The organism is Streptomyces sp. NPDC028289, assembly GCF_055565975.1.
The window spans coordinates 1-57,671 of the sequence record NZ_JBVHTI010000019.1 but is presented as its reverse complement, the minus strand read 5'-3'; the positions used below and the strand labels follow the sequence as shown (position 1 = coordinate 57,671).

General features: G+C 65.7%; 34 protein-coding genes and 9 pseudogenes (1 of these 43 running past the window's edge). 15 read left to right on the top strand and 28 right to left on the bottom strand.

Features of this window, described 5'->3' with window-relative positions; all coding sequences use genetic code 11:
* The 8 genes from ACZ4UV_RS50655 to eccD form a co-directional block, all read right to left on the bottom strand.
* Positions 1-8,904: the start of a scabin-related ADP-ribosyltransferase gene (locus ACZ4UV_RS50655; protein ID WP_467849603.1), read on the bottom strand. Its footprint begins 16,824 nt before the window's first position; only the first 8,904 of its 25,728 coding nucleotides appear in the window; its start codon is at positions 8,902-8,904; its stop codon lies beyond the left edge, outside the window.
* A gap of 254 nt (positions 8,905-9,158) precedes the next feature.
* Positions 9,159-9,602, bottom strand: a complete 444-nt coding sequence (locus ACZ4UV_RS50650; protein ID WP_467849599.1) for a YbaB/EbfC family nucleoid-associated protein — start codon at positions 9,600-9,602, stop codon at positions 9,159-9,161.
* Positions 9,603-9,624: 22 nt separating this feature from the next.
* Positions 9,625-12,699 (bottom strand): AAWKG family protein, encoded by a 3,075-nt coding sequence (locus tag ACZ4UV_RS50645; RefSeq protein WP_467849593.1) that lies wholly within the window; start codon positions 12,697-12,699, stop codon positions 9,625-9,627.
* Between the two features lie 124 nt (positions 12,700-12,823).
* The gene (locus ACZ4UV_RS50640) at positions 12,824-13,252 is read right to left on the bottom strand and encodes a type VII secretion system-associated protein (RefSeq protein ID WP_467849588.1); all 429 of its coding nucleotides are present in this window, start codon (positions 13,250-13,252) and stop codon (positions 12,824-12,826) included.
* Between the two features lie 33 nt (positions 13,253-13,285).
* The gene (locus ACZ4UV_RS50635; protein WP_467849583.1) at positions 13,286-13,597 is read right to left on the bottom strand and encodes a WXG100 family type VII secretion target; all 312 of its coding nucleotides are present in this window, start codon (positions 13,595-13,597) and stop codon (positions 13,286-13,288) included.
* Positions 13,598-13,670: 73 nt separating this feature from the next.
* The gene (locus ACZ4UV_RS50630; RefSeq protein WP_467849576.1) at positions 13,671-14,042 is read right to left on the bottom strand and encodes a hypothetical protein; all 372 of its coding nucleotides are present in this window, start codon (positions 14,040-14,042) and stop codon (positions 13,671-13,673) included.
* 227 nt (positions 14,043-14,269) lie between these two features.
* Positions 14,270-15,769 carry a type VII secretion protein EccB gene (gene eccB / locus ACZ4UV_RS50625; protein ID WP_467849571.1) on the bottom strand — a complete coding sequence of 500 codons (1,500 nt, stop codon included), beginning with the start codon at positions 15,767-15,769 and terminating at the stop codon, positions 14,270-14,272.
* An 18-nt stretch (positions 15,770-15,787) separates the two neighbouring features.
* On the bottom strand, positions 15,788-17,176 hold the full coding sequence (gene eccD, locus ACZ4UV_RS50620) for a type VII secretion integral membrane protein EccD (protein ID WP_467849565.1): 1,389 nt from the start codon (positions 17,174-17,176) through the stop codon (positions 15,788-15,790).
* 352 nt (positions 17,177-17,528) lie between these two features.
* Between eccD and eccCa the strand changes: the two genes are divergently transcribed.
* Entirely contained in the window at positions 17,529-21,587 is a 4,059-nt protein-coding gene (gene eccCa, locus ACZ4UV_RS50615) for a type VII secretion protein EccCa (RefSeq protein ID WP_467849674.1), read from the top strand.
* A gap of 346 nt (positions 21,588-21,933) precedes the next feature.
* On the opposite strand, the gene ACZ4UV_RS50610 is transcribed toward eccCa, so the two are convergent.
* Complete coding sequence (locus ACZ4UV_RS50610; RefSeq protein WP_467849559.1) at positions 21,934-23,133, bottom strand: S8 family serine peptidase; 1,200 nt, start codon at positions 23,131-23,133, stop codon at positions 21,934-21,936.
* Between the two features lie 672 nt (positions 23,134-23,805).
* Here ACZ4UV_RS50610 and ACZ4UV_RS50605 point away from each other — a divergent pair.
* The 4 genes from ACZ4UV_RS50605 (at position 23,806) to ACZ4UV_RS50590 (ending at position 32,090) form a co-directional block, all read left to right on the top strand.
* Positions 23,806-26,271, top strand: a complete 2,466-nt coding sequence (locus ACZ4UV_RS50605) for a DNA polymerase III subunit gamma/tau domain-containing protein (protein ID WP_467849552.1) — start codon at positions 23,806-23,808, stop codon at positions 26,269-26,271.
* A gap of 121 nt (positions 26,272-26,392) precedes the next feature.
* Positions 26,393-27,703 (top strand): hypothetical protein, encoded by a 1,311-nt coding sequence (locus ACZ4UV_RS50600; RefSeq protein WP_467849547.1) that lies wholly within the window; start codon positions 26,393-26,395, stop codon positions 27,701-27,703.
* Positions 27,704-28,127: 424 nt separating this feature from the next.
* Positions 28,128-31,451: a right-handed parallel beta-helix repeat-containing protein gene (locus tag ACZ4UV_RS50595; protein WP_467849542.1), complete on the top strand. Its 3,324-nt coding sequence runs from the start codon at positions 28,128-28,130 to the stop codon at positions 31,449-31,451.
* Between the two features lie 306 nt (positions 31,452-31,757).
* On the top strand, positions 31,758-32,090 hold the full coding sequence (locus ACZ4UV_RS50590) for a hypothetical protein (RefSeq protein ID WP_467849538.1): 333 nt from the start codon (positions 31,758-31,760) through the stop codon (positions 32,088-32,090).
* 274 nt (positions 32,091-32,364) lie between these two features.
* On the opposite strand, the gene ACZ4UV_RS50585 is transcribed toward ACZ4UV_RS50590, so the two are convergent.
* Positions 32,365-33,033 carry a TetR/AcrR family transcriptional regulator gene (locus ACZ4UV_RS50585; protein ID WP_467849535.1) on the bottom strand — a complete coding sequence of 223 codons (669 nt, stop codon included), beginning with the start codon at positions 33,031-33,033 and terminating at the stop codon, positions 32,365-32,367.
* A gap of 68 nt (positions 33,034-33,101) precedes the next feature.
* Between ACZ4UV_RS50585 and ACZ4UV_RS50580 the strand changes: the two genes are divergently transcribed.
* The 4 genes and pseudogenes from ACZ4UV_RS50580 to ACZ4UV_RS50565 all read left to right on the top strand — a co-directional run bounded on the left by ACZ4UV_RS50580 (position 33,102) and on the right by ACZ4UV_RS50565 (position 36,416).
* Entirely contained in the window at positions 33,102-34,679 is a 1,578-nt protein-coding gene (locus tag ACZ4UV_RS50580; protein WP_467849529.1) for a GMC family oxidoreductase, read from the top strand.
* A 145-nt stretch (positions 34,680-34,824) separates the two neighbouring features.
* Positions 34,825-35,230, top strand: a pseudogene (locus ACZ4UV_RS50575) (ISAzo13 family transposase); the annotation flags it as partial.
* 291 nt (positions 35,231-35,521) lie between these two features.
* On the top strand, positions 35,522-36,148 hold the full coding sequence (locus ACZ4UV_RS50570) for a helix-turn-helix transcriptional regulator (protein ID WP_467849522.1): 627 nt from the start codon (positions 35,522-35,524) through the stop codon (positions 36,146-36,148).
* 112 nt (positions 36,149-36,260) lie between these two features.
* Positions 36,261-36,416: a hypothetical protein gene (locus ACZ4UV_RS50565; protein ID WP_467849517.1), complete on the top strand. Its 156-nt coding sequence runs from the start codon at positions 36,261-36,263 to the stop codon at positions 36,414-36,416.
* A gap of 200 nt (positions 36,417-36,616) precedes the next feature.
* On the opposite strand, the gene ACZ4UV_RS50560 is transcribed toward ACZ4UV_RS50565, so the two are convergent.
* The 4 genes and pseudogenes from ACZ4UV_RS50560 to ACZ4UV_RS50545 all read right to left on the bottom strand — a co-directional run bounded on the left by ACZ4UV_RS50560 (position 36,617) and on the right by ACZ4UV_RS50545 (position 38,912).
* Positions 36,617-37,564 carry a GlxA family transcriptional regulator gene (locus tag ACZ4UV_RS50560; RefSeq protein WP_467849512.1) on the bottom strand — a complete coding sequence of 316 codons (948 nt, stop codon included), beginning with the start codon at positions 37,562-37,564 and terminating at the stop codon, positions 36,617-36,619.
* A 184-nt stretch (positions 37,565-37,748) separates the two neighbouring features.
* Positions 37,749-37,920 (bottom strand): annotated as a pseudogene (locus tag ACZ4UV_RS50555) (IS5/IS1182 family transposase); the annotation flags it as partial.
* Positions 37,920-38,101 (bottom strand): annotated as a pseudogene (locus ACZ4UV_RS50550) (IS5/IS1182 family transposase); the annotation flags it as partial. The pseudogenes ACZ4UV_RS50555 and ACZ4UV_RS50550, both read right to left, overlap by 1 nt.
* 7 nt (positions 38,102-38,108) lie before the next feature.
* Positions 38,109-38,912, bottom strand: a complete 804-nt coding sequence (locus ACZ4UV_RS50545) for a transposase (protein WP_467849506.1) — start codon at positions 38,910-38,912, stop codon at positions 38,109-38,111.
* Between the two features lie 1,324 nt (positions 38,913-40,236).
* Here ACZ4UV_RS50545 and ACZ4UV_RS50540 point away from each other — a divergent pair.
* Positions 40,237-40,863: a helix-turn-helix transcriptional regulator gene (locus tag ACZ4UV_RS50540; protein ID WP_467849502.1), complete on the top strand. Its 627-nt coding sequence runs from the start codon at positions 40,237-40,239 to the stop codon at positions 40,861-40,863.
* A 62-nt stretch (positions 40,864-40,925) separates the two neighbouring features.
* On the top strand, positions 40,926-41,207 hold the full coding sequence (locus ACZ4UV_RS50535) for a transposase (RefSeq protein WP_467849669.1): 282 nt from the start codon (positions 40,926-40,928) through the stop codon (positions 41,205-41,207).
* Positions 41,208-41,259: 52 nt separating this feature from the next.
* On the opposite strand, the gene ACZ4UV_RS50530 is transcribed toward ACZ4UV_RS50535, so the two are convergent.
* Together ACZ4UV_RS50530 and ACZ4UV_RS50525 are read right to left on the bottom strand one after the other, a co-directional pair.
* On the bottom strand, positions 41,260-41,439 hold the full coding sequence (locus tag ACZ4UV_RS50530) for a hypothetical protein (protein ID WP_467849498.1): 180 nt from the start codon (positions 41,437-41,439) through the stop codon (positions 41,260-41,262).
* Between the two features lie 567 nt (positions 41,440-42,006).
* A complete protein-coding gene (locus tag ACZ4UV_RS50525; protein WP_467849493.1) occupies positions 42,007-42,210 on the bottom strand; it encodes a hypothetical protein in 204 nt (67 codons plus the stop codon).
* A gap of 1,003 nt (positions 42,211-43,213) precedes the next feature.
* Between ACZ4UV_RS50525 and ACZ4UV_RS50520 the strand changes: the two are divergent.
* Positions 43,214-43,400: pseudogene (locus ACZ4UV_RS50520) on the top strand (IS630 family transposase); the annotation flags it as partial.
* A gap of 482 nt (positions 43,401-43,882) precedes the next feature.
* Here ACZ4UV_RS50520 and ACZ4UV_RS50515 read toward each other — a convergent pair.
* The 7 genes and pseudogenes from ACZ4UV_RS50515 to ACZ4UV_RS50485 form a co-directional block, all read right to left on the bottom strand.
* Positions 43,883-44,320: pseudogene (locus ACZ4UV_RS50515) on the bottom strand (transposase); the annotation flags it as partial.
* A 53-nt stretch (positions 44,321-44,373) separates the two neighbouring features.
* Positions 44,374-44,862 (bottom strand): maleylpyruvate isomerase N-terminal domain-containing protein, encoded by a 489-nt coding sequence (locus ACZ4UV_RS50510; RefSeq protein WP_467849487.1) that lies wholly within the window; start codon positions 44,860-44,862, stop codon positions 44,374-44,376.
* A 233-nt stretch (positions 44,863-45,095) separates the two neighbouring features.
* The gene (locus tag ACZ4UV_RS50505) at positions 45,096-45,728 is read right to left on the bottom strand and encodes an HD domain-containing protein (RefSeq protein WP_467849482.1); all 633 of its coding nucleotides are present in this window, start codon (positions 45,726-45,728) and stop codon (positions 45,096-45,098) included.
* Between the two features lie 311 nt (positions 45,729-46,039).
* The gene (locus tag ACZ4UV_RS50500; protein ID WP_467849477.1) at positions 46,040-47,242 is read right to left on the bottom strand and encodes an alpha/beta fold hydrolase; all 1,203 of its coding nucleotides are present in this window, start codon (positions 47,240-47,242) and stop codon (positions 46,040-46,042) included.
* 85 nt (positions 47,243-47,327) lie between these two features.
* Positions 47,328-47,627: pseudogene (locus ACZ4UV_RS50495) on the bottom strand (SDR family NAD(P)-dependent oxidoreductase); the annotation flags it as partial.
* A gap of 13 nt (positions 47,628-47,640) precedes the next feature.
* Positions 47,641-48,153 (bottom strand): Rossmann-fold NAD(P)-binding domain-containing protein, encoded by a 513-nt coding sequence (locus ACZ4UV_RS50490; RefSeq protein WP_467849683.1) that lies wholly within the window; start codon positions 48,151-48,153, stop codon positions 47,641-47,643.
* A pseudogene (locus ACZ4UV_RS50485) lies at positions 48,074-48,319 on the bottom strand (alpha/beta fold hydrolase); the annotation flags it as partial. The pseudogene ACZ4UV_RS50485 and the gene ACZ4UV_RS50490, both read right to left, overlap by 80 nt.
* A 536-nt stretch (positions 48,320-48,855) precedes the next feature.
* Between ACZ4UV_RS50485 and ACZ4UV_RS50480 the strand changes: the two are divergent.
* Positions 48,856-49,611 carry a transposase family protein gene (locus ACZ4UV_RS50480; protein WP_467849473.1) on the top strand — a complete coding sequence of 252 codons (756 nt, stop codon included), beginning with the start codon at positions 48,856-48,858 and terminating at the stop codon, positions 49,609-49,611.
* A gap of 678 nt (positions 49,612-50,289) precedes the next feature.
* Positions 50,290-50,943, top strand: a pseudogene (locus ACZ4UV_RS50475) (IS5 family transposase); the annotation flags it as partial.
* Here ACZ4UV_RS50475 and ACZ4UV_RS50470 read toward each other — a convergent pair.
* The gene (locus tag ACZ4UV_RS50470) at positions 50,924-51,331 is read right to left on the bottom strand and encodes a hypothetical protein (protein WP_467849679.1); all 408 of its coding nucleotides are present in this window, start codon (positions 51,329-51,331) and stop codon (positions 50,924-50,926) included. The pseudogene ACZ4UV_RS50475 and the gene ACZ4UV_RS50470 sit on opposite strands and share 20 nt — an antisense overlap.
* Before the next feature lie 526 nt (positions 51,332-51,857).
* Here ACZ4UV_RS50470 and ACZ4UV_RS50465 point away from each other — a divergent pair.
* Positions 51,858-52,556 (top strand): GNAT family N-acetyltransferase, encoded by a 699-nt coding sequence (locus ACZ4UV_RS50465; RefSeq protein ID WP_467849468.1) that lies wholly within the window; start codon positions 51,858-51,860, stop codon positions 52,554-52,556.
* Between the two features lie 112 nt (positions 52,557-52,668).
* Here the strand turns inward: ACZ4UV_RS50465 and ACZ4UV_RS50460 are convergent.
* The 4 genes and pseudogenes from ACZ4UV_RS50460 to ACZ4UV_RS50445 all read right to left on the bottom strand — a co-directional run bounded on the left by ACZ4UV_RS50460 (position 52,669) and on the right by ACZ4UV_RS50445 (position 57,512).
* A pseudogene (locus ACZ4UV_RS50460) lies at positions 52,669-53,439 on the bottom strand (transposase family protein).
* 126 nt (positions 53,440-53,565) lie between these two features.
* The gene (locus tag ACZ4UV_RS50455) at positions 53,566-54,630 is read right to left on the bottom strand and encodes a lipoate--protein ligase family protein (protein ID WP_467849664.1); all 1,065 of its coding nucleotides are present in this window, start codon (positions 54,628-54,630) and stop codon (positions 53,566-53,568) included.
* A gap of 765 nt (positions 54,631-55,395) precedes the next feature.
* Positions 55,396-56,022 (bottom strand): helix-turn-helix transcriptional regulator, encoded by a 627-nt coding sequence (locus ACZ4UV_RS50450; protein WP_467849462.1) that lies wholly within the window; start codon positions 56,020-56,022, stop codon positions 55,396-55,398.
* Positions 56,023-56,303: 281 nt separating this feature from the next.
* The gene (locus ACZ4UV_RS50445) at positions 56,304-57,512 is read right to left on the bottom strand and encodes a permease (protein WP_467849456.1); all 1,209 of its coding nucleotides are present in this window, start codon (positions 57,510-57,512) and stop codon (positions 56,304-56,306) included.
* Positions 57,513-57,671 lie beyond the last annotated feature (159 nt).

The following is a 57,671-nucleotide window of genomic DNA, read 5'->3' as shown; positions in this document are numbered from 1 at the left end:
ACCCGATACCGACGGACGAGGCCGTCCTGCTGCCGCAACCCCGTCACCGGTCATCTCGGAGAAGGCCTGCTCGGATAGCGAGGGCATGGCGCTCGACTCCGACCGCCCGTACACCGGTTCACTGCCGGCCTCTCCGCTGGCGGGAAGGTCGGCAACCGGGTGGACGACATCGGTGTCGTCCACACCAAGGGGATCGAAAGAGCGTTCATCCGGCAGTGAAGTGTCCTGGTTCCCATGGGCGTCGGCCAGCTGTCCGAGTCCGTCCGGGGCCTGCTTAATCAAGTCCTCGCGTCGCTCGCCGGTATCGCCTGTGTCGCCGGCTTCCCGAGGCAGTTTCGTGAGGCGGTTGCTGGCCTCCGCGGCGACGCTCTCATCGAAAGAACGACCGGTTTCCCAGGACGTCCGGTACAAGGCGATCAGATCTGCCGAGTCGAGTCCAACCAGGTTGGCATCGCCCCGGGTGGCGGGTGAGAGCACGCCTGCCTGCCCGGCCAGCTCAACGGTGAGGGTGCCTTCGTCGAAGGCCCCTGACAGCCCCGCATCTTCCCGGCCCCCCGCCAGGTCACCCCACCCGGCGGCACCACCGATCAGTGTCTGCAGTCTGTCGCCGTCCAGGTCTTGGGGTTGCTGTGGTAGTGGCTCGCTCTGTGGCCCGTCGGTGGCCTGGGTTTTGTTTTTGTTGTTTTGGGTGTGCAGGCGGGCGGCTTCCATGCCCGCGTAGAAGGCGTCGGTGTGCTCAGTTCGGGCACTCCAGGTGGTGTGCAGTGCCTGGGGCGCCCACAGCAGTTCGTAAGCCTCCAGGAACTCGGTGCGGTAGTTCTCGGCGTGTTCCTCCCACCGCTGCCGGGCGGTTTCGTCGTCGGGGCGCAGGGTGTGGAAGGAGCGGGCGGCGCCGTGCAGGACGGTGTCGGTCCAGGACTCGAAGGCGAGGTGGGCAGGCAGTGTCCGCGCGTTTTCGGCGAGCAGGGTGTCCCACTGCCGTGTCGCACCGGCCATGTCTTCGGAGTTGCCGGGGCGGGCGGTGAACAGTGCGTCGAAGGCCGCTAGCAGCCGTTCGTTCAGGCCGGTCCGAGCGCGGTCGATGTCTGCGCCGGTGAGCGACTGGGGGCCGTGGGCCGCCTGCCATTGCTGGAGGTGTTCGTCGAGGAGGTGCTCGGAGGTGGTGAAGACGGTGTTGCGGGCGTGCCGCAGGGTGAGCCAGGTGTGCAGCCGGTTCCGGTCGGTCAGCCGGCCATATGCGGTGTTCCAGCTTTCCTGCCGGTCCGGAGTGTCGGTCAAACCGGTACTCCGGGCCTCGTCGCCGAAGTGCTGTTCGAAGAGCTGCTCGACGGCGGTGGCGACGGACAGGTCCAGGGTGCGGTGGAGCGTGCCGTGGGCCTGGCCGAAGGAGACGGGGAAGCGGTCGAGGAAGGCCTGGGCGGTGCGGGCGCCGGAGTCGGCCCAAGAGGCGACGGCATCCGTGATGTCCGCTTGCGAGCGCAGGATCGCCGCTTCGAGGGCTGCCTGGCGGGCCAGCCGGGCGGGCAGTGCGTCCAGTATGGTGCGGACGCGGTCCCGCCAGGTGTTCGGCAGGCCTGTGCCGTCGGCGGTGGCTTCGGCCAGGGACTCGGTGGTGGGGAGGACCTCGGTGAACGCCAGCCTCAGCGTGCGGCGGGTGTCCTGGAGTATGCGGGTCCGGCCGGCTTCGGACAGCTGGTTTCCCTCGGCGTCGAAGGCACGCAGCAGGTTACGGGCGCTCTCGTCGAGCAGGGCGTGGAAGGATCCGTCGGCCAGCTCCTCGGACTCCGTGTAGAACGGGGCCAAGAGCAGCGCGTACCGGTCGAGTTCCTTGTCGAGCCCGGAGACGAGGCGGTGCAGCATCCGGGCCGACTGCCGCACTGCGTCGCCGTCGGTGCGGAGGTCGGCGCCGGGGACCAGGGTGTCCTGGAGCATCCCCTTCCACCGGTCGCGGAAGGCGTCGGCGGCCAGCGCGTGGACTGTCTGGGCCATGTCCTGGGCCGCTTCGGGCCGGGCCGCCGGCCGCAGCGAAGGGAGCCAGCGCAGGAAGGCACGGTCGAACGCTTCCTGGCCGCGGGCCATGGCCAGCTCGTGGGCCGCCTGCAGGGAGAAGGCGTCCCGTAGCCGGTTGGCAGCCAGGTGGTCGGCGGCGGAATGGTCGGTGGCCGGATCGCTGAACCGGTCGAGGTTCTCCCGGGTCCGCTCTCTGATCGCGGCCAGCCGCTCCTCGGGGATCGCCGGGGCCTGCTCCTGCGCCCACTGGACGAACGCCTTCTCGAAGGCGCGTTCTTGCTCCGACGGCGACGCCTCGGCGGACGTGGCGCCGACGGAGCCGGTGTCCGGCGCCGAGTCCCCGGCAGCGTCTCGTGCCAGCAGGTCGGCGTAGCGGCGGTGCAGCTCCCGCTGTGCCTGCTGCCACGCGGGAATCCGCCAGTCGTCCTCGGTGCCGGGTTGCGGGTACGGTGCGAAGAACCCTTCCGGCAGGTCGGTGTCCCGGCCGGCCAGGACGCTTGCGGTGTAGGCCTCGCGCAGCGTGTTGATGTGGTGGCGGGCCCAGCCGGCCGTGGCGGCGTGGGACAGTGTCAGCGTGTTCTGGCCGTCGACGGTGTCCTGGGCGTCGCGGTACTGCCGGACGAAGTCCTGGCGCACCGCGTGCCGGGCGGCGGCGACCTGGCGCAGCATTGCGGCCTGCGCGTCGAAGCGGGCCAGTACCTGTTCGCGGGCCTGCGCGTCGTAGAAGTGGAGCCGGTCGGTCAGCGGTTCGGCCAAGGCATGGCGCTGCCTGTCGTACCACCCCGTCAGCTCGCGGTCCCAGGTTCGGTCGGCCGTGAAACGGGCCATGTGGTCTGCCAGGCCGCGGTTGTGAGCCACCGCCGTCGGTGCCTGACGCTGCTCGTACAGCGCGCTCTCGCGCAGCTCGTTGTTGAGCCGTTTCAGCCGGTCCTGGCGTTCGCCCTCGTCCGTGACGGACATGGCCTCGGCGTGGGCGGTGACGTACTGCTGGCGCAGCCGGTCGAGCTGTCCGTAGTACCAGCGGCGGGTGGTGTCGTTCCATGTCGCCTTGCCGTCACGCAGTTCGGCGCGTTCGTCCGTGCCGCTCAGGGTGCCGTCGAATGCGGCGCGGGCTTGCTGCGCAGCGGCCCAGTCGGCGTGTGCGTCGGCGTAGCGGCGGCCGAACTCCTCGACGAGCGCCGCCAGGCGGTCCGGCAGCTGTCCGGTGGCTTCCCGTCGGAACTCCTCCTCCAGCGCGAGCGCCGGCTGTGTGCCCGCGAAGTCTCGGTGACGCCGGTCCGGCACTGCCGAGGCGACGTCGTGGTGGAAGACCTCCCCGGCGGCGGCATCGGCGGCCAGGTGCTCACGCAGGGAGGTCAGCCGTACGGTCAGATCCTCAAGGGCCGCGCCTCGGGCGGCGGTCAGCTCGCCGAGCCCGGTGGCCGTACGGTCTTCCGTCCAGGCGTCGGCGAACGCCTCCCGGGCGGCGGCGACCTGGTCCGTCGCCCGGAAGTCGTACAGCTCAGGGAACGACGTCCGCTGTGTCTCGAACTCCTCATACGCCCGGTCACGGGCCTCGACGGTGTCACGGAGCCCGGCCAGATCCCCGGCAACGGGGGGCCGGGACAGGGACGCGTCCCCGGAGGTACCCGCCGCACGGGACGTGGCGGAAGCGGGCGGCTGCTCCTGACGGGAGGGGAACGGTGCACCGGCCTGGAGCTGCGCAGCACCTTCCCCGGCCCGGTCCTCGGGGCCGGCCCCGTCGTGGCCGCGGCCGGTACGGCCCGTGCCGGCCGCGGCGTCCAACCGCGCGGGCGTTGCCCGGGTGATCTCCATCCGGGCCAGGTCCAGTGACCACCCTGACTGCCGCTGCGGCGCCCGCAGCTCCTCGTCCCCGGCGCGGGCTCCCTCGGCCAGCTGCTGCCAGCGCTGCTGGGCCTCATCCACCAAGGCGACACGGGCCGCTCCTGCGTCACCCGGGGAGGCGGTGTGGGCGGCGGCGTCCCACTCCCGGGAGAACCAGCCCTTCAACTCCGACAGATCTCGCTGGTAGCCGTCGGACACCCGGCCCGAATGGATCTCGCCCTGCGTGATCTCCCCCCGGGCCAGGTCCTCCAACGCCTGGCTCTTGCCCAAGAAGCCCCTCAAGTTGGCGGTTACCTGCTGCCGCCACAGCTCGTGCGCGGCGGCATCCATCGGCTCTCGCAGCGCGGCGCTGTCGCGCTCCCAGTACTCGCGCACCGCGCTGCCGAATGTGTCGCCGTGCTCCTTCTCCCGCTGCAGCCAGCCGTGCAGGTCGTGTCCGTACGGGCCGTAGATATCGTGGTAGCCGCCTGCCCAGGCATCCCGGAATTCGTCCGCCAGCCGGCCGAACACCGCGTCACTGACCGTGTAGTGGCGCATCGGGCGCTGGTTCTCGTCGAGCTCCGGCTCGGACAGCCGGTGGAAGGCCAGACCGCCCTCGCGCAGCGCCTCCTCCATCCCCTCCTCGAACGCCAGCCGGTCCGCGAGGGTCCGTTCCACGGCCGGCAGGTACGCGCGGCGGAAGACGTCCTGGCCCCGCACGACCCGGTCCAGTTCCCACGTGCCGTCCCCGGCACGGCCGGCGAGTTCCTGGAAGACCCGGGTGACCTCCCCCCGCAGTCCTTCGCGGGCACGTTCGGCTCCGGGACCCTCGGCCTCCAGACGGTCGAACATCAAGTCGGCATCTGCCAGGGCACGGTTCAAGCCCGCGTGGTGCTCCAGACGCACCTGCATCTCACCGGCCAGCCGCTCCTCCGCGATCCGCAGATGTGCGGCGTATTCGCTCCACTGCTCGCTGCTCAGGGCTCGCGGATTCCTGCCTGCCAGGAACCGCTCGCCGGCGGCGTCCAGGTCCGCGCGGTACGAGCTGACCACCGCCTCGGCATCGACCGAGGCGGGCCAGTCCGCGCGCCAGTCCTCGACTCTGCGCTCGGCCCCCGCCCTCAGCTCCTCCTCGTGGGCCCGGGCGCTCAGCCGCGCCTCCCACCGGCCGCGGAAGTTCTCCAGCCGGTCGTGCAGGGCATGGCTCTGCCCCTGCCACTGCTCGTATTCCATCCAGCGGACGGGCGTAGCCTCCCCGGGCAGGCTGTGCGTCGCCACCTCGAACTCGGAACGGAACTCGGAACGGACCTCACGCACCCACGGCGCCTTCTCGTCGGCGCCCGCATGCCCCCTCATCACATCGAACATGTCGGAAGCGATGCTCCCCAGTTCCAGACGGGTACGCAGGCTCCGGGTGAGGTCCTTGAGCGCGTTGGAGGAGGCACGGTGCACCTGTGCCCAGTCGGCCGGGCCGATGCGCTCACCGTCCTTCCATACGTTCCCGGCCACGCGGTGCACCTCGCCGACGGCGTCCCCGGCGAAGTCCGCACGGACCTGTCGCAGTTCCTCCCCCCACAGGGCACTGAACCGGCCCGAGCCGGTTTCGCCGTCGAACACCTTCTCAGCCGCGCGCCGGACGAGGCTGGCCGCGGCGCTCAGCTCAAACTGGTCGTGCAGCCCGGCGGACAGCCGGTCGAACGTCTCGGCAAACTGGAAGTCGGTGATCTCCCCGCGCCGGTACTCGCCGTACGACTGCTGCCAGCGCTCGTCAAACTGGGATTTCACCTCCTGCTTCCACTCGTTGTAGGCCTTCTCGGCCAGATCCCGCTCGGCCTCGCCCGACACGTCCCTCTCGGCGACCGCGGTGCCGTCGGCGTCGGCGTCGGCGGACTTCAGGAGTTCCTCGCGCTGCTTCACGGCACGCTCGTGGCCCGCCCCAAAGTCGCCCAGGTTCCGCGCAGTTCCACCGCCGGCCTGCTCCACGAGCCTCTGCACGGCACTCTCGTAGACCGCCACGTGGTCGTCGGGCCCTTGGAAGAAGGAGTCGGGGTTCGCAACACGGTCGGCGAGCGCTTCCTCCAACCGGCGATCAGCCTCCTGCTGCTGCCGGAACAGGTCCTGCTCCTCCTCGAACCGGCGGCGGTACTTGGCGGCCAGACTTTGCTGCTCAGAACCCCACCGCTGGGCGCGGGTCTCATCCTCACCATGGAATTCGAATAGCTCGTGACGGCCCAAGCCGCCCGGCAGCAGGCCCGGATCGTGCTCGGCCATGCCTGAGTGCGCCGGCGGGGTCTGGCCGCCGTCGTCTCGGGACGGCGGCGTCGTCGACGTATCCCCGGTGTGCCGCGACGGCTGCTGCTCCGGCGCGTGGCTGCCGTGTGACGCTTCCCGACCGACGTGCTCGCTCTCGCCGCCCGTCGTCGCGGGCCGGGTCGGTGCGTCTTCTCGGGCCAGGATGTCCGGATGTGCGGCGGCACCGTCGGACGACTTCCCGTCACGACTCTCCTGCGTACCCTGTTCCGTCGTCGAGGGATGTATCTGTGCGCCTTCGCGGGCCAGGGTGTCCGGGCGCGCGCCGGCGTCCCCGCCCGTGGCGGCCGGTCCGTCCCCGGTGCGTACGGCGGGGACGGACCCGCCGGCCGCCGTGCCCGCCCGCGCTGTCGCCGCCCCGCCCGGTGCCGTTCCCGCTCCCGTCTGCACAGCGGGGACCCGCATACGTTCCCCGGGTGCCTGCGGGGTGTCGTTGCCGCGTGCCTGATGCACCGCGCCGGCCTCTGGCTGCCCTGGCGCGCGGGAGACGCCCAGACCCTCCAGCCGCGCCAAACCCGGACCAACGCTGTTGTCGAAGGTTTGCAGGTCGCCGTCCGGCACACGTGACTCGAGGTTGCCGCGGTAGGCCTGGAGGTGTGCTGCTGCCTGCGGCCAGTCCTGCCGCTCGACCGCGGCGTCGATGTCCTGGTGGTAGATCCCCTGCGTCCCGTCGTCCAGACCGGCCTGCCGGGCAAGGCCATCCAGCCGGGTCACAGCAGCGTGCAGCCACTCCCGGGGCTCCACCGCCTCCCCGGCCGGGCCCAGACCGTCACTCGCGACGCTGTGCCCGAGCAGGTCATCGACAGGCACGTGCCGCGACTGCGCCTGTCCGGCCGCCTCCCCGTCCCACCCTGCCGGGTCTGCGTGCGGCTCCGCCCAGTGTGCCGAGGCGTCGCCGCCCGCCCTTTCTTCGTCCCAAAGCCCCGTGTCCAGCGTGTGCGCCGGTCCTCCGGCATCTCCCACACCGGCCCGCATGCCCGTGCCTGTGCCGGTCCCCGTGCCCGCGCCCGTGCCGGTGCCCGTGCCTGTGCCTCTGCCGGTCCCCGTGCCCGTGCCGGTGCCCGTGTCCGTGAACGGCCCGCGCGCTGCCTCTCCGCCACCACCGCCCGACGCGGCAACACGCACCCCACCCGCACCCGTACCCGTTCCGGTCCCCGCACCCGTACCCGTGCCGGTGCCTGCATCAGTGCTGGTGCGGACGGGGTTGGGATTGTCGTGCGCGGCGAGTGAGTTGACCTCGCCGGCGCCGAACTTCCCGCGCAGGCTCTTGAACAGGCCGCTGAGGTTCTTGACACGCAGCCCGGACCCCAAATTCACGGCATGCGCATGAGTGGCACGGCCCGCCAGCCCCCCCAGAGCACCCGCCGTACCCGTGGTCGCATGCGCGGTGAAATGACCAGTGGTGAAAAGATTGAAGAAACCTTCGGACAGCATGAGGTGAGTCGCGTTCAGCGGCATCTCCGCAAGCAGATGCGCCGCCTTGCCACCCAGATCACGCCGCACACCGTCCGCCACTCCGTGCGACAACGCGAACCGCAGGCCCGCAGCCGACGCCGGCAGCCCCGCCAGGACCCCGTCCAGACCCCGCCCCAGACTGCCACGGCCGAACCTCGCCATAAAGGTGTCCGCCCAGCGCCCACCCAGATCCTTGGCCGCCTCGAAGCCCAGGTCCTTGCCGAACGCCGTCGCGAAGCTCCTGCCGATGTCCTGCCGGAACCCCTCACGCAGCCCCTCGCCCACCACCGAGGTGTCCAGACGCCGGGCCATCGACTCCACACTCGCCCCGATATTCCTCGCGAACCCCCCGAGCGGCCCGACCTCCCCGCCGGCCCGCCCCGCACCCGGCCGGCTCCCACCCCTCAACCCGGCGGACAACCCCGCCAATCCCTTACCGCCCCCACCCGCACCCCTGCCCAGACCACCTTCGCCACCCCGCTCCGGCAGCCTGCTCGCACCCCTGCCGCCCGCACCCCCGGCTCCTCCCGCCAGCACACGGCCATCACCGAACCCCTCCTTGCGCAACGCCGCGGCCAAAGACGCCTCGACATCCCGGCCGATGTTCCGCCCCAGCCCCTTCGCCAGGAACCGCCCCAACGGCCCCGACAACAACGGCACAAACCCCGCCAACGCACCCTGGATCGCACCGAACTCCAGACTCTGCCGCAGATACGAACCTCCCCGCGACGTGTGCTCACCGTCCAGCGCCAGCGACCACCGCACCAGGCCGTCCATCGCCGCACCCAGCCCGACATTCACCCCCTCGAAAACCGCCGTCGCAGCCAGAAAACGCAACAACGTATTACGGAAAATCACCCGGAACAACGCCCGCAGAAATGTCTGCTCGATCAGCGCCTGAATCGGATTGAAAATCGCGAGTATCAGCGTCAGCGCCCACTCGAAAAAGAAAATAGCCGCCTGAGCGACGATCATCCTGTTCGTGTAATCCAGTTCGTAGACGTACTCCTCCGCATAACGGGCAAGCCCCTCCGCGGTCTCCTTCAGAATCCTCACATTGTCCGCGTCGTCCCCACTCGCGAACGTCGACATCGCCTCCACATACGCATCACTCCACCTACCCGTGGCCGTCGTCGAGACCGAACCCGTCACCTGCGCAATCAGATGCTGGAACTCAGCCAGTGTCCGTGCCATCTCCACATGAGGCACAACCACCTCGTTATGCACACGCACCGGATCCGCCTCGGGCACCGCCATACCCGTCAACGCCTTCACCAGACCATTGACCAGCGGATCGACAGCCATTTTCTACAACCAATCATTCCCGAGAGCCGGCCGCAGCGCACTGCCCTGTACGCCGATCACCGAAGCATTTCCACAAACGTGTATCTGAACTCACCGCTGAAGTCGGCTACCTGCGGCACCGCGTTCTTCAGCAGCCTTGAGACGGTCCGTAAGAGCGCGTTCGGGACGGCACACGCCACCGTCTCGATCGTCCTGCGCGGATCACCGTTCCGACGATGCCCTCTGCGATCGCCGAGGGCGCGGCATTTCCCGTGTCAGCCACGGTCTCCCTGCTGCGGCTGGGGCCGCCTCGTCTTCTCTGGGGCCGCGACGATTCCGTCCGCAACGAAGGGCTTGAGCAGTCGGTCCAGGTCGAGGTTGGCAAGGCCTTCGGAACCGGCCACCCCCAAAGAGCCCTCAGTGAGCGACCGGAACCGGGTCATGGCCTGCTTCATCATCTCCGTCCGCGCCGTGGCCACGGTCTCCAGCACCTTCGACGCCAGTTCCTGGCCCGACAGAGACGCGTGCTTGTTGTTGGGGAAACGCAGCCCGGTCATGTCGCCTTGCGCGCCTACCGTCACCTCCACCGCGCCGTCCTTCGAGCGGACGGTCACCGACAGCCGGGCGATCTCTTCCTTGGCCTCCACCAAGGACTCGTGGGTCCGGGTGAAGTCCGCCATCGACTCACGGAGTTGCTCATCAAGAGACTTCGGCATCATGTCCTCCGATTTTCGCTTCGTGTCAGGGCCTGCGGGGAACCTGGGAATGTCCGATCGACGCCGGCAACCCGGTCTCTTCCGTTCCCCACACATCGGGTTCGTCGTGGCTCCAGGAAGACTGGCCGCTCTGGGAGGTCGCTCTCGCAGTCGCCCGGGAGGGGGAGGCCGTGCTGGGCGACCAGTCGAACAGCTCCTCGCTGTCCTCTTCTTCCTCTTCATAGGCCTCGGGCTCTTCGGCGGCTCCCGAGCGGATGGACGCGGGTCGGGGAAACCCGTCGAGCTGGATGAACGCACCGTCCGCGTTCGTCTCGTACGTCTCGCGTACGCGTTCTCCCTCGCCCTTGCCACCCGCCTGACCGCCCCCCATGCGGGCCATACCGGCCATCATCATCATGGGCTGTATCAGGTTCATCATGCTTCCGTCGGCGCCGGCACCTGCGGCACCTGCGGCCGCGGCCGCCGCGCCCGCCGCGCCTCCCGCCGCTGCGGCGGCGGACGTCTGCGGACTCGGAAGCGCCTGGAACTGGCCAGTCGGCGAGGTGACGGTCGAGCTGCCGTCGGCGAATTGAGTGGTCGACGAGCCGTCCGGATGGTTGGTGATGGTCGAGCCGCCCGGTGTGTGGATGGCGTTGCTGCCGTCGCCGTTGTGCACCGTAAGGTTTCCCAGGCCGTTCTTCCCGGCCCCCTCGAGGTTGCCCTGTCCGCCGTTCGAGGACGTGTTCACGCCACCGGTGGGCTGTGTAGTGGTCACTGTCCCGTCGGGGTGCACCGTGGTGCTGCTGCCGTCCGGGAACTTGGTGATGATGTCACCCTTCGAGTCCACACTCGTGGTGCTGCCGTCCGGGTTGACGATGCTCTGACCGGGATCAAGGTGTCTGCTCACGGTGTTTCCATCGGCTGTCGTGGCCGTCACGTCGCCGTTCGGCGACACCGTCGTGCTGCCGCCACCGGGGAACTGCGTGGTCACGCTGCCGTCCGCATTCTGCGTGCTCACATCACCGTTCGGCATGGTGATATGTGAGATCCCGTCGGTCCCCACGGACTTCACTGTGCCGTTCGGGAAGGTCGTCTTCGTCGAACCGTCGGCATTGGTGACGGTGTAACTTCCGTCCGGGTTGGACGCAATCGAACTTCCGTCAGGGAAATGTGTGGTGACCCCTCCGTCGCCGTTCAGGGCGGTCGTGCTGCCGTCGGGGTTGGTCACGCTCTGACCGGCACCGAGATGACTGGTGGAGACCTGTCCGTCCGCCGAGGTCGTCGTCACCGTCCCGTCCGGGGAGACGGTACGGGTGCTGCCGTCCGGAAAGCGGGTCGTCAAACTACCGTCGGGATTGTGAGTGGTGACGCTGCCGTCGGAATTGGTGACACTCTGCCCGCCGCCGTTCAGACCACCGCTGAGGTTGGTTCCGAGCCCGTTCAGACCACCGCTGAGGTTGTTCAGACCACCGCTGAGGTTGGTTCCGAGCCCGTTCAGACCACCGCTGAGGTTGTTCAGACCACCACTCAGGTTTGTCCCGAGCCCGTTCAGACCACCGCTGAGGTTGTTCAGACCACCACTCAGGTTTGTCCCGAGCCCGCTCAAACCACCACTCAGGTTTGTCCCGAGCCCGTCCAAACCACCACCGAGCCCGTTCAGACCACTGCTCAGGTTGTTCCCGAGCCCGTTCAAACCACCACTCAGGTTGTTCCCGAGCCCGTTCAAACCACCACTCAGGTTGTTCCCGAGCCCGTTCAAACCACCACTGAACTTCTTCCCAAGCCCGTTCAGACCACTGTTGAATTTCCCCCCCAAACCCTCCAATCCTTTACCGATGTCCTTCATTCCCTTATTCAGGTCATTTCCGAATTTTTTAAGGTCGCTCGGACCTGGATTACCTCCTCCACCTCCACCTCCACCCCCACTCCCTCCTCCTTGATCATTCTGCAAGTCGGTCTTCAGCGAGGTGTTCGACGTGTCCTGGAACGCGAAGCGCGAGTCCCAGTTCGCGTCGAGCGCCCGACCCCACCCCTGCTGCAGAGTTGACACAATAGCCCGGGCAGGGTCGTCCAGGTTGGTTTGAATATTTCGCGTCCACCGGTTCACCGCCTCCTGTCCGACCGCCGACCAGAAACTCATATCCGATACGCGGCCCCATGACGGCGAATTGTCGGTGAACCCGGGCAGCGGGGATATTGTTTGGGTTTCCCTAGGGACACCGCCAGGAGGCAGAGGTCCATACTCGGTTCGCCCCTCAACCTGTGACCAATTTTCCATGAGGATCCAGATGAAAACTTCTGTCAGCACCTGATCCAGGACTTGTGAAGGGGTGGGCCTCACTACACCCTGAAAGCTTGCACCGCTGACGCCCGAGCCGGATATCGGAGCCGCCGACGCGAAAGCCGCATAAAGCATTTTTTCATTCAGGTCTGAATACGCCTTGTGTAGGGCGACTTCAGCCCCAATCAATGAGTCGCCGTGAAGCGTGCTGCTCTGATATTGGGTGGACGGGGACTTATTGGTGGGACTAAACCCCGGCGGCTTCAATTCGGAGGAGAAGTTGTCGTACTTTGTGTGCAGATCATCAATCAGATGCCAGAATACGCCTGCCGCATTGCCCTTCCAGGCGGCTTTTTCGCTACCCAGTTCATGGAGCCAGTTTTGAAGTATGGTGGTATGAGTCCTGAAATAGGATCCAGCCGCATCGAAGGACTGCGCAATTTTAGTGAACGAATGCAGATCCACACCGATGGTGGGATTGGGATCTCCACCGACCGGCGAGTTGAGACCGATGGATGTAAAACTTCCGGAGGACAACTCTTTCAGCACGTACTCACTACGGTCCCAGAACCGCTGGCCGTCCGAGAGGTCCTTGTAGGTAATCTGCACCTCCCAATGCTTCACACCTTTACCTTCTGCGGTATAAAAACGAATTTTCCAGGAACCGTGGTCGAGCATCCCCAAATCAACGCCGTTGTCCAGGCCGTTCTCAATGGACTTGACCTTGACGTCCATCCACGGCGCACCGTCGTCCCCCTTGATGCCCGTGATGTCCTCCCGCTTGGGCAAGGTCCAACCGGTCAGCAGATTGATGATGTTTTCCCACGTATCAATGGCCATGAGAATCAAACTCCGCGTTGCCGTGTCACAGCAGTGCACGCCAGGCCAGGGGCTGCTGAGTTGCAGCTGAAAGCCGGGCGCGCACCGTGTCAGTCAAGGATGTCTGTCCGGTCGTCCTGCGGGCCTATGGGTTCGTCGTACCCCCGGTTCCGGGTTCGCCGAGTTCCGAGTCGTAGCCGCCGATGGCCGTCATGAACTTTCCAGCTTCGACCTGTTCCAGACTCTTCTCACCCGCCTTGATCATGGTCCTGATGACATCCTCCAGCTCTCTCTTCAGGTCCTGGAAGGCCGTGAAGTGCTTGTTCAGCACGGTGTCAATAGCGCCGGCCGCCTTGACAACGTTGGCGGACACGTTCTTGCCGCCGGTGTCACCGTCGCCGTCCAGCTGACCGATAACCAGGGGATGAGGTTCAGCGCCGATGTCGTACAGAGAGGGCGGGGTCTGTCCCGGTGCACGCAGTTTGGTGATGCTCTCGATGAACTCAGGTGTGAGTTCATCGTCGATGAACGCCTTGAGCGCGTGTGGGTCGAGCTTGGTCAGATCACCTGCCACTGAAGGCTCTCCTTTTCGAACTGCCGAGGCAGATCAGAACTTGATCTCCTCGAACCCCTGGGCGTTCTGGTAGACGGTCTTCTTGTACAGGTCCGAGATTCCTTCGAGCGTCTGGGCATGCGACAGCAGGATCTGGCTGAGCGCGGACACCTCGGCGTTCCAGGCGGGCTGTACGCGCTGGAAGTAGACGTCTCGGTCGGGGCCCAGCCAACTGGTTGCGATGGGCTGGAGATCCTGCTCCAGCTGACTGACCAGACCTGCAATACGGGTGGTCTGGTGCTGCATCTCCTGGGCGAAGGTCAGAGCCTGGCCGTGGTCGATGTAGATGCCGTCTTCGGCAGCCATGAGAGGCCTTTCAGGGAAAGTAACCAGGGACGGAAGGGCGATGGATACAGGCAGGTGTCGAGCTGTGCGCGGGTCAGCCCGTCATCTGGTTGTAGGCTCCGGCAGCGAGCGTCCCGCCGCCGGGAACCGTGTGCCGGCCCTCGCTCAAGACCGACTCGTAGGTGGTGGTCTGCGTCTTGGTGTCCGTCTGCATGCTGTTGCTCAGCTGATTCTGCATGGCTTCACAGGTGTTCATGATCCGCTCGACCTCCTGGCACCAGGTCTCCATGACCTGTGCGTAGGCCCTGCCGTCGGCCCCGCCGTAGTGAGCCGACAGGGTCGCCTTCGCCTGCTCGACCTCGCCCCTGATGGTGTTCATCTGGGTCTGCGCGTTCTGCAGGATCTGAATCGCCTTGCTATAGGTGCTTGTGGACGATTCCTGCAAATACGAACTCGGCGTACTCATGGTGTGGCCTCCTTGGATTTGGGATGCGGAGCATGGTCCGCCCGCCACGAGGTAGACGCGGGGAACTCCAGCAGCTTTGCAGGCGGCATCGCTCTGCAGTGCTCAGATCGCGCCAAATCCAAGCGAATTCGTTTAAGGGTAAGCCCAGTTGATAACGCTCGCAAGGAGCTGCATGACTTTCCTTCCCGAAAGGGCAGTCATCATCGACCCTTTCGCTCATGTGAAATTCATCCCACGCATGACGGTTCGCCAGAGACCGTACTCAACCCCGCCTTAGCGGCATCGGCGGACAGGTCGGGGCCATTGGGAAGCATGCGCAGCAGCGGCGACGGCAGACCCACCGCGTCCGTCAGGTCGTAACCGAGGTCGGCAGCCGACGCGGAGTTCGTAATCCGGTACTTCAGGCCGACGTCCGTGACCAGATAGACGGTGTTACCCACCGCACCGCCTGCGCTGCCCAACACTTTGACCAGGCTGCCTCCGCCGGGCGGCAACGCCACCGCGTCCACCGGCAGACAGGCCGGGGCCGGCGTACGCGCGTAGGGCTCCGCGCCTGCCTCGACGGTGGCTGCCGAGACGAGCAGTACGCTCACCGTCACACCGGATGACCGGTGCGGGACCAGACGGGTACAGGCGCTTCGGTTCTCATCCACCGCGAGCAACTGCGGAGGAACCGGCGGCAACGCCGCCCCCTCCCTGCGAACCGCCCGGCCGGCCTCCGATCCCTCTGGGGCGGAGGCGCTGGTGAGCGCGTGCGCGGACAGGGCCGTCGCCTTGGGAACGCCACCCCGGTACGCCTTGTGCTGGACGTCCACGTCACCGAGAACGATCGCAGCCTGCGTGTCGGTCACCCGTACCAGGCCGTCGGACAACAGGAGGTAATACTGCTGGGCGGAGCCGGGTGTCGAGACGGTGAAGAGCTGGCCCACCCTGGTCGGCAGACCGTCCAGTCGCGGACCGACCGCGCCAAGGCCGGAGACCGTGGGAGCCGCGAGTCGAGGTCCCGCGGGCAGCGCGTCGAGAAAGGCGGCCGACACCTGGAGAACTTTGGTGCCGCCGTACCCGAGGGCGTCGCCGACCGCCGTACCGGGAGGCAGTTGGAACCGGCTGCCGTTCCACACCAGGTACTTGGTGCCGTCGGGGCCGCTGACCAGGACCGCCTGATTGTTGCGTATGCCGGTGCCCGGTTCATCGGTATCCACCCTGAGCGTGGTGTGCGACACCTGCCGGCCGGCACCGGTGACCGAGATGTCCGCGCACACCTCCCAAGCGCCGGTGTTCAACTTGTCGGCAGGCGGGAGGGTGTCGGGGGCGTTGGAGATGCCCGTGGGCGCTCCGTGGGCCGTGCCGGACAGAGACTGCGCAGAGACGGACTGCGTGGTCATGTTCCCGCCCAGGATCAGCCGTGCCGACGCGTAATTGCGCACCGGGCGCAGTGTGCCGTCGTACACGTAGCGGGTGTTGGTGTCTTTTTCGACGATCAGTGCCGTTCCGCTGCGCCAGGAAGTGTTCTGCCCCGGCGAAAGCAGACCGAAGACCAGGAAGCCGGCGCACAACAGGGCGCCGCCAACGGCGCCGTAGGCCATGCCCCGGTCGGTTCGGCGGGTAGGTGTCTCGGCGGCGTCGGGATCGGCCCGCAGCAGCCCCGCGGTCAGCCGGGAGACCAGGAACTGATGAGCCTGCACTTGGTCACGACGGGACTGCATGCCTTCGCCCTTCTGTTTCACCATTCATGACGTGCGGTCTCAGCCTTTCCACGCACGCAGACGCTGAAGGATGTCGAGCGCCCACAGGGCCGCGGGGAACAGAGCGAAGGCCGCGGCGGACTGCAGAAGGTCGCCTGCCCTGCCCCAGTGCGGCAGCAGCCGCCGCCCCGGGACGAACCAGGACACGGTCGCGGTGAGGCTGGCGACAAGCATCAGCGCCGCGGTACCGGCGAGTCCGGCTCCGGCCCCGTGCCGCAGCGTGGTCTCGACGACCAGCAGTACCGTGCCCACGCCCGCCGGTACGGCGAACGCCAGGCGCTGCCACGAGGTGCCCAGACTGCGGCTGTGCAGGGCAAGCAGGAGCGCGAGAAGCGAGGCGGCGACCAGGCGGGACAGACCCGGGCTCGCGGCGAGGCCGACCAGGCAGGCCGTACAGATGACGCCCACCGCACCGTAAAAGGCCGTCATCCACCGGTCCACGGCCACGCTTCCCGAGGCGATGTCGCTCTCGGAACGCGGGTCGATGCCCTCCTGGAGTTGGTCGACGTTGGTCGGAAGCGGTGGCAGTCTCAGTCCGGCCAGCGAGAAGGAAACCCTGGGGATGAAGGCGCCGAACGCCACCGCCACCATGGCCACGGCGCCGGCCACGTGGGAGAAGGGCTGGCCGAGGCCGATCATCAGGACACCCGCAAGCACGGCTGCCACGGCCACCACACCGCCGGCCGCGAACACCACGGGATACGTGGGAACAACACTGCTGGCCAGCACCACACCGAGTGCCGCAGCCGAACCGGCAGCCAGCAGTCGGGCTCCGGCATCCCGTGCCGAGGATCCGTCGCCGACCACGAGGAGGCCCAGAACAGCGAGGAAAGCGCCGCCGAACAGTCCCAGCATGACCGCTCCGGGACCGTCGTCCAGAACATGAAAGGCGGCGCTCGCACCGGACAGGGCGAGCAGCGCCGCGCCGACGGCCAGTGCCGCCCGCCCGAACGCTCCGGAGTCGGACAGGAGCAGCAGCGTCAGGCAGCCGGTCAGCGCGGCGGCCGTCGTCAGCCGCAGCGTCCAGCGGCTGATCTCCGGCGTCCAGGCGTGGGGAAGGTCGCGTACGGTCGCCGAGACGGCGTCCACCAGGTTGTCGTAGCGGATCGGCGGGAGGGCCTCCGTCCGCGGCCGCAGCAGCAGGGTCTCACCGTCCTTGATCTCCAGCGTGGCCGGAGTCCCTTCGCTGTTCAGCGGATCACCGCCGATGCGTTGGAGTATCCAGCCGGCATGCTCCAGGCCCGCCTCCTCCAGCTCCGCCCCCGCGTGGTCGACGATGACCGGCATGAGATCCGCGAAAGGGATGTCGGCCGGGACGGCCAACTCGAGGAGTCTGTCTGGGGCGCGCACAATGATTCGGCACAACCCGTGCACCGAAGTTTCGTTCATGGCGGCACAAGCCTTCCAGCTCGAACAGGCAGGATCGCCGCCGGTCAGGCCCCGTACACGCTGAGGCCCAGCAGCGATCCGCGTGGGGAGGTAAGCAGGATCGCCACGGCACGTGCGCCAACGAGCCGAGCAAGGAGGGCGTCCGGCGCGGAGACAGAGCCTTTAGCCAGAACGCTCGAATACAGATACTCTCACGACCGGCACCTCTCTCACACCGGCTCTGCCAGGCCAGAGGGTTCGTACTCACCCGTTCCGGTCTCAGCCGATGCCCTGGCCGCCAGGTCCGCCCCCTGCTACGCGTCCCGCGAGCCGTGCTCCGCCGCCCTACTCCCGAGGAGAACCTCCGTTGAGTGTGGTTTTCGTTCGCCGATCAGCCCGGCGCCGTGGTCCGGACATTCCCGAAGGCGAACTCACCCTCAAAGAGCCGCCGCCCCTGGCGGAAGCGACGCCCCGGGGTGCGTCAGGGATCATGACCTATCTGCCCATGGCGGCCATGTCGGTCGCCATGGTGCTGCTGTACACGAGACTGGGCAGCTCGTCGAGCCCGATCATGTATCTGGTGGTCGGGCTGATGCTGGTATCGATGGCCGCCATGCTGGTGGGCCAGTTGATGCAGTCCGGCACGGAGCGCAAACAGCGGCTCAAGGGCGCCCGGCGCGACTACCTGCGGTACCTGGGCGGGGTCCGGCGCAATGTACGGTCGGCCATACGTGAGCAGCAACGGGCGCTGGCCTGGCGCCACCCGGACCCCCTGGCCCTGTGGTCCTTCGCGAGAACCTCACGGCTGTGGGAACGGCGCATGGCGGACGAGGACTTCGCCGAGGTGCGCCTGGCTGCCGGCGATCAGCGGCTCGCCCTGCGGCTCGCCACCGACACCAGTAAGCCGGTGGAGGACCTCGACCCGCTCTCGGCCCAAGCGCTGCGCGCGTTCACCAACGCGTACGCCTCGGTGCCGGAGCAGCCCATCGCGCTCTTCCTGCGGGCGTGGGCCCGAGTTCTGTTCCGCGGCGATCAAGAGATGGTGCTGGACACCGCCCGTGCCATGCTCGGCCAGCTCGCCGTCCTGCATTCGCCGCAGGATCTGATGATCACGCTGTGTGTGGCACCGGAACGGCGCGCGGAGTGGGAGTGGGTGAAATGGCTGCCGCACAACCTGAACCCGATCCGCTTCGACAGCGTCGGCCCGGCGCGGCTGACCGCCTCGACCATGGCCGAGTTGGAGGACCTCCTGGGCGAGGAGTTCACGCAGCGTCCCGCTTTCGAGGCCGGCGCATCACCGACAAGGGACGAGCCATACCTGGTAGTCGTGCTGGACGGCGGTCAAGTAGCCGCCGGGCACCAGCTGGACCGGGCGGGTCTGCGCAACACCGTGGTGCTCGACCTGTCCGGGGAACTGACATGGCGGCCGGGACGAACCGTGCTGCGTGTGGTGGTCGAGGAATCCGACGCGACTGCCGAGAACGCCGAGCAGGGCAACCCGGAGCCCGAAGCCGCATACAGCGAGATCAAGTTGGTACGCACTGATCGCGACCGCAAGGAGACCACCGTCTCATTGGGCCGCGCCGACCGTCTCGGCCGTGCCGACGCGCGAGCGCTGGCCCTGGTCCTGGCTCCGATGCGCCCCGGTGCCAAGGCGCTCTCCGAGGAGCCGCTGTCCACCGACATCCAGTTGACCACCCTGCTGGGCATCCCCGACCTGCACCGCTACAACCCCGACGCGTACTGGGCCGAGCGGACCACCGCGGCTGATCGGCTGCGAGTGCCCATCGCGGTCGGCGCCGACGGGCGGCCGGTGGAACTGGACATCAAGGAGTCCGCGCAGGACGGCATGGGCCCGCACGGCATGCTGATCGGCGCCACCGGTTCCGGCAAGAGTGAACTCCTGCGCACCCTCGTGCTGGGCCTGGCTCTCACCCACTCCTCGGAGACCCTCAACTTCGTCCTGGTCGACTTCAAGGGCGGCGCGACCTTCCTGGGCCTGCACGAACTTCCCCACACCTCGGCGGTGATCACCAACCTCGCTGACGAGGCCGCCCTGGTCTCCCGCATGCAGGACGCCCTGCACGGTGAACTCATACGCCGACAGGAGCTGTTGAGGGCCGCGGGGAACTACACCTCCGCCCTCGACTACGAGCGGGCCCGCGCGTCCGGCACCCCGCTCGCCCCTCTGCCCTCGTTGTTTGTGGTCGTCGATGAGTTCAGCGAACTGCTGGCCGCACACCGCGAGTTCATGGAACTCTTCGTGATGATCGGACGCCTCGGCCGGTCTCTTGGGGTGCACCTGCTGCTGGCCTCGCAGCGCTTGGACGAGGGCCGTATGCACCAGTTGGAGAGCCACCTGTCGTACCGGATCGGTCTGCGCACCTTCTCGGCCATGGAGTCGCGTGGCGTGCTCGGCGTCCCGGACGCCTACGAGCTGCCGCCGCAACCAGGAAGCGGCTTCCTCAAGAGCGGCGTCGAGTCCCTCACTCGCTTCCGCGCCGCCTATGTGTCAGGCTCCTACCGGCCGCGTTCCGGCACCCTGGCCCCGGCCCAGGTGGCGAGCAAGGTCATACCGTGGACCAGCGAGTGGGTGGAAGAACGTCAACCACTACCCGAGGAAGCAGCGAAAACGGCGGAGGAGACACAGCGGGAGGAAGCCGAAAAGGACTTCCCGAGCTTGCTGTCCGTGGCAATCGACAAACTACGTGATTCCGGGCCGCCCGCCTATCAGGTGTGGTTGCCGCCACTGAGCACGCCGCCCACCCTGGACGGTCTGCTGCCGCCCCTGCTGGAGGACCCCGACCTCGGCCTGACCACCGTGGGCTGGCCGGAGCGGGGTGCGCTGCGGGTGCCCGTCGGCATCGTGGACCGGCCCTTCGAGCAGCAGCGCGACCTGTTGACCGTCGACGCGTCGGCCGCCGGCGGGCACATCGCCATCGCCGGCGGACCGCAGAGCGGCAAGTCCACCCTGGCCCGCAGCGTCATCACCGCACTCGCCCTCACTCACACCCCTCGTGAAGTCCAGTTCTATTGCCTGGACTTCGGCGGTGGCACACTGGCGAGCCTGGCCGGACTGCCGCACGTCGGCGGCGTCGCCGGCCGCCTCGACACCGAACGCATCAACCGCACCCTCGCCGAGATGTCCACGCTCCTCGCGCACCGGGAACGTCTTTTCGCCGAGCACGGCATCGAATCCATGGCGGCCTTCCGCCAGCGCAGAGCGGCGGGCGAGTTCCCCGACGAGCAGCACGGCGACGTCTTCCTGGTGCTCGACGGCTGGTCCACCGTGCGGCAGGACTTTTCGGACCTGATGAACCGGTTCAACGCGATCGCGACCGGCGGCCTGAACTACGGACTCCATCTGCTGATCACGACGTCCCGCTGGATGGACCTGACCGCAGCGGTCCGTGACCAGAGCGGGACCAAGCTCGAACTGCGGATGGGTGACCCGGTGGATTCGATGGCCGACATCCGTCGGGCCGGAAGCGTGCCCCGGACAGCGGGCCGCGGGATGACGATCGACTCCAAACTGCACTTCCTGAGCGCGCTGCCGCGCATCGACGGCGGCGAGACCTCCGACGACCTGACGGACGGTGTCGCGAATCTGGTCACGGCGGTGGCCGAGAGCTGGCCGGGCACGGCGGCACCACCGGTACGCATGCTGCCCACCCAGCTGCCGGTCACCGCGCTGCCGCCGGCGGACCCGGACCGCCGGCTCCGTATCGCGCTGGGCGTGGAGGAGAACGAACTGGGGCCCGCGTGGCAGAACTTTGCCGAGACACCGCATCTGGTGGCCTTCGGCGACAGCGAATCGGGCAAGACCAACCTGCTGCGGCTGATCGCCCAGGCCGTCACGGAACGGTTCACCCCGGCCGAAGCCCGGTTCCTGGTCATGGACACCCGTCGTGAGCTGGCCGAAGCGATCCCGGCCGAATACCTGCTCGGTCACGCCGTGTCCGTGGACCAGTTGTCCGAGCTGCTCAGCGGGGTGAGCCGAGCGCTCAAGGACCGTGTGCCGGGGGCCGACATCACGCCCGCCCGGATGCGCCTGGCCGACTGGTGGAAGGGACCGCGGCTGTTCGTTCTGGTGGACGACTACGACATGGTCGCCCAGCCGGTGCGTACGCCCTTCGAGCCGTTGCTGGAACACCTGCCACTGGGCTATGAACTGGGCCTGCACATGGTCGTCACGCGCGCGGCCGCCGGAGGCATGCGTGGGGTCAACGATCCCCTCGTGCGGAGAATGCTGGAGGTCAACGCACCCGGTCTGCTGATGTCCTGTCCGCCCGACGAGGGCTACATCTTCGGCAACGTCAAACCGCGCCTGCTGCCCCCGGGCCGAGCCCTGTACATCACCCGGCGCGGTTCCGTACAGATCCAGACGGCGCTGATGGACCCGCTCGGCACGGCGGACGAACGAGACAGGTGACGAGCCGGCCGGCGGCCGAACCCACCTTGCTGGCTCGTGCACAGCCTTCAGGTCAGCAGGCGTGGGACGACCTGCGCAGTCCGGCCCGGGCACACCTTGACGGGCGCTTACGAGCATCCGTCAGCTGGGCGGCCGGCGGGACTCGGGTGTCGCACCGCCCATGCGCCCGGCTTCCCGTCGTTGGAACGGCCGCCGGGCCGCGGCCCGGTGCCAGTCGATCCGGACGCGGCGGACCGAGGACCTGTTCCCTGCCGTCAAGTGCGGGCCAGCATGCTAGGCCACGTCCTTCCCCCCTCGCGAACAACGAGTCCGCGGCCGCGGGAGGCAAGGACGCCGGCTACCGGGGTCAGGGCATAGGTCGACGCGCCCGGGCCCGCGCGAACAAGGCTGTACCCGCACGAACCCCGACCACGAGCAGCAGGCAGGCAGCGGCCAGCCGGCCGGCGCGGCGCAGGACGCCGCTGTCCTTGGCCGGAGGCGTCAGATCTACGCGATCCTCATAGGACCGCGCGGAGGGTGCAGGACCGGCGGCCAGCACGTCGGCAAGAGCGCCGTAGGGATCCAGGCGGGGTACGGCGGCGGGATAGGCGCTCGCGACGAGCCGGCGGGAGACCTGGTCTGCGCGCAGCTGCGGATCGGCCGACCGCAGCAGCGCAGCCGTGCCCGCGACGTAGGCCGCAGCCATCGAAGAACCGTTCCCGATGAAATAGCCGGAGCCACGCGGGCCGATGCCGGCCACACCGTCTCCGGGGGCAGCGAGATCGACCCTTTCGGGAACCAGCGCGCTCTGGGAACGGTTTCCGTCGATGTCCACGTCCTCCACCGACAGCACCCCGGCGGCGGAGGCCGGCCAGTAGGCGGCCGGCGCCGGATCGTCTCCGTCCGTCGCGGTGTCCGTGCCGTCCGGAACGGCCGGAGCGACGATGAGGGCGTCGTGGGACCGGGCGAAGGCGACCGCCGATCGCAGGGCGGCCGTATCGCTGGAGAAGGCGGCCGAGACGTACACGACCTGGGCGCCCTGTCCGACGGCTGCGCGGATCCCGGCCGCGACGAGCGCGGGACTCTGGTTGCCGGCCTCGTCCGTGCCGCGTTCGGCGACGACACGAGCCTGGGGGGCCACGCCGGTGAAACCGCTGCGTGTGTCGGGTGCCGCCGCGATGAGTCCGGACACAAAGGTGCCGTGCCCCACACAGTCCTGGGCGGCGGCGCCGTCGGCCGTCACTCGTCCGGTGAGCAGAGAGGCACCTGTGGCCACCCCGGTGTCCACCACGCCGACGGTCACCCCGGTGCCCTGGGCGAACTGCTGGGCCGCCGCCAGGTCGAGGTTTCGCTGCGCCCAGGGCACCGAGTCGACCTTCGCCTCCGACGCCCCGGTGCACTGCGTGACACCCGTGCCCAGTGCCGCCGGAATTACGGGGAGTTGTGAAGTTGCGGCAAAGGCGACGGCGGAGAGCTGTGGCAGCGCGAGCAGAATGCCTGCAGCCGACGAGGCGAATATCCCCCTGTGGCCGAATTTATTCGAGGAAAAGCCGAAGTGGGTCGTCATGGTCGTCGAATCCCTGCGGTTCGGCGGTGCGGGCTGGCTCCCAGAACCGCTGATCGATGAGACAGGCGCCCCGGCACCGTGCGGGGCCAGTCCTGTTGCTGCTCCGCTCTTCCCATAAGGGAGAGCGTGGGCGCGGAATTATCGCGCGCAACAAGAGGGCACTGTATCCTCTGCGTTGAGGCAATGCCGTATGCCGCTGACCGATCAGCGCGCGTCTGCTGTCTCTCAGGGAAGACAGCAGACGGATTGCGTCATCCCCTCCGGTCTGGCGCGGCCGGGTGAAGGGCCATTCGAACTCGCACCACTGACGTGGGCGGGGCTTCCCGGCCCGTGCAACCCCTCCGTGACCAAAGGGTGTGATGACCTCATGACCGCGATCCATGCCCGGGACGGGCGATGACTCCTCGTCTCGAAGCCCTGCGTCCGGTGCCGTCCCAAGGGGACACGTCAACGTCGTTGGCTGTGACGCAGGCTCAATCCCGAATGTATGTGGTCCACTCGGGCCGCCGCCCGGCCGCCGGTCTCCTGGACACCACCGCGTGGCTGGGTTCCTCGCCGCCCGGGGTGGCCAGCGTGGTCGTAGGTGCGCCACTGGGGCGGGACGGAGCGGAAGGCCTGCACGCGGTCCTGCGACCCGTGCTGGATGACTGCCGGTCGGCAGGAGTTCAGGCGGTGAGGCTGGTGATGTCCGCCGGTGCTGCCGAGACGGCCGAAACGGACTCCGTCGCGCGCACGCTCTGCGAGCGGTCGGGACTGGACGTCGTGGCCACCGCAGGGGTGGCCGTGATCGTTCCTGGTGGGACCCTGTTCTCTCCGGACCTTCCGGGCCGGCCCGGCGACTGGGTGCAGTTCTCCGCCGGCAGGCCTCAGCGTCGGCTCGGGGCACGGCTGCCCGTCCCTTCCTGGGCACCCGCGATGGCACGGATCGACGCGGACTTCGCCGAAGGGCATGTCGTCGAGGAGGTTCCGGCCGGGCTGCTGATACGGCCCCGGGAAGCGGCTGTCGAGGGTGTGGACGCGCTTCGCTACGCCGTGCCCGCCGACGCCGACAGCCCGCTGCTGCTCGTGGGCGTTCCGGACGCCCCGCCCGTCACCGCCGAAGCGTTGGCCGATGTCATCGCTGCGCTGCCCGGTCCCGTCCGTCGGTCCTTGCGCCTGCTGCCCGCTGACGGGCGGGATGCCATCGCCTCCGGCGAGGCCGTCGCCGATCTGCTCGGCACCGGGGTCCGGGTCCTGAACGGCGTGCCGGTCGTCGTCGACGAACCGTCGGTCGTCGGCTCGGCCCCCGCCGTACGGCTGATGGGTCCCAACGGAGTCCCCGGCTGGCGGCCGTTCCTCGAATCCGCCATCTGCTCGCCTGCCGTCGGCGGGCAGCGTCCCGCTCCGCGCATCGAAGCCTGGCGCGCACCGGCGAGCGGGTTCAAACCGACCGACGAGGCAGGCGTCCTGCTCATCGACCGGCGCTGGCAGGTCAAGGTCACACCGACCGGACTCTGGGTGGGGCGAATCGGTATGCAGCCGCCTGCGGCTGCCTCCGGGCGGCCGGTGGACCCCGGCACCGTGGTCATCGATCTGGGCACACCACGCCGAGCGCTGGACGACTCCCTGTGGTCCGCACTGGACAAGCTGTTCGGCGGTATGGAGCCCGATGTCCGCGAACTCGCCCTCATCAACGTGCACGGAGTCCTGGGGACGAGAGGTGCCGTCTCACTGCGACGTGTCGCCGTACGCCACGGCATAGCGCTCGCGTCACGGCGTCCGCGCGGGAAAGCCGACGACAGCCTTGGGGTCACGCCCTCGCTCCCCCCGAAGGAGCGGCCGACCAGTACGCTCAGGCCGACGGCCACCGAGCAGCCGGTACGGTCCGTCCCCGAGTTCCTGAACGAAGAGCCGCTCCCCCAGGCCAGTGTGACGCCTACACTCCACGTGCCCACCGCCCCCGCCCTGCCGACCACCGGCTCCGGTTTGCCCGGAGCGGCCGAGGGCCCAAGCGGTCAGTCCGGCACAGCACAGTCGACGGCCCCGCAGGCCAACACCCCTGCGCCCGCAACCGGTGCCGTGCCCCATGGGATCTCCGCGACCGACGCCGCGTTCGCCACTCCTTCCACAACCACCGCCACGCCGTCCCGCGCCGGTCTACGCCCCGACAGCGTGCTGCGCAACGACGACACACTCGGTACAACTGCGCCGGAACTGCGCGGGTTTCCCGAACCCGATGCCGCACCGGCGAATGCCGAGACCCGCGAGCCTGCCACCGAGAAGGCCAGGACCACGCCATTCCCTGCCGCATCAGCGGAGGTGGCACAACAGACCGGCTCCACGCCACTCAGCACCGCGGGTGCAGCAGGCAGGGGCGCGGGGTTCCTGATATCCGCCGACAGCGGCGGGCAGCCGCCCCGTGCCGGCACCGGAGTCCGCTCGTCCGCCCGACAGTTCACCGAGTTCCCGGTACGGCCCTCCCACAGCAGCGACGAGGCCGACCGGCAGCGATTGCGGTCCTGTCTCGGCCCCCTCTGGGAGCGTCACATCGGCGCCGTCACCCGCGTCCTGACCAGGATGCCCGGATTGCGCAGCACGTGGGCGGACGGCGCCTCGGCGGAAGACCTGGCGACGGTACACGCCTTCCTCACCCCTGTCTCCGGGGACATGCTGCGCGAAGCGGCGGAACGCAGTGACATCGAAGCCACCGCGTTCCTGCGGTGCCTGGCCTCGGGGTTGCGCCGGCTGCCTTCCTACCGGGGCGCGGTGATCCGGGCCGTTGAACCAGGGACCGGGCAGCCACCGCTGGTGGGCGGAGAGGTCGGCGAGACCGGTGCGGTCATGGCGCAAACCCTCGGGAAGTCATCCTCGCCCGCCGGTGACCTCCACGTCATCTGGTCGGTGTCCGGCCGCCGTACCGGATTCCTGCTCGACGAAGTCACGGTGCCCGAGGACATGATGTTCGGTCCCGGCACACGCTTCAAAGTGCTGGACGTACGAGATCGCGGCGCCGCACGTGTGGTGTTCCTCCGTGAACTTCCCGAGATGGCACCGCCGTGCGCCCCCGGTGACGCACTGAGCAGCGTCGACGTCGCCACGGCGGACCGGTTGCTCACAGCCTTCGGATTCGCCGACACGGGCGCCCCGGAGACCACGTAACCGAAACGCCGCACAAGTCCGCGCGCAGTGTGCGGCTCACAGCACCCTGAGCGCTCCCCGCGACCCGGCAGCAAGATCGGCCGACGTGGGACCCACAACCATGGCCTTCTCAAGGAGCGACATGCCCACCAACAGAACACCGTCCGCCGGCGAGGCGAGCAGCGCCGCCGCTGCGGGGGCACCGGCGACCGCCGCCGTCCGGCGCGCGGTGGCCCTTCCGATGCCCGACGGTTCCGACCTCGGGACGTTCGAGGCATCCGCCCAACCGCCGCTGGCCCAGCTGTTCGCGCAAGCCGCGCTGCCGGAGACCAACAGCCCGACGACCGACCCGGACCCCGCCGAGGCAGCGGCCAAGCTTGCGCCCGCCGCCGGCTACGACCCCGCTAATGCCGCGGAACCGGAAGGCAGCGTGCCCGGGCGCAAGCGGCAGGGCTCCGGCAGCACCCGCTCCGTACGCAAGGTGCACCGGCCGCTGCTCGTCGCGGCGGCCGTGGCCGGAGCGGTGATCGCCGCCACGCCGTTCGTCCCCGGGCACAGCAAGCAGGACACGACGGCTTACGAGGGCCAGGACACGCCCCTTCCCGTGGCCAGCCAAACGGGCACGGATGGAGACTCCGAGCCCAAGGGCTACTCCAGTGGCGTGCCCCTCACGGATCCGGTGGACGGGGGCCGCACGGCAGGTCTGCCGGGGGCGCCGACATTCGGCCCGGCTCGCGGGGCCGCCCCGGTGAAGGAAGGAAAGGGAGGAAAGGCATCCCACGGCGCACCGGCGGGGGAGACCGGTTCCCGGGGGACCCGGACGACCGTCATGCCGCCGTCCGAGAAGCAGGCTGGAAAGCCGGCCGTGCGTCTCGTGCAGACACCCGTGAAGGCCGACGGGGCCGGCAGCACGGACACGTTCACGGCAGTATCGCCGCCAGAGGAGTCGAAGGCCACGAAAGCGGTCAAGCTCACCGCCGCCAAGGTGACGAAACCCGTGACGCAGGCCGCCAAGCAGGTCACCAAGCAGGCCACCGCCTCCACGACGACGTCCGAGGCGGCGCGTCCGGCCACGAAGGCGGCCAAGTCCAGCACCACCCAGGCTCCCGCCGCGCAGTGGAGCACCCGCGTGATCCAAGGCACCTACGTCCTGGGTCCGGGCGAGTCCGTTGCCTCCAACCGCATGCACATCACCATGCGGACGGACGGAAACCTCGTGATCAGCGATGAAAACGGTGTCGTGCGCTGGTCGTCGCACACCTCGGGCAAGGGAGCTCACGCGGTCTTTCAGGGTGATGGGAACTTCGTGGTCTACAGCGCCTCGCAGGAGACGCTGTGGTCGTCCAACACCGCCGACAACCCGGGCGCCCAACTGGTGATCCAGAACGACGGCAACGTGGTTATTCAGTCCACCGACGGTCGGGGCCTGTGGAGCTCGGGCACCGAACACTAAACCCTCCGGGCAGGCAACGCTTCCCCTTTGGGACGTTCCAAAGGGATGCGTTGACCCTGTCTGACCTCATGCCTAGCCTGTTGCTGTCGCAACCGCGCAAGATCCAACACACCAGGAAACTCCTTCACATCCGGTGAAGGAAGGCGGGTTCTTTCTCCCGAGGATATTGCTGTGTGCGAGAGCGGTCGCGGTGCGGATCCGGGTTCGACGCCCGGAACGACCCTGCCGGTGCGGGCCGAAAGGAGGCGCCACTCCTGCTGGCCCGCACCGGGAAGACGTTCCGAGATGACGATCCCGAACCGCCCTGACGTACGTCGGCCCGGTCCCGGTGGGCATCAGACCAATCCGTCTGGCATGACGTGCGTCTTAACGGACAGTCCTGCGACCCCGGCTTGACTGTCCATCTGTGAAAGAAGGAGTGTCTGTGGCGCGCTATCTGTTGGCGGTCGGTCGCGATCAGGGCGGCTACCCGACGATCAGCGCGGCCCTGGCTGCCTCTCGTCCCGGTGCCGTCATCAGCGTGAAGCCGGGTACCTATCGAGAGTCGTTGTCCGTGCGGACGATGGTCACGATCGTGGCCGACGGCCCGCCCGGCAGCGTACAGATCGTCTCCCCGTCAGGCCCCACGATCACGCTAACGGCGGCAGCAGTACACCTCACCGACCTCGTGCTGCGCTGCAGTGAGGGTGATCAGCCGGTGCTCGATGCCGTCGGTGGGCAGGCAGCCCTCGACGGCTGCGAGATCGTCGGGACCGGTTGGACGGCGCTGCTCGCCCGCGGGAACGGCTCCCTGGCCATGAGGCGCTGCCGGGTCAGCAATCCGGTGGGCGCCGGCGTCGTGGAGACGGCGACGGGCACCAGCGTCTTCGAGGACTGTGTGTTCGAAGACCTCGGCACCTCGGCCGTGGTGATCAGCGAGCAGGGCTCCGCCACCGTACGCAACTGTCGACTGCACAAGACGGGCGGCAACGGCGTTCTCGCCAACGGCCGTTCGCGGGGCTCCGTCGAGGGCTGCGAGATCACGGCGACCGCCAAGGCGGCCGTGGCGCTGGAGGGAGATACCGTCCTCTCGCTGTCGAACACCACGATCAGCAACGCCCCTGCTGGTCTCTACATCGCCAGCACCTCCCGCACCGAACTCACCAATGTCTCGGTGCGCAGCATCCAGGGGCACGGCATCGTGGTGGCCGAACGGTCCGACCCCCACCTGACCAATTGCCAGACCTCCGACACCAAGGGCAGCGGTCTTCACGTCACCGGCCGTGCGCGCGGCCATTACGAGAACTGTCACTTTCTGACGGCTGATCAGAACGGCATCCACGTTGCCGAGTCGAGCCTTCCCATGCTGTCCGACACGCTCGTGGCGGACAGCATGGGAATCGGCGTGCTGCTTGCCGACGAGTCTGCGGCGGAACTCTCCCAGGTCGAGATCGTCCGCACCAACGGTGTCGGAGTCCATGTCACCAGTGGTGCCAAGCCAGTTCTGCGCAGGGCGCGGATCTCGGACACACAGGGTGTCGGCATTCTGGTCTCGGACGGCGGCCATGCCAGGCTGGAAGGCTGCGCCGTCGCGGGCAGCGCCACCGACGCACTGCGGGTGGAGAGTCAGGGCACCGCCCAGGTAATCGACTGCACGCTGCGAGGTGCGGGCAGGACCGGTGTGCTCGTGGGAAAGACAGCCGAAGTCACCCTGCAGGACTGCGACGTGCACGAGAGTCACGCGTCGGGAATCACGGTGGAGCAGCAGGGACAGCTCTCCGCGCACCGGGTCCGCGCCACCGGGTCCGGCGGTCATGGCGCGCTGGTCAGCGCGGGCGGCCGGGCGTTCTTCACCAACTGTGAGTTCAGCGGCAACGTGGGAGACGGTATACGCCTCAGCACCGACGAGCCAGTAACCGTCACCGACTGCTCCGTAGCGGCGAACAAGGGCGCGGGGTTCAAGAACACGAGGCCTCGATCGCAGTTGACCCTGGTCAACCTGTCCAGCGTGGGCAACGGAGCACAGGACAGCGGCACAGAGCTGGTCGGCCTCCTCGAGCAAGGGGGGAATGGCCCGGACGGCATCCACAGCGGGGACCGTGACCAGCAGACGGGACCGGTCGCGGAACTCAACGCGCTGACAGGCCTGAGCGGAGTCAAGGAACAGGTCAACATGCTGGTCAGTCTTGCCAAGTTGACACAGCGACGCGCGCAACTGGGCATTCCGGCCCCGCCCACAAGTCGTCATCTGGTCTTCGCCGGTCCCCCGGGCACGGGCAAGACCACGGTCGCCCGGCTCTACGGAGGCATCCTCGCAGAGCTGGGCATGCTGTCCTCGGGCCACATCGTCGAGGTGTCCCGTTCCGATCTCGTCGCCCAGGTGATCGGCGGTACCGCGATCAAGACCACTGAGGCGTTCGAACGGGCCCTAGGCGGTGTGCTGTTCATTGACGAGGCCTACACCCTGATCTCCGACGCCAACAACAACGGCGCCGACTTCGGCCAGGAATCCATCGACACCCTGGTGAAACTGATCGAGGACTACCGTGACGAAGCGGTGGTCATCGTCGCCGGCTACTCCAAGGAGATGAAGGACTTCCTATCCGCCAACCCGGGACTCGCCTCTCGGTTCACCCGAACCGTCGAGTTCGAGAACTACACGGTGGAGGAACTGGTCACCATCGCCGCGAACATGTGCGCCGGCCACAGTTATGTGCTGGACCCGCTGACCACCAAGGCACTGAGTGTGCACTTCTCCCGGATGCGCAGGGACAGTACCTTCGGCAACGGCCGTGCGGCCAGGCAGGTCTTCGAGGAGATGGTCGACCGGCAGTCACTGCGACTGGCGGGCCTTCAGGAGGCCGGCGAGGCCGATCTCATGCTCTTGCTCCCCGAGGACGTGAGCGACGAGGCAGCCGCACAGGTGCGCGGGACAGCGATCGACACCGCGCCGGGCGAATCCGAGCCACTGGCACGCCTGCGCGGCATGACAGGGCTGGCAGCGGTCAAACGCGAGGTCGGCGGCATCGTGGACCTGCTCTCAATGCACCAGCAGCGGGCGGCTCTCGGCCTGCCCACGCCAAGGGTGAGCCATCATCTCGTCTTCTCCGGACCGCCCGGTACCGGTAAGACGACCGTGGCCCGCCTCTACGCCGACCTGCTGCGCTCCTTCGGCATCCTGCCCCGCGGCCAACTGGTCGAAGTGGCCCGGGCCGATCTGGTAGGACGGTACATAGGCCACACCGCGCAGCTGACGACCGAGGCCTTCCAATCGGCTCTGGGAGGCGTGCTGTTCATCGACGAGGCATACACACTCACTCCGGCACACTCTCCCCAGGACTTCGGACAGGAAGCCGTGGACACCCTGCTGAAGCTGATGGAGGACCACCGTGAGGAGGCGGTCGTAATCGTCGCGGGCTATCCCTCGGAGATGGAGCGCTTCCTGAGCGCCAACCCGGGTCTGGCCTCACGGTTCTCACGCCGGGTGGCTTTCGAGAACTACACCACCGACGAACTGCTGGCGATCATTGGCGAGCAGGCCGCCGGTTCGGGCTATCAGTGCGATCCCTCGGCCCTGGAAGCACTAAGGACCCGCCTGGAGGCGGCCCCACGTGATCGGTCGTTCGGCAACGCGCGTCTCGCACGCCAGCTGGTAGAGAACATGATGACGCGTCAGGCGGGTCGCCTCGCCCGGGTGACGGCCCCAGGAATCGAGGAACTGACCACACTCCTCGCGGAAGACGTCCCCGAAGAGGAGCTGGCACGATGAATCGGCCGAACAGCAGCGTCTGTCGCGAACCGAACGGCTGCAGAAGGCTCATACGTACAGCCTGAGCCACGGCCTGTTCACGATTGCCGACTCCGGGCACCTCGACTCCCCGGCGATCCGCTCCGTCTTCAGCCCGCCGGTAACACCCTGCCTCAGTTGGCAACCGACTCTGGCCTTCGACTTTGTGGAGGACGACATGAATCAGCTGTTTCGCGAACGACCGGCAGAAACCATGCCGGAATCACCCGTTGGGAGTCTGATCCCGCCGACTGCAGCCGGTGCCCGCGGCCGTGGGGGGTACTGAGCGTGCCTGATGACGGCGTTTTCGGAGCCGATCCCGAAGCGATCAAGGCCGGTGGCGGCGTCACCCACGTGATCAGCGATCTGATCACGAAGGGGGCAACGCATTTCGGAGACGTGACAGTCTTCGATCAGCAGGACCCGCCGTGGGGCAACGACGAATATGGCAAGCAGTTCGCGGTGAACTATCTTCCCGTTCACTCGGACCTCGCGAACGCCTACGCAACGCTCGGCAGGGCTGTGCTGTCCGCCGCCGAGCTCACCGTCGAATCCGGCAAGAACTTCGGCGGCGCGCAGGACACTGCTTTGCGGTCGATCCACGGGAACGGGCGGTTGTAGGAGGACGGCTGCCGATCCGCTGGTGACTTCGCCGCCGCAGAAGAACCGGTTGTTGCCTGGCTGAACCGCTACAACGCCCGCCGCCGACGCTCCCGCCAACCGCCACCTCAGCCCCAACGCATACGAACGGCGACGCCATGCCGCCGCGCTCTCTTACGGAGGGGCGCCCTCACCTGTCCGGAACGCGGGAAACCGAGGGCGCGGCCGCCGTCCGGATCGGAGTCTCGACCTGCGCCAGGGCCCGCCCGCCAGCGGTGCGGACAGGTATCCGTTATCACAACGCCGGGAGTTCACCGGCGTGCGCTGTGTCGGCCGCAGCTGGTGACGATCGGCTGTACAGGTCGGCGACCCCTTGGAACATGAACACGGCGATATCCACCACGTCATCACGAGTCACCACTTGAGCGCTGTCGGACACGTTTCCGTAGAGCCAGCTGGTGAGGAGTTCGTTGACCGCTGCCACGAATCCGAGGGCGACCAGCTGGGGGGCAGGGCCGCCGCCGGCGGGTGCCGGGAGCAGGCCGGCAACGAGAGTGGCCAGACGTCGTAGCCCCCTGCCACGGCAGGCGTATACGACAGGGCCGGCACCGATCGCCTCGCGAAGTTTGATGCGAGCTCTGCGCGGGTCTGCTTCCAGTGACGCGACGAGAGCGGAGATCATCGCGCGGGGGGCCGTCGATGGGTACTCGGCGGACTGGATCGCCGCCTGACACACCGTCACCTCCTCGTCGAATATCCGGTCAACGACCGCAGCAAGCAGTTCATCCAAGTTGGCAAAGTTCTCGGCGAAGTATCGGTCCCTCAGCTCCGCATGCCGCAGGACGGCTCGCATGGAGGTGCCGGCGTAGCCGACGTCTCCGAACAGCACATATCCACTGTCGATCAGCCGCCTTCTGCGTTCGGCCACCCGCTCCTGTGCTGTCCTGCCGTCGTAGTCCCGCATATAAACCTCTCTTCAATCTGGGGTCATGTGTCATCTGATGGCACGTGACCTCTGATAGCGTCAAGCCTATGACATCGACTCCTTCGATCACGTCACACGACTATGTCGTCGTCGGCGCAGGCAGCGCCGGTGCGGTTCTGGCCGCCCGCCTTTCCGAAGACCCCTCGGTGCGAGTCCTGCTGCTGGAAGCCGGACCGGCCGACACTTCCGAAGCTATCCGAGTCCCCCTGCTGTTCGGTCAGCTTTTTGGCTCGGACGTCGACTGGGCCTACGAGATGAAACGGCCTGCAGGCTACAGAGGTTCGACGTTCTTCCCACGGGGGAAGACGCTCGGCGGCTCATCCTCTACGAACCTGATGGTCTACATCCGTGGCGACCGCAGCGATTTCGACGGCTGGGCGAAGGACGGCTGCACCGGCTGGGACTACGACAGCGTCCTGCCGTACTTCGTCAAGGCAGAGCACAACGCCCGCCTCGCTGGCACGTTCCACGGAACTTCCGGCCCCTTGCATGTCGAGGACCGGCTCTTCACCCACGAGCTGTCGCAGACCTGGATCGAAGCCGCGGTCGACTGGGGAATGCGGCGCACTGAAGACTTCAACGGCGCGAGCCAGCTTGGTGCCGGCTCGTATCAGGTGACCTGCCACAACGGACTGCGGTGGTCGACAGCTGACGCGTATCTTCGCCCAGCCATGAACCGCTCCAACCTCGAGGTTCTCACGGGTGCACAGGCGACCCGAGTCCTGTTCGACGGAGACCGAGCGGTCGGTGTCACCTACCACCACGAGGGTGCCGAGGCGACTGCCCGAGCAGAGGCCGAGGTACTCCTCTGCGGTGGCGTGATCAACTCGCCTCAGCTGCTGCTCCTGTCTGGTATCGGGCCGGCCGATCAGCTGCGCGCGCTCGACATTCCCGTGATCGCCGACTCCGCGGGCGTCGGAGCCAATTTCAGCGACCACACGATGGTGCCGCTGGTCTGGTCCACGGACGTACCAGATATAGGCCAGATGGTGACGCCCGAGGCCATAGCCCTCTTCCAGAGCGGTGGTGGCGGCCCGCTCGCCTCCAACGGTGCAGAGGTCGGCGGCTTCCTCGCCACCGAGGGCGGCGATGTCCCTGACATCCAGTTCCTTGGAGGCGCTTCCAGCTATGTCGACCACGGCAGGAAAGTCATGCCGTCGTCGAGTTTCACGATGAATGTGGCTGGTACGCACCCGCTCAGCCGCGGACGGGTCTGGCTTCGCTCCGCAGATCCGTTCCAGCATCCGCACATCGACCCCGGCTACTTCAGCGACACCACCGATCTGGAAGTCCTCAAGAGGGGCATTCGGGCCGGACTGCAGATCGCCGAACGATCCCCAATCGCGGGCAGCTTCACGTCGCGTGTGCTCCCGGCCTCTGGCGACCTCGACGACGCGGTTCTGATCGAGCACGCTCGTACATACTCCACGACCGAGTATCACGCGGTCGGTACCTGCGCCATGGGGACGGGCTCTGAGTCGGTGGTCGACCCCGAGCTGAGAGTTCGCGGCGTCAGCGGACTGCGAGTGGTCGACGCCTCCGTCATGCCACGCGTGATCAGCGGAAACACCAACGCCGCAGTGATCATGATTGGTGAACGGGCAGCCGAACTGGTCAAGGCCTAGCGTCGGCGTCGGACTCTCTTCACCGTGGTAGGGAAATCTCCGCTCCCCGACGCAGCGTCCACGGGGAGGTCCTTCTGATCAGGGCGCTGACGACCGAGGCGGATTCGAGGTCGAGAAGTCCGCGGCCCGCCGCGCCTGGACCAGGGGCCTGCGTAACCCAAAGCTGATCGGCATGCCCCGAACCGGCGTTGGACGAACTCATCAACCAACTACTCCTGGAAGCGGACGAGTTGCTTGACCATGGACGGCTCCAGCACCGAGGAGGCAAACGCATCCGGGCTCGCGGCGCAGGCGCCCAGGACAAGCTGACCACCGCCGGCAGAGTCCTGACCGCCATGCTCTGCCGGCGCACACTCGGCACCCGAGACCTGCTCGCCCCGCTCTTCAGCGTCAACGGCAGCAGACTCACCAGGGCCCTCCACCAAGTCCAGCCCTTCCCGGCAAAGCACGGCTACACCAGCACACCCCCGACAACCAGGTTCCGCACGTCCGCCGACAGCACCGCGTTCCTCGCGAACAGTAACCCTACGAAGATCAAATCAGCATGTTGATTCTCTCGGCCGTCTCTGTTGCACGATGAGTACACGATACAAGCGGCGCCATAAATGAGACGGCCGAGCGGGCCAAAAGACCGTGTCGCGTGACCAGATCATCCGGGGCTGCCACCATCGGTCGCAGGATTTAACAGAGGGCAGTTTCGCAGGTTATCGGCGGAGGTTGCTCTTCATGCCAAGATACGAGGTAAATGGCGAGATACGGGGTAAAAGGATTCGGCGCGAGATCGTTCGGACAAATTCACTTACCAGACAGGCGCACTGGGCTGCACGCAGAAAGTCATTAGAATGCCATCGACACGAGACAGGATAGTAGTCGCGCTTCACTCCGAGAGTCGACTCACCGAGGAAGGAGCCCGTGCAGCTTTCAAGGATTTCTCAGAGGCTGAGATAGTATCGCAAGCTGAGATAGCCACGGCCGACGTACTTTTGGTGCTCGCTCAGGCTGTAACCGGTGAGATTTTGGCCGAGATTACTTATGCGCGGTCCGTGCGACCAGAATTACATACTGTGATGGTTACGGATTCCATCTCTGAGCCATGCCTGCTACGTGCAATAGGACTGGGCGTTGTCGCCATCATGTCGTATAAGGAGGCAAGTTACCCAGAGATTGCCGACATCGTCATGAAGGTTTCCTCAGGCCAGGTGTATCTTCCGTCCCATATGGTCCGTGAACTACTCGAACACATCCGGAGGCTCGAGCGCATTGAGCCTGACGGAGGACTGGGGCTCAACCATCGCGACCTCACAGTTCTATCACTTCTGGCAGATGGTGCGGACACAGCGTTGATCGCCAAACGCCTCAACTACTCCGAGCGTACGATCAAGAATATCGTTCAAGGAATTGTTCACGCTCTCGGCGTGAACAACCGGACTCAGGCCGTTGCGCACGTAATTCGTGCTGGGCTCCTGTAACAGGACTCCCTCAGCAGCCGAATTTTTCACAGCCTGCAACAATAAACTCGGCAGAGCACATAGGCCTTAAGGGTCTCGTAAGCGGTGGGCCGTCACGCAGAGGATGGGAGACGTGCCCGGGAAGACGTTCATCCTGGACTGCTCCTCCCAGAAGATCGTGGGCTGGCACGCTTCGATCAAACCGGACGTGGAGCTGGTCGGCGTGCCCTTACGGATGGCGCCGTGGCACCGTGCCACGAAGACACCCCCGTCGGACGCGACCAGCTGATATGCCCCTCCGACGCGGGATCGCACTATACGAGTGTGCCCTTCGCCGAACACCTCCACATCGTAGGCATCCAGCCGTCGATCGGCAGCGTCGGAGATGCCTACGACAAGGCGCTGATGGAAACCATCAACGGCCAGCAAAACACAGGCAGGAAAGTCGGGACGGTTCACAACCGTCGCGGTCGACCGTGCACGAGGCCGCTAGCGCGGGAGTTGGCGAAAGGCACGTCGGTAAGCGTTGGGACTCGTGCCGACGATCTTACGAAAGCGTGTTCGCAGATTAGTGGCCGATCCCAGGCCGCTTCGGGCCGCTACGTCCTCGATGCCTAGATCTGTGCTCTCGAGTAGCTCACGCGCACGGTCAACGCGAGCGAAGAGCAGCCACTGATGGGGACTCGTGCCTGTTTCCTCTCGCCACATTCTGGCGAGCGTCCGAGTGGAAACCTTTGCATGCGATGCCAGATCGGCAAGTGAGAGCGATTCGTTCAGACGAGTGAGAGCCCATGTGCGAGTTTCGTTGAGTCTAGAAGAGCCGGACTCCGGCAATGATTTCGAAATGAATTGCGCCTGCCCTCCATCTCGGTGCGGTTGGGCCACCAGCTCACGGGCAATCTCATTAGCAGTCACAGCACCGAGATCCTTTCGCACAATATGCAGGCAAAGATCGATCCCGGCGGTGACGCCAGCCGAAGTCAGGATTAGGCCCTCGTCGATATAGAGAACATTGCGGTCCACCTTGAGATCAGGATGGAGCTTCTCAAAGTCATCTGCACTGGCCCAGTGCGTCGTGACCGTCTTGTCTGCGAGGAGCCCGGCCGCAGCGAGAGCGAAGGCACCCGTACAGATGGATGCAATCCTCGCGCCGTGACTCGCAGCGATGCGCAGAGTGGTGAGCACCTCGGTTGACGGAGGCTCAAGGTAGTTCGCGTAGCCAGGCACAATGATCGTGTCGGCCTGGACCACAGTGGGTAGCCCTGCGGTAGTTACGATATTGAATCCAGTGCTCGTGACTACTTCACCGCGGACTGGCCCACAAATACTCAGCTCGTAGGGTGTGTTCGAGCGCGCGTTGAAAACCTGAGTGGGTATACCCAAGTCGAGGGGCAAGACGCTCGGCAGTGCCAGAACAGCGACACGGTGTGGGGTCATGACATGAACTATACGAACCACAACAGGGAGTCAAAGAGGCGCTCTCCAGGCTGAGCGGCAGAGCCCCCAACAGACAACAAGCCCCCAAACTGGGGATGATCGGAGTCGCAGGGCGTGCAGATGTCCGGCCCTGAGGCTTGTCCCGCAATGATCGAAGAACAGAGACAGCCGGCTCTGTGCCTGGCCCTTCAGCCGGCTGCCGGCAGCCGCGGAGGATCTTCCAGGTCTTCATACGGGCAAGGGTGTGCCCGACCCGTGGAGGCGGGCGATGCGGTGGGAGGCGTTGTGCTCCTCTTCCAGGCCGAGAGTTCGGCTTGGCTGGCTTCACGAAGGTCTGGAATGACCAAGCCGGTGCCCGACAGTACGCGGCGACCAGGAGCACTCGGTCCTCAAACGGCAGGCCCTGTGGCTGGCCTCCGCGAACAGGGTCTGCGCCCTCGCGTCGTAACGCGGTGATCAGCTTACCGAACTGCCGTGGGCTCAGTCCGCTGGCCGGGTTGTCCAGGAGCGCTCCGACGCCGTCATCACACCGGTCACTGCGTGATCATTCCACCGCTTCAGGTTCTCCCCCGCTCGAACGCGCTGCGGCAACGTTCAACCTGCCCAGCCACGTTGGTCCATGAACCAGCGCATGATCTCGCAGGGGATGACGTGCTGAGGAGGATCCGGACCTGGAGCCGACCGTCGACATCCACACCGTCCACATCCACATCCACGACGTGCGCCGCACGCACTCCTGCCAGGACGTAGCGGGCTCGTACTTGGCCACGGTGCGTCGGTTCAGGCCCAGCTCGCGGACTATCGCGCTGAGCGAGCGGCCAGGGCCAGAATCGGAGACAGCGTGCACCGCCTCGGACAGTTCTGCCGGCGGTGGCGCGGCAGGTTCGGATTCAAATACTGCGGCGGACAAGCAGGCGCGGTGGGCGGCGGCGATGTCCGAGACTCGTTTCGACAGCCCCTGCCAGAGGTGGGATTGGTCGCTGACCTGCACCGCGTCCGGGGCCTGGTCGGTGATGCCGCCCTGCCGGTAGACCGGAGAGCCGTGCCTACACTCCACCTCGACGCCAGGATGCGTGCGCACCCAGGCGGCCAGCTGCTCTGCATCGCGCCCGGCCCACAACTCGATCGGCAGCCGCATGTACGCGTCCACGAGCAGCGTGCCGTAGACGTCTGCGCACAGCGCGAAGTCATCCACCCCCAGCACCTGCGGTGTCGCGACTGAAGGCAGCCGCATGCGCATCAGCTGGAACAGCACACTCGTCCGCGACAACAGCGCCTTCAGAGTGTGCAGGGGCCGAGCCCAGCCACGGCCGGCGAACAACACCCCGGCCATCTCCACCAGCAGCAACGTCGGCCAGCTTGCCGGAGTACCGGCTGCACACCCGCGCCGAATCGCGCCCGCAGGCCGGACAGGCCACCATCAACTCACAGGTACGGGCGGCGATACGGACCGCGTCGGCGGCCGACCGCACCCGCTCTACCTGCACCACATTCAGGTGCGGAGACACAATTCGTACGAAGTCATCACGCACCCGCTGAGGATCCCGCTACCCGCGACGGAGTGTCACCGGCGCACGATGGCGCATCCCCGCTTCACGAAGATCTCGCCAGGGCCACTCACACGAGTACGGGGACAGCAGACGGAGGCGCCATCCCGGGCCGGCTTCTGCCCGGACCGACGCCACATCGCGCGCACAAGCACGCGCATGGAGGGCGGTACCGCGACCTACCGAGCTCGATCGCCAGCTCACGAAACAAAATCGCCATACGGCAGAACAAAAGCGCCATGCTAGGGGTCCAAAAAGGCATGGACCCTGAGTAGTACTGTTTCCTGCACGACGAAATATGTATATTGTACCACTTTGCAACCCTCTTGGCGGGCCAACCGTGGCCGGATTGCTGCGAGTTCCGTCCACTATGAGGATCGCGCAACGCCGAGGTAGTCAGAGAACGTGTCTCGCATAGTCTCCCGTCGCAAGAAGAAGGAGGGCCACAGGAGGGAGTCGCGGGATCGCCGCGGGCTGGTAGGACCTGATGACGAGCCAGTGCTTTGACGCACATCACGAGCCTTTCTTCGCAGGCAGCGTCGCCTGGGGCAGGCCGCCGGGCAAGGTCTCGTCAGCGCTGGATGCGCTCACGCCATCGCCTTCACAACGATCAGAGTCGATCAAGAAGCGGGCTGCCACCCACGCGTGCCTCAGTGCGAATCAGCACATCTGACCCTGCTCGCCCAGCGCACCCGAGCAAGCCGTTCTGGCCCCATTGGTGCAGCCGACAATTCCCGTTGGTACACACAATGACTGTCAAGCGGCTGAACCTCGTCCGAATATTCGGGCTTTTCGGGTCATTCGCGATGATGAAAACTTCGGATCGAGCTGCCAGACCATGCGGCTAAGACTGTCCGTGCTTGACGCTCCACCTTCTCTCCTGATTGACTTCGACTACGTATGAAACACTATGCGGCCCCGGATTCATATTCGCGCGTGAGCTTCTCGAATATGGCATGACTCGCTCAATATTGAGCAGAGCATGTTACCGACTGACTCATGGGCTGAAACTCCGAGTCCTCCAGCTATACCGGTCGGCCCATAATTCGGGGGACATTTTCGAATGCCCAGGCGCGAAAGTATTTTCGGTGCAGCTAGGGCATAGTGTTCGTAGAGGGTAACGAAATGCCGTCGACTGGAAGCCAGGTCGCTGTAGCGCTCTTCACAGAGGATCAACTCTCCAACGAGGGCGCCTCTGCCGCGTTAAAGGAGTTCGCAGCCATCAGACTTCTTGCCACGCAAGAAATAGAACTGGCAGACGTATTCCTTCTGTTGGTTCGAGAAGTCTCTGAAACAGTACTCGCGCAGCTCGAGAAGGCAGCTTCCGCTAATCCGGACATTCGTTCGATTATTGTTGCAGACGCAGTATCTCAGCCCGGTCTATGGCGCGCAGTCGGCCTCGGCACAGTTGCTTATATGAACCGAGGAGAGACAAGCTTCAAGGAGATTGTGGACGCCGTAACGGCTGCACAATTTGGCGATCCGCACTTTCCTGCCCCGATGCTGGGTCAGCTATTGGATCACATCAAGCGCCTTGAGGATCGCGAGCCTGGAGGCGGGCTAGGACTGAATCAGCGCGACCTTGTCGTCCTACGAATGCTCGCCAATGGCGCCGACACCCTCCATATCGCGCGTGAACTAAACTACTCCGAGCGCACGATAAAAAACATTGTGCACGGCATCATCCATACCCTTGGCGTCAGCAACAGGACTCAGGCTGTGGCCTACGTCGTACGCGCGGGCCTTCTTTGATTGATCTCTTATGAGCTCCCCATGCTAGGAAAAAGGCAGCCTACTCGAGTTATGCAGACTACATAAACCACATAACCCGCATAGGCATCCGGGAGTGGGAGATCCTCCGTCCGCTGGTCCCAGCGGTCAAGCCCGGTGGTCGGCCAGCGAAACACACGCGGCGGCAGTTGCTCAACGCGCTGGCGTACTGGCTGCGGGTCGGCTGTGCCTGGAGCCTGCTGCCGTATGACGTGCCGCCGTGGCAGACCGTCTACCCATTACTGGCGGCAATGGCAGCGAGATGGAGTGCGGGAGCGCATTCTGACGACGCTGCGCGCATGCGAGCGAGTGCAGCTCAGCCGTGATCGCGCCCTCAGCGCGGCGGGCGGACGTCTCGGCGAAAACGGATTCGATCTCTCAGCGTTCGCGGTGGAGGGCCGCCAGTTGCCGGGCCGGATAGCGTCGGGCGTCCAGGAGGCGGGTGATCAGACGGTAGTCCTGGGCTGTGTCTTTGAGCCGGTAGGCCAGGACCCGGACGGTGACCGGATCACGTTGGGCGGCATCGGTGCCGGCATGGATGCGATGCGAGAGATACATGGCCCGTCACGCAGGGGCCCGTCGACGAGCAGGACACGGTTGGCGGGCGCCCGCCACAGCAGGTCGGCATCCGTGGCGGTGATGGCCTGCCACAGCGGGATACCGAGGAACTCGCGTTCAGCCAGGAAGAGTTGACCTGGCCCGCGGGAGCGGGGCAGGCGGCCCACCAGGGTCACTTGGGTGCGGGCCAGGCCTCGATAGCAGGCTCTGAACAGGCCGTGTGTTCGGGCGTGCTACAAGAGGGTGGCTTCGATACCGACGCGGATCGCCTACCGGCGTTGCCACTGCTCGGTCTGCTGGCCCAGCCGATTGCGCACCTGGATCTCGCGCGGCAGCCACGGCAGCACCGCGGCCGAGCGAATGGCCGAGGCGGTGCACGGTGCCCGATCCGGGCAAGGCCGGCAGTCAGCCTCGGCCAAGCGCGCCTGAAGTTAGGTGTGGCCGGAGATGTTCAGCTTGGTCCAGGACACACGCGCCGCGCCGCGCGGGCAGACGGTCTGCCCGTTGACCCAGTCGAAGCTGGTCGATGCTGAAAGCCGCCTTGTCGAAGCTCGAATCCACTGTGACCTAGCGGCGGTTGTCCGCAAGGACCGGGCCGAGCAGCGTGATGCCGTGCACGCGCTGGGCCCGCTCAATGTAGGCGGGTGAGAGGTAGGCGGTGTCCACGATGTGCTCGGCCGGAGCCGGCCGGCGGCTGGCGAGGGCGTCCTGGATCGAGGAGTCGAACCGCAGCGAGGCCGACGGCAGGGCAGCGCCCTCCCGCCGAGGCACGGGCCCCTCAGAATCCCAGTAGCACTGGTGAACCCAGGCCTGTCGCAGGATGTCCACCTGCGGCAATTCCGCAGGCCGGGTGGGGCGTGGGCCGCCCAGGCCCCGGTGAGAAGCTTCTGGCCGTCCCAGCCGAACTCCTCGGCCCGTTCCCGCACCGTTACCCTGACGACTCATCTACACTTTTCCGTCTGGAGGTTCGATTGTAAATCCTGAATAGGAACTTTCCCGAGGGGCAAAGACGCCGCGAGGACTCACAATATTTACATACGCTCAGGTGTTGCAGGTACTCGGCCTCGGGGTTTACCTCTTCGTCTCTTCCTGAAATCGTCACGCGTCCTGGAACCTCTCTGAACTCGACGCGAGTGCGTCAACTATTCGACTCGCGAACTCGGCAGCACAAGAGCGTTCATGGAGCGCGCCTGGCGATGGGACGAACACAATCGTCGTGACGCAACGGTAGCACCAGGAGACCCTTCAATCTTATCTCGCATTGACGCGCAACCTTTCAGGCAACAACTGCTGCCCTAATGGTCATGCAGAGTGACTCGCGACTCCGTGTAAGCGCACCAAGCACGACGGATGTGGCCGTGTCACAAGACGCTGCTGGTGAGTTCTTCATCGCGGTGGAATCTCGTGCGCTCAGTTCTCAGTGGATGGCTGACCGCGGCCATGTCCACGCGCGAAATCGTCTGGGCCGGTTCGGCCAACTCGGTGGGCCTGATGAACAAGCCTTCACATTCGGAAGGCTATCGGCGTGACCGTAGGTGAACCATGTGCGACGCTGTTATCGACTATCGCGCCGTCTTGCAGGCGTTGTCCGGCACGGCCGCTTCACTACTGACCTGGTCTACGCAGACGTCGACGAGGCGCTACTGGCACTGGCCGGACTCGCCGGTGAGGAGGTCATCGGCCTTACCTCTTCGACGTCTTCCCAGAGAACCCCGATGCCCCTGACACGGCCTGCATACGGACGCTGCGAGCTGCTTTGCTCTGCTTCGCTGTCACCGGAGCCGAGGCAGTAGGGCCCCTGCGGCCCGCGGAAGCTGCATCTACTTCGAGTACGAGGCAGGCTTCACCCGCCGGCCGCCCATGGCTTCACCTGGGGCCGACGCGACCACACCCCGGTAGTGACGGTGAACGACCGCCGCTCGGCACACCTGTCCGTGGCCGGGCTGGTCGCCATACGACCTTGTGATGGTATGCACGGCTGCATACTTTTCGGCGCTCGCGAAGTCGCCAGGAGGCGGATGACCTTGTTGCCCAGTTGGGCATTTCACCCTCCCCTAAAGGGCAGGAGATCGGCTGCAACGCCTTCTCCTTCTTTCTTTTTGCGTCTTCGGATTTTAAGATATGGCCCATCGACTATCCGCGATGGAAAGAGAGTGATTGATGCAGCTCCGAAGGACCCTCATCACGTGCGCCGTTGGTGCGTTTATCGCCATCGCGAGCGCTGCTGTCGCGCAACCGGCCGCTCCGGGTACCGGCTCCTCTGTGCAAGCGGATTCGGGCTCGGGTCCTGACTGCACTCAGAACAGCAGCTGCTCTGGTCACGACTAAGACCCTTCAGACATCGCTCTAACCTTGCTCTTTCACAAGTCCTCGTAGGTTCACCTACGGGGGCTCTGTGTTTTGCAGTGTGATCCTTCAGGGCTGGGGCAGGCAGGGAACAGGTCGTGGACGGGGCGAGGAACACCCCGATCTGACAGTTCTCGGTGCGTCCCGCGGTGCCGGAATACTGCTTTTGCACTCCGGCTTTGCACTCCGGCCGACCGGATGCCCTACTTGAGGAACCCGGTGTCGTCGACGATCAGCACGGCCTCCCGGTCACCGAGTCGACGTGTTCCACCACATAGTCACGGACGTCGTCCAGGCCTTCGTCGGCGTCCCACTCGATCCGGTTCAGCAGCCGGTGGATACGACCTGGCCCGGCGTGGCCGGCTTCCGACGCCAGGCTCCCGCCGTTCCGGCGCTGCGGCGGAGCAATGAGACCCCCATGTAGGCCAGCGCCGACTGGCGTGGCTCCTCCCGATTGAACCGGTGCACGAAGCCGCTCATGCACCGAATCGAGTTCACCCGCCCACACCCTGACATCAGCAAGGCCCCCACCCATAACCGGACCATCGACCGAACTGGCCAGCAGCTACGGCAAACACCGTTGCAATACTAAGGACGGACAAGAAGGGTGCAGCGACCTCGTGGCTCACTCGTGACACGCTGAAGTGGTCCTCGCTGTGACAAAATATCCCACTGAAGGTGTGTGTAGAAGTCGAAGGCACATACGTCAGCCATCAGGTGAAGGGGATACGTACCGAGAGCCAGGAAGGGCACCCGTGTTGACGCGAACGGCTCGGATTGAAGGTCTTCAAACAGCTCCAAGGCGGATTGGGCTTGCCGATCGAAATCCTCAAGCGTCCAAGTCTGTGCACTATGCCGATTTTCCTGGTCCTCGATACCGAAATCGTCGGCAACCAATTCGTCCCGCACTACTGACGTCAGCGTTTCCAGCAGGTCGCCCATGTGAACCGCTACATCCAGAACGGTCCAGCCTTCCGCTGCGCTGGCCTGGTGCCACTCACTCTCACTAAGGCTTCCCAGCACCTTCCGTGCGTCTGCGATGCAGGCACGCAGCCCCTGGATTCCGTCTTGGCTCATAGGGATCCTTAATGCTCCGGTCCTCAAGGGGACGATTTGGTTGTTCGATGAAATGTGAGTCCGGTGCACCCCATCGCCCTTCAGCAGATGGGGAGTTACGGAGTGTCGCCCCAAAGACCGCAGTCCAGCTGTCTTTTTGTTCAGATGGCCGGTGTCGTCCTCGTGGACCAGTGCCGGCATCTTTACTGGGGCGACACCACCTAAGACAGCAGTCCGCTACCCGATGGCGTGGCTCACTCTCCCCAGGGGCCTTCGTTGACGGTGTGCTCCATGAATGTCTCACCGTCGGTCTCCCGCTCACGGACGAGAGAGAACGCAATCCCATATCGAGGAACTGCGTTCTCACTCAGTGCTGCGTGTGCCACGATCACGTCGGTGAGTGAGCGGACCATTTTGAGCCGAGGGTATGCGTCGTGGATTTGCGGGGCCCATTCGGCTACGAGATCTGCATTTTTCCCGAAGTCGATGTAGATGCCTTCGTAGGTCAGTCGTGTGATCAATCCTCGCCGCACGGCGATCTGGTCGGAGGTGTGAAGGGCGATCGCTTCCCACACCTGGTCCACTTCCGCGGCAGCGAGATTGTGCTTGGTCAGGATTTCTGCGACGAGGTCGGCTCCTTCTACCTCGAAGCGAGAAGTCCCCTTTCCCAGAGTTCCGGTGGAAAGATCGTGTCCTACGCAGGCGGCAAACAGAAGGTTCTCGTCGTAGGCCGCATCGTTCAGGGCACCGATGTGTTCCGCGTACAGGCGTGCCCACAGGAAACTGCGAAGGCAGTGGTTCACGACGGACGGGTTCACGGTCTGCTGCATCGCCACGAGGATCTCGTTGCGCCACGTACCAGTCGGGAGACTGAGGGTGTCTTCCATGATTTTCCTTTTCGGCTGGTTGGGTTATTTGCTTCAATATCCACAATTCCGGTACCCTCCTCTTCGCCGGTGACGGATATCGCACCGGCGGAAGAGTGGGCTACGCCTTGAGAGGGTACGAATTGACCTGGTCGGCGTCTATTCGGTTTTCATTGACTTACCCGGGCGCTGGAATTAGTGCGGGATTGCGTCTGCGGCAGGATCTTTACCGGGAATCACGCTGGGCGGGAGATGACAGCCCCCTTACGGAGGACCGGGCGAAGCGTCGTCTGTTCGCGGGCAAGTCATGCCTGGATTGACGTGAAGCAGGTTCAACTGTCATTTCCAAGAATGAGTCGGGCTGTTTGTTCGGGTTGCTCCCACTGGGGCCAGTGGGAAGCGTTCTTGATCAAGTGCAGCGTGGCGATGTGGAATTGTCGGGCGATGTGACGGGCGACTGCGGGATTAAGATAGGGGTCGTCTTCGCCGAACGCCACGGTGACCGGCACGGTCAGTGCGTTCAACTCGCCCTGCGCGATGCGGTGGTTCTGGATCTCCAGGTCAGGGAACAGAGTGGCGGTCCATGCGCGGATCGCGACGAGTGCGTCCGGTTGTGTGCCTTCTCCGAACCATTGTGGAGCCACGGAGGCCGCCACCACACCGTCTGGGTCTCCGACGGTGTACCCGAACCGTGTCTGCGTGTGTGCCAGGATCCACTCCCGCATCTTCGGATCGTCTAAGAGGGCGTCGGCGAGCGGCTTGAAGTTGGGATCCCCCAGCAGGCGGATCAGCTCCGGGAACTGCAAGGAAGGAGCGTCCCCGTAATAGCAGTTGAGGAGCACGAGTCTGTCCACCGACTCGCGGTGGTCCAGTGTGAAATTGACGGCGACGGCTCCCGACGCGTCGTGGCCGACCAGAAGGCAGCGATCAATTCCGAGGGCGGTGAGTACCGCACTGAGTTCGGCCTCGCGCTGCCCAGGTTGGAGGGTGGTGTATTGGCCACGGTCGGACTTCCCGAAGCCTGAGAAGTCCAGCGCCACCACGCGCCGTGGGGATAAGAACGGGATGAGACGGTCGTAGATCCGTGAGTCGTCCGGAAAACCATGCATGACAACGATGGGTAAGCCGTCCCCTCTGGCGTCGCGAACGTGCAGACGTCCGTAAGGTGTCTCGACCGACCTGTTCTGGTATTCGTAATCGGGTGTGGACATGGGATCCTCCCTGGCGTTGGTTTCCGTCCCCGGCTTTCTGGTACTGGGGGTTACTGAGTGTCGGTCTGTTGTGGCCAACGGCCTGAGCTCCTGGCCGTATGGCGCACAGTCCTCTTCGTGCTCGGTGAAGAGGGCGATGTGCCGCCAGTGATCCATTTCCTTGCGGAAGGTGTGGAGTTTGGCGTCGAATGCCTGGAGGGTGTCGGCTCCGAGCTGGAGGCGTAGGGGCGGTTCCGGAGTGGAGGCGATCTCGACGATGACGTGGGCGGCCTTGGCCGGGTTGCCGGGCTGGGCGTGGTTCAGGCCCGGGACGGCGTCGCGCATCGCGCCGGCGGGGGCGGCGTAGTCGTCGATGCAGTACTGGCAGTACGGCGCGTTGGACGGCGAGAGGGCCGAACACGTTGGTCTCGAACACCGCGCGCACGTTGGTGTCGTGGGACTCTTCGACGGCCGCGAGCAGACCGGTGCCGGCGTTGTTGACCAGAATGTCGATGCGGCCGAACCGCTCGACCGCAGCGTCGACGGCTGCCTGGATGCTCTGCGGGTCGGTCACGTCCAGCGGCAGGGCCAGCAGTGCGTCGCCGACGTCGGGAAGCCGCTCACGGACGGTTTCCGCGTTTCTGGCGGTCGCGACCACCTGGTGGCCGGCGGCGAGGGCGATGTCCAAGCCGAGTCCGCGGGACGATCCCGTGATGAACCAGATGCTCATTGCTGTTGCCTCGTCAGACTGAGTAGCTGCCGTAGAAGGACCTGTTCTGGGTGACGAGGCCCTGGACGTCGAGTGGATCGGCGCCGCCGATCTTCTTGACCAGGTCGTTCATGCCGGGGAAGACACCATTGCGGTAGTCGATCGAGACGGCGAGAAGGTGCTGGATCATATGGGGAGAGGTTTCGCGCTTCTCCAGGATCTGTTTGGACTCGCCGAGTTCGATGGGTACGTAGGTGACCTCTCCGCCCAGCGCCCGCGATATCTTCTCGGCGATCTCGTAGTGGTTGAGTTCCACTGCCCCGCACAACGGGTAGGTCAGGCCGACGTGCGGGGCGGAGTCTTCCAGGATGGCCGCGATCACCCTGGCCTGGTCACGGGCTGCTATGGGTACATGGCGTCCGTCGGCGAAGGGGAAGCGCAACATGCCGCTTCCGTCCCACATGTTGATCAGCCATTCGGCGAAGAAGGTCGGCGTAGGTGCTGAGATCGTTGCCGTTCCACGGCTGGCCTGACCGGCCGTGACCACGGCGGTCGTGCACGCTGGCCCGGTAGCCGTGGTCTGCCACCAAGTACGCCTGGTCGTACCAGGCGTCGGCGTTGAGCGGCCAGCCGTGGCTGAGAATCACAGGGCGACCGCTTCCCCAGTCTTTGCAGAAGATCTGAGTGCCGTCAGAAGTGGTGAAGACGGGCATGATCGATTCGCCTTCCGCCGGCGACTTCACGCCAGTCGAGGTTCCTCTGTCAGTGTTCCGACAGAACTCGCTGACGAAGTGGGTCGCTTGAAGTGGTTCAACGGATCTTGGTGTGCATGTGTGCAGCGGGCTGACCGTGGCCAGGAGGTCATCCGCTGCGGTATCTCGCCGCCGCCGTGCTCTGTCGTGCCGCTGGCCGCTTCCCATGGTGCAGCAGAATGGAGGTTCGGCCATCCCGTGCGGTTCGTAGTCCACGTAGTCGGGTGGCTACGAACCCGCACCCCAGGACCCGCCAACCGTCGGGTTCACACCGCCGGATAGCGGGTCAGGGATTGCGGTATGTCCGATGTTCCTGCAGTTCTCGACGGGAATGCACTCCGAGTTTCTTGAACGCTTTGCGCAGGTGATAATCGACTGAGCCCTTTCCAACCTGGCTGTGGCGTCGGGGTGTTGGTGGGCATGGGTCGTACTGAACGACGAAGCTCCTGGTAGACGGGTTCTCGACCAAGATCACCCGTGTCCGCCGGGAGCTTCACGTGCTTGTCTACCCGTCGTCGATCGATCTGTCCGGCCGCACGCTGCGGCACCTGACGAGGCAACTGGCCGCTCACCGGCGGGAGATCGGCACGCGATGGCGGCGTCTGCCCGTCGGCCGTCAGGCCCTGCTCGCCCTGGCCCACCTGCGATGCGGCGACACGTACGCCCAGCTTGCCGCAGGGTTCGAGATCGGCATCGCGACCGTCTACCGCTACATACGCGAGGCCGTCGAAGTGCTGGCCGCCCAGGCGCAGACCCTGGCCGAGGCAATGACGACCGTCCGGACGAAGGCGTACGTGATCCTGGACGGCACCCTCCTGCCCATCGACCGGATCGCCGCCGACACCCCGTACCACTCCGGAAAACACAAGCGCCACGGCATGAACGTCCAGGTCATCACGGATCCCTTCGGCCGACTGCTGTGGGCTTCCGCGGCCCTGCCCGGCTCCACCCACGACCTGACCGCCGCGCGCGAACACGGCATCATCGACGCGCTCGCAACTACAGGGCTGAAGTGCTGGGCGGACAAGGCGTACCAAGGGGCCGGCCGCCATGTCCGCGTACCTTTCCGGGGCCCCCGGCTCAAACGCTGGAAACGACGGCACAACAGCACCCACGCCAAAATCCGGTGCCTCGGCGAGCAGGCCATGGCCGTCCTGAAGAGCTGGCGCCTGCAACGCAAGCTCCGCTGCAGCACCAACCGGATCACCAACATCGTGAAGGCCGCCGTCGTCCTTCATCACGCCTCAACCTGAGGTTGGAAAGGGCTGACTGGCTGTCACCATTTTACAGTCAGACGTTTCGCGGCCGTACTGTGTGCCCCGTCTCTCCTTCGCACCTGGGCACGCCCGGGATGTGCAATGGTCAGACCGGGTCAACCAGTCCGCAGAAGGGTCCGAATGCTTCCGGGCCAGTACCTACATGATCGGCTCTCCAGTAAATCACGCGGATGCCGGGTCATGCCGGTGCTGTGTGCGGTGACAGGATCGCCCCCTGGCACGCGCAGATCCTGATGAATCGTTGAGCACGGGCCGCGGTCAGATCGTGACAGCGTCCGAGCAGAGACGGGGACAGGCACAACACTCCATCGCGAGGATCAGCGCGCATCTGCCCTTTTGATGCCACGGCAGCGACCTCCTCGACCCACCGCCCCCCAGGTGCCCGTGATCAGTGAGCGTGCCACGGCCCGACCGGCTGGATGCCTTCCCGTCCCACGCAGTTCTCCGGCGCCGGGGCACACGTGTGGGCTCCGCGTCACCTCGGCGGGCCGCCCCTCGCCCCCCGGCCCCGGCTCGGGCCGGACCCCCGTGCGCAGGTGCCGCAGTCCATGGCGCCGCCGGATGCTCGCCCGGCGGCGCAGCCGGTTGATCCCGCTTCAGCCCGTCCGGCCACCGGCGCAAGCACGGCCGCGCGGGCCGGCAGGCAACAGCCGACCGGCTCGGCCGTCGCAAGATGAGCAGCCGAACCGCCAACGTTCACCGCGTGCCGGCGCGCTCCATGAACCAGATGGGAGTACCTGCTCCAGGATATGCGTCGGTTCCGGTATGACCTGTTGGCGGCGGCTGCGCTCGAAGGACAAGCTGGAATGGTCCCGGGCGGTGATCGACTCCTCGCACGTCCGCGCGGCCCGCAGGGGCCCAAAAGCGGACCCAGCCCGGTCGACCGCGCGCGCCCTGGTAGCAAAGACCACCTCGTCGTCGACGGCCAGGGCATCCCGCTCGCGGTGTCACTGGCCGGCGGCAACCGCGGGTGACGTCACCCAATTCCTGCCGCTGCTCGACAAGATTCCAGCCGTCGCGGGCCGGGTCGGCAAACCGCGCCGACGGCCGGACGCGCTACTGGCCGACCGCGGCTACGACCACGACAAGTACCGCCGCCTGCTCTGGCAACGCGGGATCCGCCCGGTGATTGCTGAGCGAGGCCGGCCCCACGAGACAGGCCAGGGGATCCTTCGCTACGTCGCCGAGCGCGCAGTCTCCGGGCTCCACGGCTTCCTACGCCTGCGCATCCGCTGGGAGCGACGCGATGGCATCCACGAAGCATTCCTCGGACTCGCCGTCTGCCTGATCACCCACCGCCACGTCCAACGGCTCTGTCAGGGCCTTTCAAGTGGCACTCCGCCTCCTCGTGCCCGGTCATGCATTCAGTGGCGTCAGCGCCGGTGACAATGGTGACAATCCAGTGCGCCATGCGGTCGCTGATGTCGGCGTGGGGCGGAGCGGCCACGCGGTTGCTGACTTGCCGCGTCCAGCAGGAGTGCTCGATGCCGGGCTGACGGATGAGGTCGGCGGGCATGTTGAGTTGCTGGAAGACGCCGTTCGTGGCCGGGTAGGCCAAGCCGATCGCGGCAGCCTGCCGGGTCATGGTGGTGAGATCGGGCTGCCACCCTGTCGTGAGGTCTGCAACCGCCCTCGCCAGGCCCGCCTGGGAGGCCAGGTAGGCAAAGGGCGCGTCTGCGGCATCCGGCCCGCTCACAGCAGCGGTGATGAGTCAGGTCCGCGTTGCACCGACCGTAGTTGTGCGGACGCTGTTACGCCGCAACTCCTGCCTGACCTCGATGGTGCCCGCCCGAGCCGGCCGGCCATCTCCAGGATCTTCCCGCCGCGTTCGCGCAGCGCGGCGATCCTTCGGTGTTGCAACCGCGACAGATAGCGGACGGATCCGGAACCCTATGGGAGATGATCCGGTCTCAGGCCGTCGTTCTCGGCTCACCCGTCTCACGCTCGATCCCGAGTCGTCTGCCCGCCTCGACGCTGCCCACCCCGGACGCAGGAGCTGGCAGTACTCGGCCTCGCGCTCCAGGCCCGCTTGCATCCCTCTATTCCCCACCCGACCCGCGGTCTGAGCTTGCGTGAGGCCAATGCTCTGAGGTGTACTCGACATCCTGCTTCCGTGTTCGGCGATGCCGCAGAGACAAAGGAGGCCATGGATCCTGCAGCAATGTCATCCAGGTCGATGAACGAATCACAGTTCGAAACTTTGGCATATTTAGGATATGAGCATGGGAAAGTATACCGAAGAATCGCTCGACAATCCGGTATGGTCAGCTTTGACAGGCGATCACGTCAGTTTGTCGCAGCGTTTGAGAAAGGCGAGCCGCTATGATCCCGAAGTTTCCCTGTTTGCCGGCTTGCAAGATCCTGACGATCCGGCTGCTTGGCTAGATCTCCGCCAGCTCATGGGACCTGGCGGCAGCGCGCTGCTGGTAGGAGAGCCCCTTCCCGCTCCCGGGTGGGAAATCCTGGGGCGAGTTAGAGGTATTCAGATGATTGGGAAGGAAGTAGCGCCGGGGAGCCTCAGCGACACAAGGGTCCTCGCTGAGGATGATCTACCCGAAATTATGAAGCTTGTGGAACTGACAAATCCTGGACCGTTCCTGCCTAGAACAGTTGAGCTTGGCACCTATCTCGGGATCCACGACGGGGGGAAGCTTGTTGCCATGGCGGGCGAGAGGTTCAGTTGGGCCGGGTGGACGGAGATCAGTGCCGTATGTACTCACCCGGACTTCCGCGGGCAGGGACTCGCTAGTCGCCTCCTCCGAGCTGTAGTCAAGATTGCGCAAGATCAAGGAAAATCGCCATTTCTTCACGTCATAGAGACAAACACGTCGGCGATTCGACTCTATGAAAGCATCGGGTTTTCCCAGCGGCGCAGTATAGAGTTTACGCTTGTTCGATCACCTCAGTTTTCAGCCGCTTAATGGACTCCACGCGTTGCGGGATGAGGACCGTTCAGAGGTAGTGGCGCAGGCGTAACGACACGTAGCGGGATATGCCGCAACGGTGGAGGCTCAGGCCTGCACTGAGGGTTTTTCAACCTGACGCAGCGGCGAGGTGAAGGGCAAGGATGCCTTCACGATCGCTGAGGTGCGGTTGGTGCTGCGGCACAGTTTCCGCAGAAGGCGCCAGTTCTTGATCGTGGCCATGGCCTGCTCGCCGGCGCACCAGATCTTGGCGTGGGTGTTGTTGTGGCGTCGTTGCCACCACTTGAAGCGGTGCCCCCTGAACGGGATGCGGACCGCGCGGCCGGCGCCTTGATACGCCTTGATACGCCTTGTCCGCGCAGCAAATGAGCCCGGCCTCGGTGAGGGCGTCGACGATGCCGTGTCGGCGTGCCGCCGTGAGGTCGTGGGTGACGCCGGGCAGCGCGGACGAGGCCCACATCAGCCGTCCGAACGGGTCGGTCAGGACCTGGACGTTCATGCCGTGGTGCCGATTCTTGCCGGAGTACTGAGGCCGGTCGGCGGCGATGCGGTGGATCGGCAGCACGGTGCTGTCCGGGACCACGTACGCCTTTGTGCATGCCGTCGCCGTCGCTTCGGCGAGCGTCGGCGCGAGCGCGGCCAGGACGTCGACCGCTTCACGGTTGTAGCGGCGCACGGTGGCGATCCCGAAGCCGAACCCGGCCGTCAGCTGCGCGGCGGTGTCGCCGCAGCGCAGCTGGGCGCCAGGGCGAGTAGAGCCTGGCGCCTCGGAGCCAGCCACCGCCACCGGCTGCCGATCCGCTGCGTCGCGCCGCCACTCCTCGCTTACGTGGCGCAGGTGCGCGGTGGACAGATCCATCGCCGACGGGCAGAAAAGCACGCGGAACTCCTGGAACGACAGTTGATCTTGGTAGCCAACTCGTCCACCCGGAGCTTTGCCGTTCCGCTGAAGCGTCCAACTCGCGTCATACACTGGCAGGTTGGAAGAAGCTCAATTCCGTGCTACTCACGGAACGCGGGCTGTCCAATCCGCCGCCGCGAACTTAGTGTCCGCGAGATCAATCGCCTGGTTTAGTTCGTCATCCGTGACTCGACCGATCGAGAGGCCATAACGAGAGCGAAATGACTCAATCATCCGCTCGATCACTTCTTTTCGAGAGAGTCCGGTCTGACGCTTCAGGGGATCTACCCTCTTTTGCGCACTGCCGATCCCCTTGCCAGACAACTTCTCTCGACCGATACGCAATACTCGCACCATCTTGTCAGCGTCGATGTCGTAGGACATGGTGACGTGGTGCAGGACAGCACCGGAATCCGTGTTCTGACCGAGAATCCGCTTCTGAGCCGCCCCCGCTATCTTTCCGAATTCACTCGCAATGTCATTCAGGGGCTGATACCAAGCTTTTATACCCATTTCGTCGAGTGCCGTCAGGACCCAGTCATCGAGATAAGCATAGGAGTCGGCGAAGGACAGCCCAGACACCAATGAGGCAGGAACAGACAACGAGTATGTAATGGTATTTCCGGGTTCAACGAACATGGCGCCGCCGCCCGAAATCCGTCGAACCACACTGATCCCCAGGTGCCTGGCTGCGTCCATGTCTACTTCGTTGTTCAGCGACTGGAAGCTACCAATGACGACAGCGGGCGCTGCCCATTCCCACACTCGAAGAGTAGGTGGCCTCCGTCCGGCGGCCACCTCCCCGGTAAGAACCTCGTCGAGCGCCATGTGCAGGGCCGGAGGTTGAGGAGCCTCGTGGATCAACTGCCAGTCGTAGTCAGTCCAGTCCGTAGCTTGCGCCAGGGCACGCCTAACAGCGACAGCCACCCCTTCTGGAGTGACCCCGTACATGACGACGTCCGCCGGCAAGTGAGCGACGATCCGCGCGGAAAGTGCCTCCGCGTCCAACGCCGCTGAAGCGCCTTCGAGAGCCCCATTAACCGAAAACAAGGCCTCGTCTGGCTCAAGGAAGAAATCGCCTGCCACTCTGACATTTCGAAGAAGGCCATCCTTTTCATCCAGGTCCACAACGACCAGCTTGCCCCCTGCGGCCTTATACTCGCCATGCATGCGAATCAATCCTTCCGTCGGCTCTGTGCAGCAAATGTTGAACACTCGAGGCTGCCAGCTTTCTTCCCTCGAATCGCTGCCCAACCAGGAGGCAGGCGCTTCATACCCTGCGAGAGGTGAGGGCTGTCTCACGACCTCGTGCACGGTCAGCCGTGGCTCGTCGCGCGGTAGCTCGTTGAAGTGGCCGTGATGGGGGCTGCGGCGCGAGAGCCGGCCCTTTCGGAGTACCAGGTCACCGTTCTGTCGACGGCGGTGATCACTGAACTCGCCACCGAGACAGCACCGTTGCGGCACGAACGGCATCAGGCACACCTTGTGGCTCTGTTGCGGCAATGGGCTGCAGGAGCCGTAGCGACGAACAAGTTCGTCTTCACCGACCGCCTGCTGGCCACCCGCGAGTCTGCGTCACGGCACCACGCATGACGTGCCTGCCCAGTGGTTCGGCGTGCACCACGCCACCATCACCCGCATCCGCGGCCGGCACGGACGCCAAGGGGTGCGTGCTGTGCTGCAGCCTGGTCCATGCGGGCAGCTGCGCCGGCATCGCCCAGGCCCGACAGCTCGGACTGGTCCAATTCCTGGCCGACGGCCGGGTCACGGAAACCCTCGCGGACGCCGACGACCAGGGCATAAGGGTCGGCGGTCAGGGCCGAGGCCAGGGGCCTCCTTGTGTGCGAGGTGCCGCGCATCACCCGAGAGTCCCTGGCGGGATCCTGGGCCAGTCTGCCGTGGTACTTCTGCGGACAGCCTGAATTGGTGCAGTCTTCAGAGGAGCCCCTCCCGGACAGCGTAAGCGACAGCTTGCGTTCTATTTTTCACATCAAGCGTGACGATAACTCCACGAATAATATTTTTAATCGTGCGATCGGAATAATTCAGGCTTCGTGCGATATGCGCGATTTCCGCCCCTTCTGCGAGCATTCTAAGGACAGTGAGGTCGCGATCGGTGAGGCTGATACCACCTCCGGGACCACGGTGTTCCAATCGTTCAATATAGCGCAGCAGTTTCCCCACCATTTCCGAAGGGAATTCCGGAATTCCGGAATTGACGGAAACCGCGGCGCTGACGATGTCCGCAAAAGAGGTATCTTTCCAAAGAAAGAAGGCTGACACGCCCAGGCCGGCCGCTCGCCACAGGGCAAATTCCGCAATCGAATCGCCAACCAAGACGGTACGAATTTCGGGCCGTATGGCAAGGGCCTTCTCGATCTGCGCCAGCACCTTATGGGATACTTCGCGCGCCAGGATCACGAGGATGTCAGCTGAATCGATTTCGTCTGCATCGATAAGGCGAACTTCATGGAACTCTTTCAAGGCGGCGTAAGCGCCTTCAAAATTTAGGCGATCTTCCGAGTGTAGAACTACAGCGACCTGGCCTTCAGTCGGCATCATTCGATTACTTTCTGTGCACAACGCCCGCCTTTGGTGCAGCCATAGTCTTTCTAAGCCACAGAGACGAGCTTGCTGGACGTAGATTCGACTTGGAGCAACGAACCGCGCGTCCCGAGCCACTCGCCGCGCCCGCGCTCGGTCTGGTCGGCATGACGTGGCTTGCAGGCCGGGTTGGGCGGTGAGCACTCTGAACACGGGCCCCCAACGGGCTCAGAGCATGATCGAGGTCGCCAGAATGTGGACAGCGGGAGCCGGGGGTCGCGCCCCCGGCACGCACACGGCTACGCCTCGGTCGTGGTCTCCGACGCTCCCCTCCGCATGTTGCCGTGCTGATGGTGGTCGCCACTTTGATGTCCGGTCTCGGGAGGGCCGCCCATCATGCGGAGCATGGCCCGTCCGCCGGTTCGCCAGAAGCGCGCGAGGAGCACGGCTGCCAGGAGGAGGAAGGCGATGTTGAGCCAGGTGGTGTAGTTCCAACTGATGCCTTCCGCAGGTAGCTTCGCGTCTTCCTGATGGGGGATCAGACCGAAACCGCCAAAGATGAATTCCACGACATACCCGGCGATGACCATCGCGAAGTAGAAGGTGGTGAAGATGAATGCGGCCGTCCTGGCACCGTAGTACTTGCGGTAGATGTTGAGGATCGGCAGGATCAGCAGGTCGGCGAATATGAACGCCACCACACCACCGAAGCTGATGCCTCCCTTCCACAGGACCACCGCCAACGGCACGTTGCCGATGGAGCACACGAAAGAGGCGACTGCCACGAGCGGGCCTATCACGGGCCCCCACAGTTTGGCCGCCAAGGGATGCCCGTCGAAGAAGAAGGTGCGCCAGAACGAGTCCGGCACCCAGGCGGCAATAGCGCCGGCGACGAGTAGACCGACGACCATGTCACGGATGATCGCCGCCCACTCCATGGCGAAGACATGGCTGGTGGACGTGTACCCCTCACGGGAGAACAGCCGACTGGTGAAGGACCCCTCACGCTGAATGGACATGTCCATCGCGGCGTGCCCCTCCATCGACCCAGAAAGTCCCCTTTCGGCCTGTTCGCGGGCCTGGCGCAGGAGCCTGTTCCGGAGGAACAGCCTGAAGAGGACCGCCAGGACAATGATCATGACGGGTCCGCCAATGAACTCCGCGACGGTGAACTGCCAGCCCATCAGCAGCGCGAGGATCACGCCGAGTTCGACGACGAGGTTGGTGGACGCGATCTCGAAGGCCATGGCGGCCGTGAAGTCTGCGCCCTTGCGGAACAGGGAGCGGGCCAGTGCGACCGCGGCGTAGGAACAGGACGACGATGCCATGCCCAGGCCCGCAGCGATGGCGAGGGTTCGGGGCCGATCGCCGCCGAGCAGCGAGACGATGGTGCTCTTGCGCACCACGGCCTGGACGACTGCGGACAGGGCGAACCCCAGGATCAGGGCCCAGGTGATGTCCCAGGTCATCGAGCCTGTGATCGACAGTGCGTGCAGGATGGCATGCATCCGTGAAACCTTTCTCTCCCGGGTGCCGCAATCGAAAGGCGCCCCGTACGCGTGCTGCGGGGATGTCAGGAGCGGATGAACTCCAGCAGATCCGCGTTGATCGTCGACGCCTCCGTGGTCGGCATGCCGTGCGGGAAGCCCGGGTACACCTTCAGGCTC

Bases quoted from the DNA above. Each gene is read 5' to 3' on its own strand.
- eccD (WP_467849565.1), bottom strand. From the start codon at position 17,176: ATGAACGAAACTTCGGTGCACGGGTTGTGCCGAATCATTGTGCGCGCC.
- ACZ4UV_RS50500 (WP_467849477.1), bottom strand. From the start codon at position 47,242: ATGCGCGACGCCGTCCCGGGCCTGAACCACGCCCAGCCCGGCAACCCG.
- ACZ4UV_RS50445 (WP_467849456.1), bottom strand. From the start codon at position 57,512: ATGCATGCCATCCTGCACGCACTGTCGATCACAGGCTCGATGACCTGG.
- ACZ4UV_RS50560 (WP_467849512.1), bottom strand. From the start codon at position 37,564: ATGACCCCACACCGTGTCGCTGTTCTGGCACTGCCGAGCGTCTTGCCC.
- ACZ4UV_RS50530 (WP_467849498.1), bottom strand. From the start codon at position 41,439: ATGTATCTCTCGCATCGCATCCATGCCGGCACCGATGCCGCCCAACGT.
- ACZ4UV_RS50570 (WP_467849522.1), top strand. From the start codon at position 35,522: ATGCCATCGACACGAGACAGGATAGTAGTCGCGCTTCACTCCGAGAGT.
- ACZ4UV_RS50455 (WP_467849664.1), bottom strand. From the start codon at position 54,630: ATGCATGGCGAGTATAAGGCCGCAGGGGGCAAGCTGGTCGTTGTGGAC.
- ACZ4UV_RS50510 (WP_467849487.1), bottom strand. From the start codon at position 44,862: ATGAGCCAAGACGGAATCCAGGGGCTGCGTGCCTGCATCGCAGACGCA.
- ACZ4UV_RS50580 (WP_467849529.1), top strand. From the start codon at position 33,102: ATGACATCGACTCCTTCGATCACGTCACACGACTATGTCGTCGTCGGC.
- ACZ4UV_RS50465 (WP_467849468.1), top strand. From the start codon at position 51,858: ATGGGAAAGTATACCGAAGAATCGCTCGACAATCCGGTATGGTCAGCT.
- ACZ4UV_RS50585 (WP_467849535.1), bottom strand. From the start codon at position 33,033: ATGCGGGACTACGACGGCAGGACAGCACAGGAGCGGGTGGCCGAACGC.
- ACZ4UV_RS50505 (WP_467849482.1), bottom strand. From the start codon at position 45,728: ATGGAAGACACCCTCAGTCTCCCGACTGGTACGTGGCGCAACGAGATC.
- ACZ4UV_RS50450 (WP_467849462.1), bottom strand. From the start codon at position 56,022: ATGATGCCGACTGAAGGCCAGGTCGCTGTAGTTCTACACTCGGAAGAT.
- ACZ4UV_RS50645 (WP_467849593.1), bottom strand. From the start codon at position 12,699: ATGGCCATTGATACGTGGGAAAACATCATCAATCTGCTGACCGGTTGG.
- ACZ4UV_RS50650 (WP_467849599.1), bottom strand. From the start codon at position 9,602: ATGATGCCGAAGTCTCTTGATGAGCAACTCCGTGAGTCGATGGCGGAC.
- ACZ4UV_RS50610 (WP_467849559.1), bottom strand. From the start codon at position 23,133: ATGACGACCCACTTCGGCTTTTCCTCGAATAAATTCGGCCACAGGGGG.
- ACZ4UV_RS50635 (WP_467849583.1), bottom strand. From the start codon at position 13,597: ATGGCTGCCGAAGACGGCATCTACATCGACCACGGCCAGGCTCTGACC.
- ACZ4UV_RS50630 (WP_467849576.1), bottom strand. From the start codon at position 14,042: ATGAGTACGCCGAGTTCGTATTTGCAGGAATCGTCCACAAGCACCTAT.
- ACZ4UV_RS50600 (WP_467849547.1), top strand. From the start codon at position 26,393: ATGCCCACCAACAGAACACCGTCCGCCGGCGAGGCGAGCAGCGCCGCC.
- ACZ4UV_RS50540 (WP_467849502.1), top strand. From the start codon at position 40,237: ATGCCGTCGACTGGAAGCCAGGTCGCTGTAGCGCTCTTCACAGAGGAT.